Raw genomic sequence first — 57,671 nt, forward strand, 5'->3', positions numbered from 1 at the left:
ATAAGATAATCATCTACTTTTCTTACCACATCCTCAATTCTTACCCCAGCGCCCTGCCCATCAAGATATATGGACTCCTGATTTACTATCTTCCTGCTATACCCTTCAGTATTAGCGTTTGATATATTTTGCGACAGAACAGCAAGTGACTGCCGGTTGATATTAAGTCCGGTGAGCGAGTTATTTAATGCTAGGGCTAGACTCATAAAATTACCATAATCCTGTTATAATCACAATTAACCACAACCCACACTAACCACGTTAAATCGTTTTATTCAGTGTCACCGAAAGACTGTTAAATTTAGCCGCTCCGGCGTATCCTTTTATGTTGTAAGTGCGACTTTGCGTGGTTTCCTTAACTACATCGGTAATAGCCTGCACCACCTTACCATTTACCTCTTTAGCAAGAAGCAACCTGCGATTATTCTCCTTAAGCACACCACCTATAATCTCTTCAACATCCGCTAGCTCCTTCTTATCCTGAATGGTAAGCTCACTCAACATTTCAGGGTAACGCTCAACCAATTTACGCTGTGCCTCAAGCGCGTTGGTTATGAATATCTTTTCTTTCTGTAAATCATCAAGCTTAGAGATTTTCATCTCCTCCAGATAATCAACCTCCTCCGCTAATATTTGAGCAAGACGTGCCGTAAGCATAACCACATCCCTCACCCGAAAATCAGACGCTTTACGACCAGATTCTATATCCATCTTTATCATTCTCTGCGCGCCGCTCATAATATATCCCTCCTATACTTCCTGAAGATGCAGCAATTCTCTCTTAACATAATCAGCAATTCCTATGCCACCAGACTTAACAATCAATTTTCCGTATTCTTGAACCATAAGTCCTTTATATATCTCGTCGCTTTCCTTGCTCCCAAAAGCATCCGTTCCTATTGATTCTCCAAACATCTTATCCATCATCTGACTAATAAACACCGCTTCAAAGTCACGTGCCAAAGCGTCAATCTTTTGTTCACTAGCGTTCTTGCTAGCATCATTATTAATACTGCCAGTTAAGGTATTTTTTGCCACCAAACCTTTCTGATAAGCTGCGATACCAGCTTCGCTAACCAACAAATCTCCACCAATCGCTAAAGACATAAAACTGCTTCCTATATTTTCATTTATTCTGTTTATTTAACCAAAATCTCAGCCTGTAACGCTCCGGCAGTTTTAATTGTCTGCAAAATAGTAATCAAATCACGCGGGCTTACACCAAGTGCGTTAAGTCCACCAACCAGCTCTCTTAAATTAGCTCCTTTTTTAAGCACAGCCATCCTACCACCAGGGTTATCATTTACTGATATTTCCGTGCGCTGTACCACCTCTGTTTCCGCTCCTTCCGGCGCAAGTGGATTTGGTTGCGACACAATTTCCTTTTCTTCAACCCTAACGACCAAATTTCCCTGTGCTATAGCGACCGTATCAATACCAACATTCTCCCCAATAACTATCGTACCCGACGCTTCATCTATGACCACTTTCGCTATCTGATCCGTCTTTACTCTAAGATTTTCAATCTCAGCCAATAGCTTGGTTACATTATTACGGTAAACATCAGGTATTGATAAAACTACCGTTCCAGGATCAGTAACTTTAGCAATACTTGGACCTATATATTCATTAATAACTTCTGATACACGTCCAGCGGTGGTTATATCTGGATTACGCAGTGACAACTTCATCTCTTGCATTTTATTAAGAGCAAACTCAGTTTCTCTTTCAACGATGCCACCATTAGCTATAAAACCAGAAGTCGGCACCCCTTTAGTAATTGTAGTAGAATTTCCCTGTGCCCTAAATCCACCGATTGATACCGCTCCTTGCGCGACAACATAAACCTCTCCATCAGCGCCATATAGCGGTGTAGCAAGCAATGTCCCACCTGACAAATCCTTAGCGTCCCCCATCGCGCTTACTGATACGTCAACCTTGCTACCACTACGAGCGAATGGTGGCAAGGTTGCGGTAATAGTAACCGCTGCTACATTTTGTGTCTTAAGTGTAGTTCCCCTAGTGTTAACGCCTTGGCGTTCCAAAAAAGCGATAAGACTCTGCTCGGTAAACGCGCTGTTTTTTAACTTATCTCCGGTCCCATTAAGTCCAACTACCAAACCATAACCCATAAGGATATTTTCTCTTACTCCCTCAAACGTAACAATATCCTTAAGCCTAGAATCAGCGCGTACCGGAGAAGAAATTATCATCATATAAACACAGACAAATGATAAAAACGCTACCGGCAGCAATATAAATTTATAAAAAAAATCACTTACATCAAGCAATGCCGCAAGCTTATCCTCATGCTTAGTACTAACCGAGAAATCTGGATCTCTATTCATATACACCCCTTTAATGTTTTATTAATAAAACCAGCTCATCATGCCTCTAAAGCATGGATTTATTAATATTAGGGAATACAATGCAATTTATGTGCCATATCTGATTTATGCGTTATATTATATGATGTCACTCTATGCTCATCCTTTGACGAACTCATAAATCTTGTTATATTCAATAAGACAAATAGAGTTTAATAAATTATACAGCCATGAAAATTGAAACCTATAATAATCTGAAAAATATAGATAAATCTAAAAAAAGGGCAGGAGCTGGAAAATCCAGCTCTTTCTCTAACATGCTGGATATATCTGAAAATTCCGATACCATAAAAACCTCCTCTACGGCAAATATAGCGCCATCCCAACAAATATCTGGTATATTATCCCTTCAAGAGCTATCAGATGAGGAAATAAATCGTCAAAAATCCGTGAAATATGGTAATGACCTTCTTGATACTCTGGAACAACTCCGCAAAAGGCTACTTATCGGCACTATGTCTATGGACACCTTAAGAAACATAAAAACACAACTATCAAAGCAAAAACAAAATGTTATGGATCCACACCTGCTTTCTATCATAGATGATATAGATCTAAGAGCCGCCGTAGAGCTGGCAAAGCTAGAAGTCGCGACGAAGACCAATAAATAAAATCTCCTATTATCCCTTGAGATTTTCAAAACAGAGGTCTATATAGCTATGACATAAATATTAAACTTGTCCACAATGTCCAATAATTAGGGAGTTTGTTTTATGTCCACCTTACGATTTTTTCTCTCTTCATTAGCAATAGTTATATTCATCACTACTTCACCAGCTATGGTGGCAAAGCCAGCCATAGCGCAAGAGCCTCCAGCGAGTTTCGCTGATTTGGTGGATAATCTATTACCAGCGGTGGTAAATATCTCAACTACTCAAAAAATCCGAACTAGTGGTGTATTCGGTGACATGCCATTTCCCAACTTTCCGAATTCACCAGATATGGATCCATTCCGTGATTTTTTTGAGCGTTTCGGTGGACCAGGTCTTAATACACCTAAAGAAAGAGAAGTATACTCACTTGGTTCCGGCTTTATAATTGACGCTAGTGGTTATGTAATAACTAATAATCACGTGGTAGAAAAAGCGGAGGAAATTAAAGTGATACTAGCAGATCAGGAAAAATATACCGCTAAAATAATTGGTCGTGATCCAAAAACCGACCTTGCCTTGCTGAAAATTGACGCTAAAAAACCTCTACCATTTGTTACTATGGGTGATTCAGACACGATGCGTGTCGGTGACTGGGTAATCGCTATCGGCAACCCATTCGGACTTGGTGGCTCCGTTACTAAAGGAATCATTTCCGCTCGTCAGCGCAATATAAACGCTGGTCCTTTTGATGATTTCCTGCAAACTGACGCTCCAATAAACAAAGGAAATTCCGGTGGCCCTCTATTTAACACCAAAGGTGAGGTAATAGGCATAAACAGCGCTATATTCTCTCCAAGTATGGGTGGTGGTTCGGTTGGTATTGGTTTTGCTATTCCTACCTCACTGGCAAAACCGATAGTTGATCAACTGAAAAAATTTGGTCGTACTCATCGTGGTTGGCTTGGCGTTAAAATACAAAAAGTCTCCGATGAGATAGCCGATAGTCTGGGAATGAAAAAAGCGATTGGCGCGCTGGTTTTAGAAGTATCAGAAGGTAGCCCCGCCGCTAAAGCTGGCCTTAAAGCCGGAGATGTAATTACTCATCTGGATGGCAAAGAAATAGAGGAAATGCGATTCTTACCACGTATGGTAGCTGAAACCAAATCCGGTAGCAAAGTATCACTTACTTACTGGCGAAAAAACTCTTCCCATAACACCTCCGTTACTGTAGGTGAGCTAGATGAGAATGAGGAAAAAATTACATCAAGTAAAAATAATAAAAATAAGAATGATAATCATGATGGACAAAAACTGTTAGGAATGGAGATTACCCCACTTAACGACCATCTGCGCTCTCAGTTTAGAATAAAGTTAAAATCAGGCTTAATAATAACTCATATAGACAATAATTCAGAAGCGGAGAAGACTGGGCTTCAAGAAGGTGATATAATAGTAAGCGTGAATAACAATGCTGTTCAAAAAATATCAGATATAAAAAATATGATTGATACAGCTAAAAAATCAGGTAGAAAACATATATTGGTTAAAATAAACCGTAAGGGAAATGAAGCATTTATAACTCTCAATATAAATCAATAGGTTATACTCGTAAATAAGATAATATATAAAATTTTATTCAATCGTTAATAATTAAAATATTTTAATATACTATCCTATTTATTCCCGCAATCTTAATCTGGGATTTTGGAATGAACGCTTGTAAACAAACATATAGCCACACTAGTATGCGTATTTTATTCGTGGTACTTTTATCTGCCATATTACTAAATATAAATATCTCAGATAGCTTTGGCGGACAAAAAATAAAATATCCTGAGCTGCATGATAAGCGCCTTGAGTTTGCTACTAGTTTCGCTGAGATAGTACTCTCAGTAATAAGCGACCAGAAAAAAGAATATGATGAGCGCAAAAAAAATCTAAGTAGGTCTTTCAGCAATTCTATGGATATTGGCTGGATAGCCAAATTCGTAATCGGCAGAAACATAAGGCAGGCAACCGCTGAACAAAAAGAAACCTATACTAATCTTTACAGAAAATTTCTTACTAAAGTTTATGTTGAGAGCTTCGCTGAAAATCCTGATAAAAGAATAAACGCCATTGATATAATAAATGTAAGCGACACAAACACTCCTGATTTCACCGTATCTACCAAGATAAAACTTACCAATCAAGACGTGCTTAATGTTAATTATTTGGTACGTGAGGATAACAACTCATATAAAGTCCGTGATATATCTATAGAAAATGTTAGTTTAATAAATACTCATCGTGCCGAATTCACTAAACTTGCCAGCTCTAACGGCATAGCTGGAGTAATAAAAAAACTCAAAGAATTACTAAGCGAAGATAATGACGAGTTCAGCCTGACAATGAACTGAAGCCGTATGTTTGAAATAGGCGATATAATAACAGTCAACGATAAAATGCAGAAAAATTATCGCTATCGTCTTGATGCTCCAACCGGAGATGACTTCGCTTATGGCTTCAGCCCATGCTTTTCGCCCAAACAAATGCTAGAAATGGGGGTTTTTGAAGGCAAATACCTAAATGATTGCAAAGATGAATTCCCAAAAGACTGGTTCAAAGACGCCAAAATAAGCGATACTGCTGATCCCAGCCTTAACTCTTTCAAGATAAAAAGTCGCCAAAATCTTTCCGTATGGCAAGAAAAAGGCTGGATAATCGGTGATGATCCCAGAGGTTGGTTCCAATGGTATTGCCGCTATTATCTTGGTAGACGCAGCCCAACTATAGATGAAATACAAACAAAACGCTGGAAGAATTTCGCCCGCCACGCTGGACAAATCAAGGCTAATTGCAAAAAAGGAGACCTAACCTGCCGCCCCAGACAGCGCCAAGCCCTTCTCCAATGGTCATACGATCCTTTTATCTAATTAAAAATTATCCTTAAACCAGTGTAGAAGCTTCTCAAAACCAGCGCGCATTCCACCACGATGTCTGTGTATATCAAACATCTGCTCCTCTATTGGTTTCTTTACCCGATATTCCAACATACCAAGCGCGGTAGAGAAAGCCGGACCACTAACTGAGTCAGCAAGACCAGCTATCATATGTGGGCGACCTAAACGCACCTGCTTACCAAGAATATTACTCGCCATCTCACGCGCGCCAAGCAACTGACTAGCCCCACCAGTAAGAACCACCCTTTTTCCAGCAACCGTTGACAAATTACTTAGCTCTATCTTACTCCTTATCATCTCAAATATCTCTTCCATGCGTGGACGGATAATCCCAACCAACATTGATCGCGGCATACTATTTACATCGTCAGAATCTTCCTCACCCAAAGGCGGCACATCAAGCATTATCTGATCATCACTAGCGGTCGCTATGGCGCTGCCATGCAGTGTTTTAAGCCGCTCAGCGTGTGATAGGCTGGTTGAAAGACCTCTTGCTATATCGTTGGTTGCATGCGCCCCACCAATAGGTATTGAATCCGTATAAATATTCTTACCACCAGCCATAATACAAAAACTAGTAGCGCCAGCTCCCATATCAATAAGAGTAACACCTAGCTGTTTTTCATCCTCCTCCAAGCAAGATAAGGCTGAGGCATAAGGAGCCGCTATATATTCCTCTACGTTAAGATGGCAACGCCCAATACAATGAGTAATATTGCGCATAACACTGGCAAGCCCTACTATCATATGGACATCAGCTCCCAGCTTCTTACCAAACATCTTGCGTGGATCCATAATTCCCTTAGCGCCATCAAGATAGTAAGAAACCGGCACTGAGTGTAACACCTCATGCTCGTCATGGGCGACGCTCGCTCTTGCCTGTTCAATAATATCCATTATATCACGATCTGCCACCTCTTCCCCAAAAAGCGACATCTCAACCGCCACATTCCGCGAGTTAAGATTACCCCCAGAAAGACTTACTATAACATTTTCTATATTTTCTCCTGCCATTTGCTCAGCGGCGTGCACAGCGTTGGCAATTGAGGTCTCAGCCTCAGCAAAATCGGTAATAACCCCCGATTTTATTCCTTTTGACAACTGATGCCCGATACCGGTTATTTTTATCTCACCAGCAGTATCAATATTCGCGATAAAGCAAGCTATCTTAGCGGTACCAATATCCAGCACCGCGACACCATTACTTCCGCTTTTCTTCAATACCTTATTTGTTTTTTTAGCTTTCACTATATTTCTTTCGAATTATTATTCTTACCAGTTGTATCATAAGAAGGTAATTTCATAAATAATCTATCTCTAATACGCAAGTCTATAACTTTAACATCCCTATCCAGAATTTGCTGTTTTTTTTGTAATTCGGCAAGCTCTTTCCACACATCAAGAATTTTTTTTTCCGGCAACAACACTTCCACATCACCCTTATCCTCCGACAACGCGCTGCCTGAGCGTAAATATATATTCCATCTCCTACCACCAACCCATACGGCAGCGGTAAAACGCTTCTTAAGCTTATTATCAGTATCAAGTATCTCAAGTAGGGTTTTTACATTCTTTGGCGCGCCTTTACCAACAATAAGCGGCAGGTCTTTATAAGGCTCCATATCAATCCCGCTCATTACCACCCCATTATCATCAACTAATGATATTTTTCCTTTATACTGCCATAGAGCGACCGGTTCACGCTCTACTATCCGCACATAGAGAGTATCAGGCAACGAACGCTCCACCGATGCTGATTTTATACTATCAACTTCCTCTAATTTTCTGCGTACATCATCAATATCAACCCGCAATATAGGAGTATTCTCACTTACATCCACAACATCGTTAATAGTAGCGACAGGAGTTCGCTTACGTCCTTCCAGATAAAAATTTTTCACCCTATAACCAGCTTCCACCGTAACTCCATACACAAAATCAGAGCCAGCCTTGATTCCTCTACTCACAGCGCTAGTCTGCCATACCCATACACCACCATAAATCACCGCTATAAAGAGAGAACCAAAGAAAAATATACTAAACTTACTCTTAATGCTTTGCCACCGCCTTTGCCGCTCCTTCTCACGCATTATCTGCTGCGACTGCTTTTGCCTAGCAGTCATTGATGACTTCTTACTAGCGGATTTCGCCCTAGCCATATCTGGCTTCCTCAACCAGCCTACCGACAAGATTACTAAAAGAAATACCAGAATAAGCGGCTATTTCTGGTGATAGTGACAGAGATGTCATACCGGGTTGCGTATTTATCTCTAATATATAGAAATCCTTACCATCATAACGGAAATCACTGCGGGTAAGCCCACGACAACCAAGTGAATTATGCGCGACCACCGCCATTTCCATAACTATCTTTGTTTCATCATCACTAAGCGGAGCCGGACAAAGATGCTCGGTTTTACCATCAGTATATTTATTCTCATAATCATAAAAACCAGACTTAGGCCTTATCTCTAAAGTCCCAAGCGCCTGCCCATTAAGTACAGCAACAGTAATTTCTCTACCTTCTATATATTCCTCAACCAGCCAATTATCACCTTCTGTTAAATCAGGAATTTCATCACCTTCCCTAATAATATACACACCAACACTAGAGCCTTCATTAGCTGGCTTTACCACATAAGGGCACGGCAACGGATCACCTTTTAGAATCTCGTCCGCACCAACTACCTTGCCAGCAGGCACTTTAAGACCAGCATTTGCCATAATTATTTTAGCCAGCGGCTTATCCATAGCAACAGCGGAAGCAAGAACTCCACTATGAGTATAAGGCACTTGCATTACCTCAAGTAGCCCCTGTACACAACCATCCTCACCATATCTGCCATGTAGAGCGTTAAACACTATGTCAGGCTTCACCTCCGCGAGCTTTTTTGCCAGATCCCGTCCAACATCAATTTCGGTCACCTCATAGCCAAGCTCACGCAAAGCCCTAGCGCAAGCCGCCCCACTATTTAGTGACACCTCACGCTCCGCCGACATCCCACCTTTTAGCACAGCTATATGTTTCGCATTACTCATAATCATCTTCTTTCTGATGTTTTATAGCAACTATCACTACCAAATCACGGTCAAAATAATATTTATACAGAACTATATACCCGCTATTGCTAAAAGGAACTATTAATTCTCTTAATTCTGAGTCTTCAATTACTCTTCCTATAAAAGGAGATTTTTGTAAAACAACTATATGATTTCTGATCGCTGAAATAGCGCTGATGGCCGCGTCAACATTTTTAACTATAAGAAAATTTCTTAATCTTTCTATATCAGAATGAGCTTTTTCTGAAAAAATTATTTGTGGCATGGGATAATCTTAGAATTAACATCCTCCGGTAAAGAATCTACCCATTTATCAAATTCCTCAAAAGTAATATGCTCACCCGTTTCCTCATAATGCTTAGCCGCCGATTCACCTGCTTTGATAAAATTCATCCGTGCTGTTTCCATCTCCACGTAATGACTTATCGCCTCATTCATAAGAAAGTGAGAGGAACGCTTCCTAAAATCAGAAAGATTATGCAAAGCCTCCCTAACCTCAGGCTTTAACTTCACAGAAACCATATTGGTTGTCCTATCTTTTGCTGTTCTATTGCTCATGACAACTCACAATTATACTACTTTACGCCACTTATTATTAAAAGGTATTACCTTTTAATAATATATAACACAACAACTATTATGTCAACTTCCCTAACTTCACCCCATGGCAATCAGATTTGGATACAATGTCACCCCGCACGTGGTTAGCGGGGTCTGGTGGGTTGCAGAGCAATCTAGTGAAAAGCTCCGCTTTTCACAACCGGATGCCGTCCAACATCAATTTCAGTTACCTCATAGCCAAGTTCACACAAAGCCCTAGCGCAAGCCGCACCACTATTTAATGACACTTCACGCTCCGCCGACATCCCACCTTTTAGCACCGCTATATGTTTTGTCATAAGACTACCCAAGTGTAAAATTATATAACAACAACGTCCCCCAACTTATAAAAAATAATAGAAAAATTATTTTTATGGCAATGGATTTATTAGTGGCTGTGTTCTTAATGGTTAAAAATCTGAAGATTGACAAAATCTGGAAAATAGAAAAAACAAACGCTACCGGATAAAAGGAAAAGCTTAAAAATTTCTTTGCCCACTCTCCTACGTTATAAACATAATAAGTATCATGAAACGACCTATAAGAATCGTAGTGATTCACAAACATAATATTACCGGAAGCCAATCCAGACAATATAAAAAACGCAAGCAGCAAAACCGTTATAAACGCATAACGAATTATCATTTGTCTTGGCTCTATCGCTAATAACTTCATAAAATTATTCTTTAATTTTAATTCCCATAACCGCTACCTATTCCCAATCCGTTTAATCTCCCATTCTAAGGTAATTCCGGTTTTCTCAAACACTCTTTTTATCACTTCCTCACCAAGCCCTTCCAGATCAGCGGCGGTCGCTCCTCCATTATTTATCAGGAAATTACAATGCTTTTCTGACACTTGCGCGCCACCACGAACCATTCCCCGACAACCAGCCATCTCTATCAGCTCCCAAGCTTTATGTCCCATCGGATTCTTAAAAGTGCTACCTCCGGTACTCATCCTGATTGGCTGAGTTTCTTCTCGCTTACGGCTTATTTCCTCAATCCTGCTTGCTACTTTCTCGCTATCTCCTGCCCTTCCCTTAAACACGGCGGAAGTTATCACGCACCATTTTGGCAAGTTACTATTACGATAGACAAAACCAATATCCGAATTCGTGACACGACGGATAGTACCATCCCGCTTAACCACTTCCGCCTCAACCAAAACCTGTGATACATCGCTACCATAAGCTCCAGCGTTCATCCGTACCGCACCGCCTATAGTACCGGGTATACCACTTAAAAACTCAAGACCTTCTATAGCGCAATCAGCGGAAACCAAAGCAACATTTATATCCAGAGTACTCGCTCCAGCCTCTATGGAAACCTCATCATCCTTAAGGCGGCAATAATTAAAATCTCTGCCTAATTTTATTACAACACCATCAATTCCGCTATCACGAATAATAACGTTAGAGCCAACCCCAAGCACTGTAACTGGTATTTCTTTTGGTAATACACTAAAAAAATCCGCTAGATCTCGCGCATTTTCTGGCTTGAATAAATATTGAGCGACTCCACCAACCCGAAACCAGTTAGTTTTAGAAAGATCTACGCCTTTTCTGATATTAAATTTCTTGAATTCATCTCTATCCAAAAGATAATTATCATCTTTTTGCATGGCAGTAGACTTACTCATACCGCTAATTTCCTGTTTTCACCATCTTCTAACTGCTCAACTAATTGATACGCCCATTTACTTATAGAGCCCGCTCCAAGACAAACTACCATATCTCCAGACTCAGCGACATCTCTTACCATATTCGCGAGATTATCCGGTGAGTCAAGACATAAAGCATGGCGATGTCCGGCGGCAATAATACCTTCCGTAAGACTAGTAGAGCTTACGCCCTCTATCGGCTCTTCACCGGCCGGATAAATATCGGTTACTATCACTGTGTCAGCATCATTAAAACATCCACAAAAATCAGCGAACAAATCCCTAACCCGACTATAACGATGTGGCTGAACAACGGCTATCACCTTGCCACCATTATGTTCCTGCGCGCTTCTTGCCGCCTTTAAGGTAGAAGCTATCTCCACCGGATGATGACCGTAATCATCTATAATTGTTATGCCTCCAGCGACACCAGCTTTGGTAAAACGTCTTTTCACCCCTTCAAATCTACCTAGTGAACTAACAATATCCTCATCAGATATTTTTAACTCGGTAGCAATAGCGATCGCCGCCAAAGAATTACTAACGTTATAATTCCCATACATTGGTAATAATATGTTTTTTATTGTTCTTACGTCATCATTATCACGGGAAGTTATTTCAACATCAAACATCTCACCACCAGAGGTAGATCTTATATTAACCGCCCGAACATCCGCCTGTGGATTAGTACCATAGGTGATAAAACGACGATCCTGAACCTTAGCCGCTAGATTTCTAACTTCCGGATGGTCAGTACATAACACGGCGAATCCATAAAACGGTATGTTATTTAGAAACGATAAATAAGCCGCTTTCGCTGCTTCAAAAGAACCGTAATGATCAAGATGTTCAGGGTCAATATTAGTAACAACCGCTATGGTAGCAGGAAGTCTGGTAAAGCTACCGTCTGACTCATCGGCTTCTACCACCATCCACTCACCTTCACCAAGATAAGCATTTGTCCCCCTTGCGTTTATAATCCCACCATTAATTACGGTAGGATTCATATCAGCCCCTTCCAACAGAGCGGCAGTAAGGGCAGTTGTCGTAGTCTTACCATGTGTTCCGGCAATCGCTACCGACATTTTAAGACGCATAATCTCCGCCAACATTTCCGCCCGCTTTACCACCGGAATACGAGAGTTACGTGCCGCTACAAATTCCGGATTATCCGCTCTAATAGCAGACGACACCACCACCACTGCCGCGCCCTCCACATGTTCAGCACTGTGACCAATAAATATGTCTATACCGTATCTGGCAAGTCTTTCTGTATTATAGCTAACAGCCACGTCAGACCCTTGTACCTTATAGCCAAGATTGTGTAATATTTCAGCGATACCGCTCATCCCGATACCACCAATACCAACAAAATGTATGACACCGACCGAAAGTGGCATCCTATGAGAAATTGGAAGTTGTTTCATACTACCGTTCCTTTTTTTGATTCGGCAAGAGCCAGCGCGAGCTTAACACAGCCTTCAGCGGCATCCCTAGTTCTTAATTTCTTCGCGCCAGCAGCAGCCTTTATAAGAGCGTCCGGTGCCATTAAAAAAGCCTCAAGCCTAGCGGCTAAAGACTCAGCGGTAAAACCGTCCTGATTCATAAGCCATCCTCCACCAGCCTCCTCAAAAGCATTAGCGTTGTAATACTGATGATTATCCATAGAAGTCGGCAGTGGCACTAAGATAGCAGGTCTTCCCACTTCTGCCAACTCAAAAACAGTGGAAGAGCCAGATCTAGCCACTACCAGATGCGCCCAAGCTAGTCTTTTAGGCAAATCCACAAAAAACGAGTCAATATCGGCGCTTACACCAATATTATTGTAATATTCTTTGGTTTTTTCCACATCATCCTTCCGGCATTGCTGGTCAATACGAATACGGCTACGCAAATTTTCTGGTAATAAAGCGATGGAAGCTGGTACAACATCACTAAAAATAGTCGCTCCCTGACTACCACCTGTTACTAAAATATTGAACTTACCATCAAGCGCCGGATCCGAATAAGGTATATTGCGCAGTATTTTCACACTATTTCTCACCGGATTCCCTACCAACACCACCTTATTTTTATCCTTTTCCTCAATCATCATAGTATCGGGAAAGGATGTCGCGATATAATCAACCCCTCCAGCAAGCAAACGATTAGCTCTTCCCAATACAGAATTTTGCTCATGAATAAAAGTTGGAATACCGGCTTTTATCGCGGCGAATACCGTAGGAAATGATGGATATCCCCCAAACCCTATCACTAAATCAGGGTTAAGCTTTTTAAGCATAAAATAAGCTTGTGATATACCTCGTATTATCCCAAACACACCACTTATCTTTTTCATGATGCCACCACTGGCGGATCCGGTATTTATAGTTTTGGTCTCAACCTGTGACAATGCTCCAGTCTTAAAATTAGCGAACCTACTATCAGTGACCAGCATCACCCGATGTCCAAATGATAAAAACTCCTCCGCTAAGGCTTCCGCTGGAAATATGTGACCACCAGTCCCACCAGCGGCAAGTATTATAAATTTTTTGTCACTGCTCTCAATCATCAAAAATATACACCCAATTAGGTTAAATTTAACTTCTGGTTAAGCCTAGCATTCTAATAAAAACAGAAAATTATCCAATAGTTATCTTTTCTTTTTCCCATAATTTTTACGGGTAAATGCCAGCATTATGCCCATACCAAGCGAAATAGCGACCAAAGACGAGCCACCATAACTAATAAACGGCAACGTCATCCCCTTAGCCGGAAATAATCGTACAGCCACCCCCATGTTAATAACCGCCTGAAAACCGAATTGAGTAGCGATACCAGCAACTGTAAGGATGACAAATAAATCATTCTCCTTCCATGCTCTACTGAAACTACGCAGCACAATAAACGCGAACAGACATAAAATTAATAAACATATTACTATACCAAATTCTTCTCCCGCTACCGAAAATATAAAATCAGTATGCGAATCCGGCAGAGACATTTTCACCTCACCCTCACCCGGACCTTTACCAAAAACCCCACCGCTACGAAACGCCTCAAGCGATTTTTTTATTTGATAATTATCACCAGAGTCAGGATCTAAGAACAAATCAATCCTCTTTGCCACATGAGGGAAAAAATAATAAGCGCCAATACCACCACCAGCGGCAAACATTACTAATAATATAACCCAAAACATCGGAAGTCCGGCTAAGAAAAGCTGCACCGCCCACATCGCGCTTACCGTTATCGTCATCCCAAGATCCGGCTGTATCAGCAGCAATAACGCCACCAACCCATACAAACCTATAGCCGCCTTGTAACCAGGAAAATTAACCAAACGCTGGTTCTCAGCGCATATCCAACCCATAACTACCGCGAAAAATGGCTTCATAAATTCTGATGGCTGCACAGAAACACCAAACAAATTTATCCAGCGATGTGCCCCTTTATTTTCTACACCAATAATCGGAACAGCCATCATTAAAATAACACTTCCAGCAAGCCCGATTACCGCGAGCCTTCTGATAGCTACAGTCGGCAACATGGAGGTTATTATCATAACAACCAAGCCGAAACCAAGAAACATATAGTGCTTATTTACAAAGTGAAAGCTGTCATAGCCTAAACGCTTGGCAACCGGTGGGCTGCCTGCCACTACCATAACCATACCAATCGCCGCGAGCAACAATATAGCAAATAGATTCACTCTATCAACCGTCCACCACCAGCGCGCCAATAATCCTGTATCTGTCCGATTACGCATTACTGTACACACCCTGTTCTTGCCTGAAGAGCATAACGCAATATTTTGGGTAGCTCCTGCTTTGGATCTTTTAACACTCTCTTACCTTTTTTCTGAGTAAAAAGATTGCCAAACCTAGCTAGATAATTATCTATAATATCTTCTACTATCTCAGGATGAGAATTGTGCCAATGACCAAGACCATGCAATGCTGACTCCTGACAAGCTACATGGTTTATTGATAGTATTTTTTTCATTATATCTAAAAACAGCAGATAATCATCCGTTTTTTTACTTGAGATTATAGGCAGAATATCCCACCACATATAACAGATACTATTTACAGGATTCGTACCTTTTTCATCAAGATGACCAAGACACCGCTCGCACCTATTAACAAAACAACCGACAAATAATTTATATATTGATTCTATAAATTGTTTTTTTTGTCTTTCATTGATTTTATCATCCTTCCAAACTTCTGTATACTCTGAGTTACCAGCTATATACCACAGTCCCTTACTTACCTGCTTATCAGAAAACATTGATAACTCATCTTCAGAGTGTTCAAACAATCGTATCAAGTATTCTATTTTATCTACAGAAGATATAATATCATCAATATCACTATAGGTTCTATTATCATCCCAATAGTAATATTGTCCTTCAACCAGAGGATTAAATATTTTTTCCACCCACTCTTCGTAGCTAATACTCATATAACCATACCATTTGCAAGTTTCTCCACCAGTTCACAAAACACATCTCCCCTATGCTCAAAACTCTTAAACTGGTCAAAAGAAGCACATGCGGGAGAAAGCAGAACTACATCACCTGATTTTGCCATTTCTGTCGCTTTCATTACCGCCACATCCAATGTCCCGCAATGTGTATATGGCACTTTCCCCTCTAAAGTTTTCGCGAATTCCTCTGCCGCCTCACCAATCAAAAAAGCGTGCGCGACATTTTGAAAATATTTTTCAAGACTTGCAATACCACCAGCCTTTGCTTTGCCTCCTATTATCCAGCGTATATTCTTATATGGAGCAAGGGCATTCCGCGTAGCGTCAGCGTTAGTCGCTTTACTATCATTAATAAAACACACACCATTTATGGTAGCTACCAACTGCAACCTATGACGCAATCCACCAAAGCTCCGCATAGCCTCATATATTTTCTCAGGAGCGATACCAACTGCCCGACAAGCGGCATATGCCGCCGCCGCGTTTTGCCAGTTATGTTTACCGGTAAGGGAAGTTATCTGGTGAATAGCAAATGGTGTCTGGTGAATAGTGGCAGTATCAATAATAATACCATCTTTTACATATACCCCTTCATCCAACTCTTTTTGTACGGAAATCTTTACCAATTTTGCGACACCATTTACCAGACACCATTCAACATTCACCCCCTCTTCAACCACTGCCACATCATCAGCCTCTTGCCTATCAAAAATATGTTTCTTTGCCGCTATATAGCCCGCCATATCACCATGCCTATCCAAATGATCTGGCGTAATATTAAGTAAAACAGCCACATTAAACTTAACCGTTCTCATTAAATCTAACTGATAAGATGACATCTCCAATACATACACCCCACCTTTAACAAGCGGCTCAAGCGCAAGCGCTGGCACGCCGAGATTACCTCCAACCTCACAGTTAACACCAGATTCTTTAAGTATATGAGCGATAAGAGCGGTAGTTGTTGATTTACCGTTAGTTCCGGTAATACCGATATAAGTCGCTTCCGGTTGCGAGCGAAACAACAACTCAACCTCACCTATAATCGGAACATTATGTTGCTTAGCCAGTTCTGCCACAGGATGAGGCTTCGGATGAGTAAGCGGCACACCAGGGCTAAGAATAACAGCTTTTAACCGCGCCCAATCCCATTCAGAAGGCGGTATTTTGAATATTCCCCGCTCTCCATGCAAGGCTTCTAAATCTTCCTCACTCTCTCGCGGAGCTTCCGAATATTCCCTCCACCCTTGCGGGGGAGGGTTTGGGTGGGGGGTATCATTTAACAATTCCTTTACCAGAATATCATAACACCCTTCTAAATTCTCTAGTATCTCATTATTCCAAAAACGAATTACTCTAAAATTTTGTGATTCCAAATATGACGTGCGCCTGGTATCATCAATATTTTCACTATGCTGTCCTCCGTCAATTTCTATAATCAGTCTCTTCTCCAAACAAACAAAATCAGCTATATATCTACTATCAACAACAAACTGCTTTCTAAATTTATAACCGGTTTTTTTATTACTTATAGCCTTCCAAAATTTCTTCTCCGCCTCTGTCATATTTTTACGGAGAGCTCTAGCAAATTCTTTTATATAAACAGGATATTCTCGGTGACTTACAGCTTTATTGTCACCCCTCCCCCTAACCCCCTCCCGCATGGGGAGGGGGAATTCAAAAGAATCATCCCACTTAAATACTTTCGCTCCACCAGCGGCAAGAGCGGTGACCGCTGCCTCACCAGCCTTACCCAGACCAAACACCCCGACTTTCTGTCCTTTATATTCCGTTACTGTTATCATATTTACCTAATCTTAAGTGTAGCAAGTCCTAGAAGAGCAAATACACAGGCGATAATCCAGAAACGCGCCACCACTTTTGATTCCGGCCATCCGCTTTTCTCAAAATGGTGGTGAATAGGCGCCATCTTAAACACCCTCTTACCACGTGTTTTATAGGAAAAAACTTGAATAATAACCGATAATGCCTCTACCACAAATAAACCACCAATGATCGCCAGTACAAACTCATGCTTAGTAATAACACTCACCACACCAAGCGCGCCGCCAAGCGACAGGCTGCCAGTGTCACCCATAAACACCTCAGCAGGCTGAGCGTTAAACCATAAAAAACCCAGCGAAGCTCCAACCAACGCCGCACAGAACACCGCAAGCTCCCCAGCGCCGCTTATAAAATCAAGATGCAAATAACTAGAAAAATCTGGTCTTCCGACAAGATAGGCGATAAGAGCGAAACAACCGGCGACAATCATGATCGGAACTATCGCCAGACCATCTAATCCGTCCGTAAGGTTAACCGCGTTAGAAGCGCCGATAAGCACTATCATAACAAAGGGAATATAAAAAATTCCAGCGTCAATCAGTACATTCTTAAAAAATGGCACCGACACATGAGAAGACAAGCTTGGAGCGACAACCGCCTGTATCATAAGCACGGCGACTAAGGAAAACACCGCTTGCCCAAGCAATTTTTTACGTGATGAAAGCCCCTTACTATTGCGCTTGGTAAGTTTCAGATAATCATCAAAAAAACCGAGAGCACCAAAACCAAGCATAACAAACAGGCAAATCCACATATAAGAGCTTTTTATATCAGACCATAATAACGTCGTTATCGTCACCGATATTAGTATCATCAAACCACCCATCGTCGGTGTACCTTTCTTGGTTTCAAGATGCGACTGTGGTCCATCCTCTCTTATCGGTTGTCCTTCCGCCTGTTTTGATTTCAACCAGCGTATAACCTTAGGTCCTATATATAAAGTAAGAAACAAAGCGGTAAACATCGCTCCACCGCTACGGAACGTCAGATACCTAAATAAATTAAATCCGCCAAATTGTTCCGTATACGGAACCAATAAATTATACAGCACTTTTTACTTTCTCCTCAACTTACACCATATTTATTCAAAAATTCTTCAGCCAGCTTATACATACTGCTACCATGCGACCCTTTAATCAAAACCACATCATTTTTTTGCAACGCATCAAAAGCCAATTCTGATAATTCGTCTATATTTTCAGCGTAAGCACCACGCATATTCTCTGGCAAGGCGTCATATAAATTATGCATTAAATCACCAGCCGCGTATATCTTATCAAAATTTTCTTTTCGCAGCGTATCAGCTAATTCCTTGTGTAGCATTCCAGCGTCTTTTCCTAGCTCTAACATATCACCAAGAAACGCTATCTTCCGCCCTTTCCTACCTCCTGCCTGCCAAACCTCGCTAGTTTTAGCGAAAGCCCCTCGCATACTAACCGGACTTGCGTTATAACTATCATTTATAAGCAACACCCTCTTATCACCCACAGTGATTTCCGCGACTTCTCCCCTTCCCCTAGCTTCCGAGAAAGCAGCAAGGGCGGCGGCGGATTTTTTAATATCAAGTCCAAGAGCATTACAAACCGCGAGAACCGACAGCGATATTACAGCAAAATGATAGCCAATAGCTCCTATCTTATATTTTATATCATTCCCGAGAATATCAGCATGCACTTCACAACCACCAACAAAAGGCTTATAATCTAAAAGCTGTAAATCCGCTCCAGAACTTTTACCAAAAGTTATTTTACTAAAATCAAGATCAGAAAAATACAACTGATCAGCGTTTATAATCGCCACCCCATCTTCGGCAAGCCCCTCAAAAATCTCCGCTTTTGCCTTTGCTATATCATCCACAGAATCAAAAAATTCCATATGCACCGCTTCCACGCAGCTAACAACCGCTATATCAGGACGCGCTATTTCAGTTAAATATAATATTTCACCAGCATGATTCATGCCCATCTCAAATACCGCATACTGCGTGTCTATCGGCATATTGGTAAGACTAAGCGGCAAACCTATATGGTTATTAAAATTACCCGAAGTCACGTAAGTTTTACCATGCACCGCAAGAGCGATACTAAGCATATCTTTTGTGCTGGTTTTACCAACACTGCCAGTAACTCCGACTATTTTCGCGGCGCATCTTTTCCGGTTATATCTTGCCATATCAGCAAGAGCGACAAGCGCATCATCAACTACAAGCTGATTACCACCTATATCAAGACTACGCTCAACAATAGCGGCTATCGCGCCATTCTTAAAAGCCTCCACCACATAATCATGACCATCAAACTGCTCACCTTTTATCGCCACAAAAATATCACCGGCACGTACTTTGCGACTATCAATCTCTACTCGCCACGCGCACCACTCACCATTCGCCACACCGCCAGTAGCTCTCACTAAATCCGCCACTGCCCACAATGCGCTCATAAAACACCATTTAACTTATCAGCAGCGGCACAAGCCACCTTAACATCATCAAACGGCAATTTCTGATCTCCAACTATCTGATTTTTCTCATGACCTTTACCGGCTATCACCAATACATCACCTTTTTTAAGTTTTTCTACCGCCACGTAAATCGCCTCCTCCCTGCCTGCTACTTCCACACATTTATTCCTATCCATAAATCCTTCTAAAACCTCCTTACGAATAATTCGTGGATCTTCACTTCTCGGATTATCATCCGTTACTACAGAATAATCAGCAAGCTCACCGGCAATTTTCCCCATTTGTGGACGCTTTCCCTTATCCCTATCACCACCACAACCAAACACAAGATATAATTTACCAGCGGTATGCTCTCTTAGAGTTTTTAGTATATTGGCAAGTGCGAGCGGCGTGTGGGCGAAATCAACAAATATAGAAGCATCATTTTGTGTTCTCACCGCCAGCTCAAGCCTACCCGATACTCCTTTTAACTTCTGTATTAACCCTAATATTTTCTCAAGATTACCACCAACACTTACCGCAAGTCCGATAGCAGCCAGTACATTCATAACCTGAAACTCACCTACTAGCGGAATATGCGAGTTATATTTCTTCCCAAATAAAGTAAGCTTCACTTCCTGACCATAAGCGTCAGGAACGATAGACTCTATCTTTAACTCCCCAGTGTTTTTCCCAAATCCTATTATATCATGACCACGCTCTTTACATATAGACTCAAGCTCAGGAAACATTTTATCATCACAATTAAGCACAGCGTTTCTACCAGCGGGTAGTAATTCCTTGAACAACCTTGACTTAGCGGAAAAATAAGCTTCCGGCGTTTTATGGTAATCCAAATGATCACGCCCAAAATTAGTAAAAGCCGCCGCGCTTAAATTAACTCCATCCAAACGATATTGTGATAGCCCATGACTTGACGCTTCCATAGCAAGATAATCTATACCACCACTTACTAACTCGTCCAAAATACGATGCAACTCTACGGGATCAGGAGTAGTAAGACCTTCTGGGTAAAGATTCTTACCATCTCCAGCAATAACTCCGATAGTGCCAATTGACGCGGAACTATCACCCATAGAGTGCATAATCTGCCGAAAGAAGTCAGCGACCGATGTCTTTCCGTCAGTTCCGGTAATCGCTACTATTTTCTCTGACTGCCTTCTGTAAAAACTCACTGCCATTTTTGCCAGAGCAAGACGAGCTTCTTCCACCATTACAACTGGTATATCGCAATCCACAACAACAGAGTCTTTTCCCATTACAATAGCCATCGCCCCATTCGCTATAGCCTGTGGTATAAAATCAGTGCCATCACGCTTATCACCTTTTATAGCGACAAATACATAACCATCCTTAACCTTAGAGGAATCAGCGGAAATCCCACGCACCGCTAAATCTTTACATGATTCTTGTAAAGACATCACATCACCCATACCACCTAGCAAATCAATAAGAAGCGGCACTTATATACCTCTTATTAATAGAAGCTCCAGCGGCGTTTCTCATATTATTTCCTCTATTTTTATTCTTATTATCATCAACCCAAAACTTATCAGCATCATCTTCCGGCACGTCATAACGAGGCTTTATTCCCATCATTGGTCCCATCATCTCTATTATATTGCGCACTATAGGAGCGGCTATCCAACCACCGGTAGCGAAACCATGAGTTGATTTATTACCTTTTGGCTCATCTACCATTACAAATACCACATACTGCGGATCATCTACCGGAAAAACCCCGACAAATGATACCATTTTTTTATCCCTATCATATTTACCACCAATGATCTTTTCAGCAGTTCCAGTTTTACCACCAACACGATAGCCCGGAACATCAGCGCTTCTGGCTGTTCCATATTCAACCACCAACCTCATAAGCCTACGAATATTCTTTGATGTTTTATCGCTAATAATTCTGTGTTCACTATCATTTTTACTTTTATTACCATCTTTAAGTAGCGTTAAATTTTTTATAATCCCCCCACCAACTATAGCAGATATTCCTCTTACCAAATGTAATGGCGTTACTGAGATACCGTGACCATAAGAAATAGTGACAGTATTAATATCCTTCCAATCAGACGGATAAGCTGGTGACGCTCTTTCCGGTATCTCAATATCAAACCGCTCAAACATCCCAAGATTTTTCATAAACTCTTTTTGTCTTTTTCCACCAACATCAAGCGCCATTTTCGCTGTTCCTACATTAGACGAATAAGCATATATTTCCGGCACTGATAGCCAACGCCTTCTGGCGTGTGAGTCACGAATAACAGATGATGATATTCTCAAAGGCTCCGTAGCGTCATAGCCACCCTTCATACCCCTTACGCCATATTCAAGCCCCATAGCCATAGTAAAGCTCTTAAAAGTTGATCCCATCTCGTAAGTACCAAAACTCACACGGTTAAACTTTCTACATTCTTCTGGCTTCATCTTTTTATGACATATTGGTGGTTTATGTGGATTAAAATCCGGCAGAGAAACCATAGCCAAAACCTCACCAGATTTAATATTGGAAATAACTCCCGCCGCGCCAAGAGCCTTAAACTCCTTCACCGTTTTTAGCAATTCTGAATGCATCATCGCTTGCAGACGGACATCTACGGAAAGCTCAAGAGGTTCATTATTTATTGATTCATCAAGGAGCCTACGGTTAAATTGCTGCTCTATACCAGCCCTGCCCTTATTATCTATATTTACATAACCGATAAGATGGGAGAAAAGGTTACCATAAGGATATACTCTTTTCTCACTTGGCGCGAAATAAACTCCCGGTATGCCGAAACTATTAACTTCTTTCTGCTCTTTTGGAGTGAGATTACGCTTTATCCAGACGAAACGTTTTTTACTTTTTAGGTTACGTAAAACTTTTTTTTTACTTAAAGAAAGAGCTGTCGCTAGCTTTACAGCGGCATCTCCAACATTTATCACCTCATCAGGACGTACATAAGCCGATGAGGTAATAAGACCGGTCGCGAGTAAAGTTCCATTCCTATCAACTATGTTACCTCGTGATAAAATAGGTTTTTTTATATCTAAATTTACTTCACGATTTTCTGATTCATCATCAAGATCAAACACGGTAACAGTAAGAGCTTTCGGATTATCAATAACAGCCACCTCTATCATACGAAAAGCTATGCTGACAAAAAACAATATGAAAACAAAGCCCACCTGCCATATACGAGCATGACTCTGTTCAACGATTCTGCGTGATGTGCTTTTATCAATTACAACTTTTTTTGATTGCCTATGCATAATATTACCGCAATCCAGAACCATCACTATAATATAGAACCACAGGACGTACACCTTCTTCCAAAGCCTGTATCTCTTCCTGAGCTATATAATGGTTGTGGAAAGCAATAGCGTCTATCTCAGCTACACTACTTACAGTGACAGACCTCGCGTCAAGATATTTCGCCGCAAGCTTACGCAGACGTTCCGGTCTATTCAAATACGCCCACTCGGCTGCCGCCACATGCAGAGCTTCTTTCTCTTTTCTTACCTCTTTAGAAATATCCGCTATCTCCGCTCTGACTGACTGAACCTCATATTTAATCTTGTAAATAGCGAAAGAAGACCCAACAACAGTCATAGCGCATATAAAAACAACAAAAAGACGATTCATAACACCGCCTCCTCATTCTTTACTATCATCCTCATAACCGCCGAGCGAGCACGCGGATTATTTTCCAGCTCTATTTTCCCAGCGATACGTTTCTCCGGTTTTGGTAGAAAAAAAGAAGGGGCACCCTCCTTACCATAAGCCGACGCTTTAGCAAGCTCAGCTACATGGCGAGAATGCCCCTCAAGTTTACCACAACGGGAGTGGGTAAAACGTTTAACGATACGATCCTCAAGTGAGTGAAAGCTGACAACAACCAGCTTTCCTCCACCGGCAAGCAGCTTCTCAGAAGCAGCAAGCCCAGATTCTATAGCGTCAAATTCCTTGTTCACATAAATACGAAGCGCCTGAAAGCTACGAGTAGCCAGATCCGTTTTCGTATATTTCTTTCTATATCCACCAACTGCCAAGCGAATAATATCAGCAAGACGTGAAGTGGTTACTATCGGCTCCTCCGCGCGTGCGCGGACAATCGCGCTTGCCACTTTACGCGCCGCTTTTTCCTCACCATAATAATAAAAAATATCCGCAAGCTCCGAAGCATCCGCGCTGTTTATCACATCAGCGGCATTCATCCCCTCACCTGACATCCGCATGTCAAGAGCGCTATCAAAACGGAATGAAAATCCACGTTCTGGAGTATCAAGCTGCATGGAAGACACACCAAGATCTAAAACTACACCATCAACTGACTCAATTCCCTTCTCAGCTAGCAACTCACACATATCGGCAAAATTACCCAACACCCAAACAAACCTTCCAGCAAACTCCCTTTCTAAAACATCAGCGAATTCTTTAGTTGAGGGATCTCTATCTATCGCGTAAACACGACAATCAGCTCTTTGTAAAATAGCCCTGCTATAACCACCAGCGCCAAAAGTCCCATCAACATAAATACCACCATCTACCGGATTAAGCCAATCAAGCATCTCATTTAACATCACCGGATTATGTGGGCTGCGCGAACTCATTATGGCTGCCCTTTCATCATAAATCGTTTCTCTTTAACAAGTAGGCGAGCGCGAGCGGAGTAAGCGGCAAAAGCCTTCGGTTCCCATATGTCAAACGTATCGCCCTTACCAACAAACGTCGCTTGCTCTTTAAGCGAAGCCAGCTCTATCAATTTTTCAGGCAACATAACCCGTCCCTCAGTATCAAAAGAAAGCTGCACGGACTCCCCAAATAAAGTGGTGATAAAAGCGTCTTTTTCCTCAGAATATGGATCAAACTGCTCAATTCGCTCATTTAGTTTTACTATCCGGCTCATGCCACACGCCTCAATACATTCATTAATCGGTGACGGATAGGCGACAACCCCAACAAACCCACCAGCGACCACATTCGCGGCAACAGCGGAACGAAAAGAAGCCGGTACGCTAACGCGACCTTTCTTATCAATACGGTTCTGGAATGTTGACAAAAAAAGCATGGCACAGACATCTTACGGGCTATTTTGGGATTTCATGGGTATTTATGGGAATCTATCGTAAAAATATGGGTTAGTCAACAAACTTAATGGGAAAAATAAAAAAATAAAAACTCAATCATTAATAGAATTATTATCAACAATTAATTTAATTATGACAAAAATGGTCAAAAAAACTAAACAAACCCGTAACAAAAACTTCACACATCTTTTCACAAAAATAAGCTACACTGTAAGAATGGGTAAGCCTGTGAAAAATTAAGAAAAACACCAAATGGACAAGATAAAAGAGCAAGATATAAAGCATAAAGACAACACTGATAAGAACAGTGATAGTCTTGCTCAAGCCGAGCACAGGCAGGAAGTCCTTGATAACGCGCCAAAAAGAGCTGAAAAATTCGCCCCCAGAGCATTCACCGCCCTTAATTATGGTGGTGTTAATTGGCTACTAAACTCCGTAATATCCCTTGCTATAACCTATAATATAATGTCAACCAAAGGGGCGAAAAACTTTGTTAACATTATATCTAAAGGGTTTATGCCTATAGCCAAGGGCTGGAAAAAAACTATCAACTTATTCGGAGCGAATAAGCCTATAAACCCAAAATCAGTAGAAGCAAGTGCTCGCTCAACCGCTGAGACTACTATGATGATGATCGCTGGATTCATTATACTACCACCTATGCAATGGCTAGAAAATCGCAAAAAGGAAATTGTTGATAAAATAGACCATTTGCGTAACCCTAAATACCATAAGTACGTTGAAAAAAATGGTATAGAACCAGAACCGCTTCCTTATGAAAAAAAGGAAGAAAAACATACAATGAAAGATCTTATATCCGCTCGCCTAGCCAGCCTTGTCGCGATTCTAGGTGTTGACGCGGCAATACAGGGTGTAAATAACAGCCTTGCTGAAAAAGGCAGAGGGAACTTGGATACAGCGGAATGGAAACTAGGAAACAAAATATACGATAAATTCCCTAACTTTAGCAAAAAAGCCAGTAAATTTTTCTCCGTGAAAGGCAAAGGGATAGAGGGAATCCAAGAATCTCAAATGGAAAATCTACAAAAAACTATTAAAACTAACGACCCAAATCGTCTGGTCTTTGCTGAACAGTCACGTTTTGTGAGCAAAGAATTTCTACTTACCGCTATATTCTCTACCATAATGTTCACTGTAGCCAAAACTGGTGGTCTTGGTAAAATGTTAAACAAACTCGGCTTTAAGACTGAGCGGAAACAGCAAAAAGCGATTGATGATATGCTGCCAGATATACCATTCGTGCCAATCACCCGTGGTGAGATTGACCTTGATGGTGATGGGAAGATCGGCAATGAAAAATATACCGATAAGATAAAACCACGCGACAATATAAAGACATTAAAAGAAAGGGAGAATACTAGCTTTACTGATCGTCATTTGAGTGAGTCGTTAACAAATCAGCAATTGGCAATGCAGCCTTAATGTAAATTTATGGAAAAAGCAAAAGAGCAAGATAAAACAATAAAAGATACCGTAGAGGATAAAGACGGCGAAAGCTCTGCTCAACCTGAAAATAGGCAAGAAATACTTAAAGACGCTCCAAAAAGATCAGAAAAATTCGCCGAAAGATCCTTCACCGCCATAAATTACGGCGGCATCAACTGGTTTGTCAATTCCACATTATCCCTATTTATAACCTATAATCTTTTAACCACCAAAGGCGGGCAAGCGTTCAAGCAAGGTCTACAAAAAACTTATATACAAATAGCCAAAGGTTTTAAGAAACTAAAAAGCCCTTTCAAACCGGTGGAACAAATAAACGAAGTAGCGATAAAAGAAAACGCGCGCTCATCGGTTGAGACTATGACCACCATGATCGCTGGATTTCTTGTTCTTCCATTCATGAAATGGATGAATGACCATAAAAAAGAAGTAACCCATAAAATAGATAAAGTCCGCAATCCCAAATATCATAAATATATAAAAGAAAAAGGCATAGAACCAGAGCCATTACCGTATGAAAAGAAACATGAGGAAACGCAGAGCTGGAAAGAGTTGATAACCGCACGACTCATAGCTATGGGCACGAATATTGGCTTAGATATTGGTGTACAAAGCATGAATAATAATCTCGCGACAAAAGGAAAGGATAATCTTGACACGCTAGAGTGGAAAATGGGTGGAAAAATTCATGATAAATTCCCTAACTTTAGCAAAAAATTTGGTAAATTATTCTCTATGGAAGGGAAAGGTTTAGAAGAAATATCAAACAGGGGACTTCTAGAAAAAACTATCGGCAGCAAAGAATCCAGCAAAGTAGTTTTCTCTGAGCAAATACGCCTTACCAGCAAGGAATTAATCCAAACTGCTACCCTTACCACATTCATGTTAATACTGGAAAAAACTACATGGCTTGGTGACGCTCTAAAAAAGCTTGGCTTTAAAACTGAGCGTAAACAGCAAAAAGCGATTGACGATATGCTACCAGATATACCGCTTGTCCCAATAACTCGTGGTGAGATTGATCTTGACGGCGATGGTCTGATCGGCAATGAAAAATATACTGGCAAAATAAAATCAGTGAAAAATAAACTAAAACCAGAAAAAACTAGCGGCAGCTTCGTGGATCGTTACACAGGAAATCAGCTAGACCAGCAGCTATCCCCTCAAATCTAACCACACATATACCCAACTACCAGTTAAAGTCCTGGATAAAAGGTATGAATCTCTTTACTCATACTCTAAGGTTTTTGCAACTCAAATTCCCACCTGTGCGGAAATGATAAGGCAGTGATTTTAACCTATAAGAGACAATAAATGAAAATTTATACGAACCGCTTCACGCCTATGCTGCCAAAGGACGGTAGAAACAAACCGTCAAATCTACCTTGAATAATACTCAATAACGTAGTTAGGTTCCATAACAACCGGATAAGGAACTTCCGCGAACTTAGGAACACGCACAAGCTTCCCCTTCATATCATTCTTATCAAATTCAATATACTCAGGAACGGTACGTTCAGGATTCTGTAGATTTTCCAGTATGACAGGCATTTGTCGTGATTTCTCGCGCACCTCAATCACATCACCCTCAGCAAGACGATAGCTAGCTATATTAACCCTACGACCATTAATCTTCAAATGACCATGATTAATAAGCTGACGAGCGGCAAACGGCGTAGAAACAATCCCCATACGATAAACCACCGTATCAAAACGACGCTCAAGCAAACCTATTAGATTCTCACCAGTATCTCCCCTAAGACGAGCCGCCTCAAAATAAATATTACGGAACTGACGCTCAGTTATATTACCATAATAACCACGCAATTTCTGCTTTTCACTAAGCTGCTTTCCATAGTCTGAAGGCTTTTTACGCTTCATCGCCATGCCATGCTGACCCGGAGCGTAAGCACGCCTGTTAAACGGATCCTTAGCATTTCCCCAAAGACTAACACCAAGACGACGGCTTATTTTATACTTACAATTATTACGTTTTGTCACGATTATACCTTATGCAAAAAAAGTTTAAGAAGGCGCAATATACAAAAAAAACCACCACTGTCAAACAAAGAATAACAGTAATTTACGTTTTTCTATGGATAATGCTTAAATGAAAAAATATCAGGTACGAGCCACCTCATATGGCATATCAACCTGCGGCTGACTCACGTCAATCCCAGTTCCCATACCACCACGAGCGGCTAGAACACGATTAGCGTGATCACCAACTACCGGCTGCATACCCATCATAGTACCTGCTTGAGTAGCGGGATGCTGCTGCATAGCCGCTATATCAGCCTTCATAGAGGCAGTCTGGTTCGCTCTCAGTTCATCATAAGAAAGCTTTTCCTGATTATTACGCCTTGAATTCATCCATGAAAGCGCGCCAATAGCACCAGCTGCCGCTATAAGCCCCATTCCTACCTTGCTGGTAGCGAACCTTCTCAATTTCTGCCCACGAGCAAACGCCTTAACTCCACGAACATGCTTGTTCGCGTCTTTAATAGTACCACTTATTTCTTTTTGATGTTTCAAGAGAGCTTCCCTTGCCTGCTCTACACCACTACCATTTTCTATTGCCTGTTCGTATACTTTATGCAATTTAACCAGTTTTTTCCTAGCGGCATTTAACTTGTTACCATGCTCAATAGTAGCGTTATCCTGAGCGATCCCACCTAATTTCTCCACAATTTTATCTACATTGTCCAAATCCCCACCAACCTGAACAGGCTTTGGCGGTCTGTTGTTACCACCACTTACTACACCTTCTATAAACTTACGCATATACCTATCCTAAGCTACTGTATGCTGTTGTTGATTAAGCTGTTTACGCTGCTCGGCTATCGCTTCTGGCGTAATAGAGTTCTTCTTGCTACCACCCACACGGTCAGCAAAACTCTGACCATTTCCATGATTATCAGCATGTGGAGCGACTACATCAGAGGTAACCAACTTATTGTGACCATCGTTATTAGTTACTTGCCTGGCATGAGCATTTTGTTGTTGGTGAGCATTCCTTGCCATTTCCGCTTGCTGTGACTGTTGAATCTGCTCTATCAAATGTCTTTGTCCGTCCTGCGCTCCCGCCATATAAGCTTGTTGCTGCGCCTGGGCGATAGTTGCTTCAATATTCCGGTTCTGGCTATTTGCTACTGACCTGTAAGCAGCTTTTTCGTCACCAACCTGAAACCCACCTTTAGCCGCGCCAACAGCACCACCAAGCCCCGCTAACACACCAACACCTGGCCCCGCGATACTAGAAGTTACCAAACCACCAACACCACCGACAACACCACCACCAACAGCTAAACCAGCTATAGAGGCAGCTTCTAATCCGACCAAAGCTCCAGCAATCGCCGCAACACCACCAACCAGCAACGCACCAACAGCAGCGACTGTCGCAACTGTAATCACCGCGCCCTTGACTGCCTCTTTCGCTACGGTTCCCGCTCCACTTCCTATATTATGATCTATCGCTTGTGCCATAATCAAACCTTTTTATTTTTCAATAACCTTATACCTAATTACTATATCTTCACCCTACACAATGCCACAAAACCCTGCAGTTTCAAAGTTAAGCTTTTATGACAGTTATATTACTATGTTAAAGCCAACAACTAACCTCTCATAACACCTTGATTCTGCGCTAAATTCCGCCCCATACCAACCGTAGGAGCCGAAACACCCTGCCCATACTCAGCTTGCTGATTACGTGCTATATTCATCATACGGTGACGCTCTCTTGCCACCATCATCTGATCATAATCAGCGATCATATCCATTCTGCGCTCATCAATCGCTTTAGGAATTCCAGGAAGAGCAAACAAACCACTAGCAACCGCCCCTACCCCAGCCGCTGGCAACATAGCCGCCATTGTTAAACTACCGCCAAAACCAGCAGCAGCAGAAACAGCTCCAGCCGCTGTCATGGTTGGCACAACACTCCCAACAAGCGCAGCGATTGGGGTAACAATAGCACCGCCACCAAGTAATAAAAAACCGATAACAGCAGCTCCCGTTGCCGCTCCCTTAATCAGCTTACCACCCACATACTTAACCCCTTCCAATGTTGGATTAAAGCCTTCAACAGCCGGATGTTGATAATTTTCTACCATAAATACTTATATTTCCTATAGTTACACCATTATATTATTTTATAATTTCAAAAGTAATTGAAATTATAAAATAATATGAAAACCACAAGCATAAAGCGTGGTTTTCCGCTGCGAAGCAAGCGTAAACTAAATTCTTGCGAAGCAATTGAATTTAGAGAACACTATTAATATTTAGTATCATTATCGCATAAAGTTACTAAGCAATCAAATTAAGCTTTTGTTACATAAACACTAAACATATGAGCGAAAACAATGACCATTCACCATATTGTCACATACACAGGTTCTAGGAACTAGGGATTTGGGAAAGGGAACAAGAAGCAGGGTCGGCAAATCATGAACGAAATATACTCCAATCATCATAAAGGAGAAGATATAAAAGAGCAAGCCCTACACCAGAGCAACCGCTAGATTCTCTATGCTAAGACCTGCATGGCTATTATGCGTAAGACTTCCAAGTGACGCAAGACTAACCTCCTCACCAGCGGAGGAGAATACTATATTCTCAAAACCATCGCTTATAACACGGGAGTGTGTAGGATTATTACTAGCTAGCATATAGCTACCGCTTCCGGCAACGGCAACAAATTTCAGCGCTTCTTTTTCAGGGTCATGTTCATCCCCGTGGTCGTGGTTATCCTCGTCACTTTCTAAGTGACTTTGCACTGATATTACTACCGATTTAAGCGCGAGTAATTCACGAGAATTACCAGCCGCCGCGAACGGATTAATAGAAAGAATTGAGGTATCAATCTCCTTAGCGAGTTCAGGATGTTTATTTAGAATCTGCGCTATGTGCGCCTGCGCCTGCGCTATATCAGCGGCTATTTTCAGATTAGCTGGATCTTCCTCACCCTTCTGCTCATACCGCTCACCAACAGCGAGATTACCTTTTTCCGGCTCAGCGAATATGTTAAAACTACCTCTTCCATCAAAATCATCGCTGTTTGTAACCTGCCTCAGATTTACCGCTCCCTCACGAGCAAGAATATGCCAAAGCCTTCGCGCCTTATCACCTCCTATAAGATGCGTACCAACATTAACCGCGTTAGGGTCATTTATTATCTCATCAAATTGTTGTCTTAGACTGTCCGCAATCATATTTTCCTATTTCTAAGTTGCCATAGAAAGACCACCAGCGGTATCACGCTGTTTAGCATCTGTCATACCCACTGCATCAGGAGATAATCCAGATTCAGGAACAAATGCTTGGCGCGGCGGAGACGAATGGGATGTCGCGCCAGCAGCAGCCAATTTATTTCCAATCTCTCCAATCTCAGCTAGAAATGTTCTATTAAGTATCTGTTGAAATTCTGGATGCAGCGCTGATTTCTCAAGACCAAGATTTTTAAGCTGTTCAGGAACTACATCTTTTCCATCCTTAGCAGCGGCTAGGATAGCGGCATCCTTCCCCGATTCAGCTAAGTTCAAATTCTCATTAGTAGCTTTATTCTGCTCGGAAGCGTCTTTAGCGTTAGGGTCTTTCTTATCACCACCACCCACCATAGCGGCGAGCGCCCCAACTCCAGCCATAAGCCCCAGACCACCTCCTAATTTTTCTTGTAAATCCTTTGCATCCTCAGCTTTAGCCATACCTTCCACTTCATACAAAACCTGCCCCATCTGAGAAGGATTCATATCACGAACGCTATAATGAGGAATTTTATTAGCTATTTCAGGATGAGACATGACTAATTTATTAATTTCTTGAGCCTGTGTCTCTTTTACCCTCATTTCATCATCAGAACCTGCTATATCCTTAGGAGCATCTATCCCTGTCCCCATATATGGACTATAAACGCCATCATTTTTTTGCTCATTTGGTTGACCAAAAGCCATAATTTCCTCCCATTTTCAATGCCTGATTCCGGTATAGTAGTTTATAATTTCTATAATTGTAAACTACTATCAAAACCATCACCGAAAGTGGTGGTTTTGCACCGCGTAGCGAGTGTTAAAATTATTTTCAATATATTATTGAAAATAAAAAAATATTATAATCTCAACATTTTCAGACATAATTGTAACATCGTACTATATTAACCATATATAGCTGATACTGGCAAATTAAACTTTTATGACAGTTTTATTAATATTTGTATCTTTGTCCCCACAAAAATCTACTGACTTTCACATAGGACTTGTTCAGGGCTGACTCGGTCTGCTGACCAAGTTTCTTGTTCCCTAACCTGAGCTATAGCTAAGATATGCCTAACATATTGTTATTACTCTACTCCCTCCTTGCGGGGGAGTCAAAAATTGAAGAAAGTAATGACTCAATTTTTGGTGGGGGGTGTATATGGTTGCATTCTATTCTACCCCCCTCCGCTCAATCAGCGTTTTCACTTGATTTCGCGTGCTCCCCCGCAAGGGGAGAGCGGTTTTTTAATTTCTTATCCATGGTTGGGGTTATGTTAACCTCTGGTATTTCCTGCCAGTCATACTTCCTGTTCCTCATTTCCTAATTTCTCCAATTCTCCAGTTCCTAAAACTAATAGCTCAACTTGACTTCTTAACATCTAACCCCTAGCATCCAGCTCCTAGCACCTTATAAAACCACTATGAACGACAAAACCCACAATTTCACCGTATCAGAGTCCGAGTCAGGAATCAGGCTGGATAAATTCCTAAACTACCACCTGCCTGATATGTCACGCACCAGAATACAAGCACTTATTAGCGGTGGATATGTTAGCTGCGAGGGCAAAACTATAGAATCACCAGCGGTAAAAACAAAAATTAATGATGAATATCATATAGTTATACCAAAAGCTGAGCCATCGCGTATAGAGCCTCAAAAGATGAATCTGGACATAGTATATGAGGACCCCCACCTGTTGGTAGTCAATAAACCAGCGGGACTTACTGTACACCCTGCCCCTGGAAATCGTGAAAATACGCTAGTAAACGCCCTACTCGCCCATTGTGGGGACTCACTTTCCGGCATTGGTGGGGTTGCCCGCCCCGGTATTGTCCACCGCATTGATAAAGACACTAGCGGTCTGCTCATAGTTGCTAAAGACGATATAACCCATAACCACCTATCAGCACAGCTCGCCAACCGTACTCTCGGACGCACCTATAACGCCATCGTTTGGGACACTCTGAACCCCAAATACGGCACTATAGAGACAAATATCGGGCGTAGCAGAATGAACCGCCAAAAAATGGCTGTGCTTAAAACTAGTGGCAAACCAGCAATAACCAACTATAAAACAATAGAAAATTTTGGTATAGCAAGCCTTATTGAATGCCGCCTTGAAAGCGGACGCACCCACCAAATACGTGTTCACCTAACCCATATCGGCAATCCACTTATTGGAGATCCGGTTTATGGTCAAACCACCAAAAGCCGCTTGAACAAAAAAATATATCGTAGCTTACCGGAAAACACAATTGCTGCATTGCAAAATTTTACTCGTCAGGCACTGCACGCCACTGAATTACACTTTATTCACCCAAAAACTAATAAGGAAATGTCCTTCTCCTGCCCATTGCCAAATGACATGGTTGAATTGCTAGATGCGCTCAAAATTTAGATAGGTCGGAATCCCCGCTAGCGCCTTCCGCTCATAACGGGTAGAAATCCACTCACTTGGCGGATTCAGCCAATCATCACAACTTTTTGCCGTCCACTTAAAAGATGGATGCGCTAGCAACCTCTCCAACATCCAAGTAGCGTAATCAGAGCTATCAGTCGCTAGTCGCAACTCCGCCCCATCTTTCATAACCCTTGCTAGCATATCCAGCAATTCCGTAGATATAATCCGCCTTTTATTATGCCGTTTCTTAGGCCATGGATCAGGATATAGAATAAACACCCGCCCCAAAGAATTATCAGGAAGAACTTTTATTAAATCTCGCGCGTCATCACTATAAATACGGATATTTTTAGTATTATTCTCCTTAATATCAGTAAGCAAAGTGGATATACCATTTATATATGGTTCACAGCCAATAAAATTAACCTCCGGATGAACCCTCGCCTGATAAGCCAGATGCTCACCACCACCAAAGCCAATCTCTAGCCAAGTTTCCTTATTAAAATCCAATAGGTTAATATCATTAAGTAATAACTCAAGCTGCGGCAACAACTCAGCAAACTGCTCTTGCTTACTCGCTCGCAGATTACGCCCTTTCCTCCGCCCGAATGAGCGCAGAGGCTTATTTTTGTATAGCTGCTCCTGATTATTCATAGAAACTAAAAAGTACGGTTACGATTGCGTGGATGATTAGGATTACTAGGGTTACGCGCCTCTTTTTCTTTCTCGGCGAAATTTTTATCATCAGCTGTTATCTTCGCGCCAATCTCAACATCTGAAGCACCAAGCACCACACTCGCCCCCTTTTCCACATTGTTACTCATAGTCATTATATCAACCGCCTGCTTGTTACTTTTGCGCAGTGAATCACCGGCTTTGCGTATAGCGTCCATATCCAGCTTGTTAAGTTTGACCATGCGATTATTTTTTCCGCCCTTACCACCCCCGCCAGCGGATTTCTCGCTAGATTGACTTACAGTAGATTCCTTGAGCTGATTCCTCATATTCATTTCAGTAGCTCTTCTAGCGTTTTGCATCATCCGCTCACGAAGCTGCGCCTGATGCGCTCTATGAATTTGGTGACGAATAATAAGCTGAAGGTGGCGACGACGACGGTGGCGTAAAAACTCTTCCTGCGCTCTTGCTTCCTCAGCTATTTTCTTACCTTTATCACGCTTTTTTAATGCCTGCTCAGCAGCTTTATCCACCCCACTTTCCATCTGTGACATAAGATGACTTAGCGTAATCCCAGTAAGCTTTTTTCTTTTAATATCTTCAAGGTTAGCTGAAATTTGCTGAATTTCCATAGAATTAGCCGGAATCTCTTTCATTGCCATCAGGCTTATACCATGCGCGCAATCAACCGCAGCCAAAGTCGCTTCTAAAATACGTGAGTCTTTCAATATAGCAATATCCTGACTTTTCGCTTCAGTGAGTAAATTGCGATACATCTCCACCATTTCATTGAGTTTCTTAGCAAATGACAGTTTTTCTATGGGTTGACCAACATCAATCGCTTCTTCAATATCCCGTTCACTAAATACCATATTTTTGAGCTTATCCAATATTTCCCGTGCTAACTCTATGGATTCCTCACGCGCTGGCTCATCAAGATCGTCAATAGTATAGATCTGACGTACGGTTTCTTGAATTTTGTTACTTACCTCAATTAGCTTATCTACCGGCGAGCGATCCCCAAGAGGCCTGTTTATCAGGTGATAAAGTCCGCTTTCAATATCATCAACCAGACGTTCTATACTCTGCGGCATACGATAGTCCCACTCCATCAAAGACTTATCAAGAAGAGAGTCTATCTCTGCGATAATTTCTTCCTCATCAGGAAGCATCTCTTGTGTATGCATAGCTACCGACATGGCTATGCTACCAATAGAGTGATTCGCGTGTTCTATAGTATAATGATTAAGCTTATCAGGATCACTTAAATACGCTATTTTAACTTGCCCAGCATAGCAATTAATGAGATCTTGCAGCCAACAAGCCCTAGCCAACTGATCAGGAATATCACCATCACGCAACCAGTTTTCCATGTCATAGTCAAGATTCGGCAAATTCCTTACTAACCGCAAATTCTTACGCACAGCCTCTACCGATATGTCATTTGTAGGCAATACCGGAAGTTCAGAGGGTGACAAAAGCCCGTGTGCCATACCTATAAGATTATGGCTAAGATTTATAAAACCTGTAACTGATTCTTGTAAGCGCTCTTCTTCCATATCTTATTTCTTAAAAATGAACGGGAAGTCCCAATAACAGTAATATTATACTATTACTGCGCGCTCTGCTCAACCTGCTTGTTATCACCACTATTCTCATTAGAGGCACTGCCCATAGCGTAAACACACAAATCCTCAAAAGAAACATTATTCTCCATAGCTATTTTATGCAAACGCTCAAAACTATCCATAACTTCCTGTGGGATAGTCCCACCACGAATAGTTGATAGCCACCATGCCTGATGCTGCAAAGGATGGCGCTGCGGATGCGGCTCACCAATATATACGTGAAATGGATGTTTAACTCCATTAAAATCACAGGGAACTGTAAAACGCTTCATAAAACCTAACCACCAGAAATACGATTGGACTAACAACTGGTTCACAGCCTAACACATTTATATTACCGAATTATTACAAAATAATCAATTATATCCGTAACCACCATTACCACAACACCTTAGCGCTGTAATCAGCCATTAACTGTTTAGTCATCTCACCAACTATAAATCTCTTATCACCGATTTGTCCAACTGGAGTTACTTCCGCCGCCGTTCCAGTTAAAAACACTTCCCGCGCGTTATCAAGCTCATCGGGATAAATATGCCGTTCAACGACTTCAATGCCTCTTGCTTTCGCTAAATCAATCACTGTCCTTCTGGTAACCCCGTCTAATATACAATCCGGTATTGGTGTATGCAGCTTACCATCCATCACCAAAAACAAGTTAGCCCCAGTTGCTTCAGCGAGCAATCCTCTGTAATCAAGCATTAAAGCATCGTCAAAACCATCCTTTTCAGCGGCGTGCTTGGAAAGGGTACATATCATATAAAGACCAGCAGCCTTACTAGCGGTTGGAATAGTGTTTGGTGCTGGCCTTGCCCATTTAGACATTTGCAGCCGTAACCCTCTTTCCTTCGCTTCTTTACTGAAATAGCTTGGCCATTCCCAGCTCGCTATTGCCACATGTATGGTATTTTTCTGGGCGGAAATCGCCATCATCTCACTACCACGCCACGCTACCGGACGGATATATCCATTAACAACACCTTGTTTTTTAACCGTCCCGCTAGTCGCTTCTTCCAACTCCTCAAGACTATATGGCAAATTAAAACCAAGAAGTTTAGCGGAATTTATCAAACGCTCAGTATGCTCACGTAGTTTGAAAATCTTACCATTATAAACCCGAACTCCTTCAAACACGCAAGAAGCGTAATGCAAACCGTGTGACAACACATGTATCTTAGCGTCACGCCACTCAACTAGCTTGCCATCAAACCAAATATAACCATCACGATCATCAAAAGAGAGCATTGTTAAAATCCACCATTATTTATTAAGTTTAATTACTGAAATCTGCCGACCGTAAACCTTCTCACCTCGCTTACAGCTCCGCCGATAACTGAAAAACTCATTATTATTCAAATAAGTATCCCGCGCAACAGAATTTACGCTTACTATACCGGTTTTTTTCAACTTATCCGCCGCATATACCGGAAGGTCAAACAAATATTTTTGTTCCACGTCATCCCGCAAGCCGTCAGGCTGTGCGGGATCTCGCAAATAAGCACAAGATCCTGTGCTACGACTATGCTGTCTACAGCATGACACAAAAAATTCTTTATTATCAGCATTTTGCTCCATAAACCTATCGTAAAATTCCTTACCAACCTCATACGAGTCTCTGCCAATAGCCGGACCAATGGTCGCTACAATATCCTCTACCCTTGCTCCCAGCTCTCTCATTACCTCTACCGCATTTTCAATAATACCGGAAAAAGCTCCCTTCCAACCGGAATGAGCAGCGGCGATAACCCCATTTTTCCTATCAGCGAACAATATCGGCAGACAATCAGCGGTAAGCACACCAAGTATTATATTTGGCTTATTAGTGACCATAGCGTCCGCCTGCGGAGCGTCCTCATGCTTCCATACTTTATCAACTTTCACCACATCCGCGCTATGCACTTGATAAAGACCACAAAGCTCGCCACCACCCATTTCATTAACAACTACCTGCCGATTCTTTGATACTTTATCATAATCGTCACCAGAGCCATATCCACAATTTAGCGAATTATAAATACCGTCACTCACCCCACCCAAACGGGTAAAAAATCCATGACTTATGTTATTTAATAATGAAAGTTCAGGACATTTATAGTGCATATAAAAATCCCACTAGAAACCTTCCGCCTTAATAATATCCTTCGAGGTAATGGCAAGAACCTTAAATAATTCTCCCATTTCTTTAGGGTCAGCGATTCTCTCTAAACCAGACATAAGAACTTTCTGCTCTTCATTATCCAGATTACGGCACAACATTACAGTCCTCTCACCAGCGCCCAGCCGCATTAAAAAAGCTCCCTGCGCTACCGGACCATAAATATTCACATTGTACTTACCCGCCGCTTGTGACAAAGCCTGAAAATCAACATGCGCGGTAATATCATTATCACCTATGTTAGATAAAACTTTCTGATAAGCGTGATAACGCACAGCTTGCAGTGTATCGCCTCTACTACCACCAATATACCCATAATCAATAATAAGGCAAACCCCACCATACTCACCTATACGCTCAGCCATTTTCTCCACTATATTAATAGCCGGCTCACATATCTCAACGGTAATCTCTTTTTTACCACCTAATATATCTTTCCTGTTTTCATATATATTGAGTATTTCATCAGGTATTTCTAAAAAAACCTCTCCCTCCTCAGCGGTAACGAAGGAAAAATCTCCATCCACAACATCAACAAATATCTCTGCTATACCTTTTTCACTCAAATTAAACTGACGAACCGGCAGAGCGTCAAAAAACTCATTAGCTACAAGCAACAAGGGCTTATCTGGCAAATTGTCTATATCATCATGCCACTCAATACGCTCATGTTTTCCAGCGAGCGTCTTCCATTGTTTTTGCCTAAGTGTCGGGCTAGTCTCTACTATATGAATATCTATAGCGTCATGAAATCCTGATATATGCTTGGTGGAACGCAAAATATCCGCCATCAGTGTTCCCCTGCCCGCGCCAATCTCAACCATAGCCACATCCTCAGGAGAGCCAAGCAGTAACCAGCTATGCGCCAACCAACCACCGATCATCTCACCAAACACTTGAGATATTTCAGGAGAGGTAACAAAGTCACCTTCCTTTCCAAGCGGATCCCTTTTCATATAATAGCCATATTCAGGGTGAGAGAGAGCATAGCTCATAAACTCGGCGACATTTATAGCACCTTCTTCCTCAATACGTCGCTTTACTATTTCTTCAAGACTCATATTTTTTTCTCTTAATCCCAAATATTAAATAAAGCCCAACAAGAATCATCGGCACGCTAAGTAACTGCCCCATAGTAGCGCCATTATAGAGAAAACCGATAAAAGCGTCCGGCTCACGGAAGAATTCACAAAATATCCTAGCGAAAGAATATAATATTAAAAAAACGCCACTAAGATAACCGGTTTTCTCACGCATGTTAGTTTTCTTAAGCAAGAACAACAGTATAAAAAACAGAACGAATCCCTCTAATGATGCTTCATATAGCTGGCTAGGATGGCGTGGCAACTCCCCTCCTCTAGGAAATACCATGCCAAGCGGAGAATCCGTAACCCTACCAAACAACTCACCATTAGCGAAGTTAGCGAGTCTGCCAAAAAATAGACCTATAGGAGCGGCACAAGCTAACAAATCAGCAAGTGAGAGAAAATTTATCTTATATTTACGGCAAAACAGATAGAACGAGAAAATAACACCAATAAGCCCACCATGAAACGACATACCGCCTTTCCAGACATAAAATATCTCTGGAATATTCGTAAGGTAATAATCAGGCTTATAAAAAAACACATAACCAAGCCTGCCACCAAGTATAATACCAAGAGCAGCCCACACAACCATATCATCTATTGCCGCCTTGGTTAGGTTTTTAAGTGGTCTTTTCTTATGTTCGCTAATCACCAACCACCAGCCGAGCAAAATCCCACCAAGATAAGCAAGCGAATACCAGCGTATGACAAAACTACCAATACTTATAGCAACAGGATCAATATCAGGAAATCTCAGCATAATAATTTATAAATATAGTCAATTAAAATTTACAAAGGACAGTTAAAAACATTTATAGCTTATTTACAGCAATATCCAATATTTTATCCAAATCTTGTTCCAAATTACCATCATACTCAGTAAAAGGAATTGATAATGACTTTAAGATCATAGAAAATCTCTTATAACCTTCCTTGCTCCTTAATTCTACCCAATTTATATTACTATCATTAAACTGATTTTTATTTTGTTCTGACAATTTATCTGCGATGAATATATCTGTATTCCTTGCGAATATAGCATCAGCACTTTCAGGATTCCCTCTACCCATTAACTTTACTTCACAATTGAATCTATCTTTATCTCTTACTAAGTAAAAATCTACTTCTCTATCAAATGCTTTAGATTTGTCTCTCTTAAATACAGATTCATAATTTGACTCATCTACTTTATACAGAAGACAAAGAGTTTTTGCCAATGGAACTTCTACTCTTTTTCCCGCTGTACTCCATAATCCACCTCTTAATTCTGCTCTTTTTACCGCCAGTGTATTTATTACTATCAAACTCTCGCTAACATTTAAGTCTACACTTACGCCTTTGAACTTTACAGTAAGAGTTAAATCAAGCTCGTGCTCAGTTTCAACTAAACTCTTAATTGTATTATACAAAGAATCATAATGTTCATTAGCCGCATTAATTATAATTTCTTTAGAAGACGAATTAAACATATTATGAATCGTCTTTTTATTTAATCCAGAATTTATGGCAATCTCTTGTCCTGATAATTCTTCACTTAAGAACTCTTTTTTATACCAATCAACAGTAATATTTTTATTTAATAACTTTGCCTCAACAACTTTCTTAAAAAAATCAACAGCAAACTGAAGGAATTCAGCATTTATTAACGTTACTACTTCAATCCTATAATCATCACCATTAAGCAATTTTTTTATAATATTTCTTACTACATGATCCGTCAAAGTCATATATTTACCTTAAATTCATCAACCGTTAAAAACTTGGTCGGACGTTCATCAAACATAGTATCATCAACTTTTTTCGTTTTCATATAGTCAAAATATTCAACATCCTTTTCTGTTAAAAAAAACCTTCTTCCCAAATTTTTTGCTACCCTACCAACCGTCCCACTACCAGCAAAAGGATCAAATACTAAATCACCAATATAAGAATAATATTTTATAACTCTTCTGCATAACTCCTGCGGAAACACCGCAGAATGCACTTTATCATAACAAGGGTCTATCTTCCATACATTGGTAGTTTCAAATTCCTCATTTACTCTGCTATTATTAACGACATCAGAGTCATATTGTTTAATATTCCAGTCTAAAAGTTTTTCAGTTTTTTTTCTATAAACCATTAAATATTCAGTAACACAATTGGGTTTATAACCGATGGGCTTCCTATGCTGCATAAAACCACCAACCCTGTTCTTTACACTCGCTTCCGGTTTAAGCCAAATAATATCATCTATAAACTCCCACCCAATTTCCATTAAATAATGATGAATATCAAAAGGTATAGGGTATCTTTTACTACTATGTGCCCTACTTATTCTGGGAACTATCACCGGAGAGGTATTTAATATTAAAAACCTACCTTCTTTCGTAATTCTGTAAACTTCCCTAAATACTCTCGTAAGAAAATCTAAATAATACTGATAGCTAGGATAAATTGAATAATCTCGCGCGTTATAATATGGAGGAGAAGTAAATGTTAAATGCACGGTATCATCTTTTAACAAATTCATCACCTCTAACGTATCACCATGAACCACCACATTTTTCAAGTAATTGTGAGACTCACTATGAGCTTGGCGCTTAACAACATCTTCACAAGAAAAATACTCTTTGCGTATTACACTCCTAACCATCTCATTATCGTGATTTATTAAGCCCTGCAAATTGCTGTCCACATAATAATTACCTCTAAAAACCAGCAAAGCTCTTATTGCTTGACATACAATCTTAGGATCAAAATCATCTAACATATCAACTAAAAAATTTATGTTATCTTCGTCACGAACCCTTCCTATTGATGAAACTGCTTCTCTTCTAACTGATGTATTACTATCCTCTAATGCTACCCTCTTTATGTCTTCAATGTAATTATGTCCTTTAATCTTTCCTATATTCTTTACAGCTAAAGTCCTAACGTTCGGATTTTTGTGCCCTAACAAATCTAGGAGAAACTCTCCATCAAAATCTTTAGACAAATACCCAAGATTTTCTAAAACAAATATAAGCGATGAACTATCTTTAGTATTTTCAACCAATCCAACAAGTGATTGCTTATCGCTTTCAGCCAATTCTTTAATATATTCCCTGGTTAGCATATCCCAATACTATATTTTTATCTTATCTAATAATCTGTATATAATTTACACCATCATACACAAATACAATACGGCTATTTAGTAGCCTACGAGACCACAAATTAAAATAATATTTTGAAAATAAATTATTCAAAGAGTAAAAAGCTAGAATTAATATTCATCCCACGCTTTTTTCTTCATCTTAGATAAATCAATCTCACTAACTGGTTTGAAACTTATACTATCATCACTTGGCGACTCAGTAGTGAGCATATTATAATTAGCGTCCATTTCTTTTGATAATTCCTCAGATGGCTTACCCTTACCAGAGGCAATTATTTTACCATAATCACTAGGCGCGAAATCCTTACCCGAATGTAAAGCCGCGTATAATTTTTTTATATTGGGCATGGTAACTTCAACATAACTATAAATCATGTCACCGAACGAATTTTTACCCTGCAATAACATGACAGCGTACTCATCACTGAACAGCTCTCCAAACCTGTCAGTTGAATTACCACCTTCTGTAACTTGCTTATCCATTTACACGCCTACACTTCACTATACAAAAACCATCGACAAAACGACAACAAAACCTAGAGAACGACACAACAAAAGGGCTACCAAATGAATGCCAGCCACCCCCTCAATCCGGCTATAATATACAGTATTTCTTACCTATAAGTAAATTAAAAACCCACCCAAGCCATAATAATAGCTTAATGGAAAAATTAATACAAAGTTAACAAAAACAACTTATAACTTTCTTATCAGTGACTTAATAGCCTCTGGATAAATGATATATTCCTGCTCGTGTATGCGACTATGTAAACTTTCCTCATTATCTTCTGGCAACACAGGTACTTTTCTTTGCGCTATCACCTCACCACCATCAAGTTCAGAAGTGACCATATGCACACTGCACCCACTTTCACTAACCCCAGCTAATAACGCGTCCCTTACCGCATGCGCTCCCTTAAAATCAGGAAGAAGTGAGGGATGAATATTAAGCATTCTTCCTTGCCATTTTTCCACAAACTCTGAGGATAAAATCCTCATAAAACCAGCGAGACAAACTATCTCAATACTATACTCATCAAGCCGTTCATCAAGCGCTTTATCAAAATCCTCACGGCTATTATACGCCTTATGCTCTATAACATATGAGTCAATTCCGGCTTCCTTCGCTCTGACCAACCCGTAAGCGTCTTTCTTGTTGGAGATAACCAAAACTATTTCCGCCGGATAATCACTTTCTCTCGCCGCATTGATAAGAGCCTGTAAATTACTGCCATTGCCTGAGATAAGAACCGCCACACGATATTTTTTCAAAATACTGCTCATAAAAACCAAAAGATTGAAGTATTTTATAAAAACTCTACAGATTTATCTTTACGCTGCTCAACAACGCCTATCCTGTACACAACCTCACCGTTCTCCTCAAGAACAGAGACCACATCCTCAACAACCTCTTTTGACACCACCATAACCATACCTATGCCACAATTAAATGTCCGCATAAAATCATCATCCGGAACATTACCAGCAGATTTCAGCCACTCAAAAACCGGCGGCATTTTCCAAGAACTAAGATCAATTTTGGCAGATAGCAAGTCAGGCAAAACTCTTGGTAAATTCTCAGGAAGCCCACCCCCAGTTATATGCGCCAAAGCCTTAATATTTCCTCTGAACTTATTAATAGCCGCAAGACAACTTTTCACATAAATCCGAGTTGGTGTAAGCAACTCCTCATGGATAGTTTTACCAGCCGAAAATGGCGCTGGAGAGTCAAAAGATAAATTATTTTTTTCTAATATACGTCTTACTAGCGAAAAACCGTTGGAATGAACACCACTAGAAGCAAGCCCAAGCAGAACGTCCCCATCAGCCACACCGGACGGGAGCAAATTATCGCGCTCAACCGCACCGACAGCAAAGCCAACAATATCGTAATCTCCATCACTATACATACCTGGCATTTCAGCGGTCTCACCACCAACAAGCGCGCATCCGGCAAGTTTACAACCATCCGCTATGCCGGATACCACTGACTCCGCCACCTCTACTGAAAGCTTGCTGGTAGAGAAACAATCTAGGAAAAACAGAGGCTCCGCACCTTGTACAATAAGATCATTCACACTCATCGCCACCAAATCAATGCCTATAGTGTCATGCTTACCGGATTGCTGGGCTATCTTAAGTTTCGTTCCCACACTATCAGTCGCTGAAACCAAGAGCGGGTCTTTATAATCAAGCTTCTTTATGTCGAACAACGCGCCAAAGCCACCGATACTACCAACACTACCAAGCCTTGTTGTTGCCTTTGCTAGCGGCTTTATCCTTTTCACCAAATCATTTCCAGCATCTATATCCACACCAGAATCTTTGTAACTAAGTCTTTCCTGCATATACACTCTCAACTCTATTTTTTATACGTTATTCTTAAGGTTTATATCTTGCGACAAGCTCTATAATCAACTATTAATAGCATGACTGTCACAGCTATTGATAAAAAACTATCATTCAAGCCCTATAATTTATGAAAATATCGCGTTATTTTATATTTACCATACTGATCTTATTACATCTTATACCCAAAACATCATTTGCTGGCGAGACTGTAATAAACAGTGAGGTATCAGTATACGCTACCGGAAACAGTGCCGAATCAGCCAAAATCAATGCTTTCAAAAAGGGAGAGCTTGACGCTCTTACCAGCCTACTTGAAAAACTCGCTCCCTCAGATCAAATAAAAAACCTAGTTTCATCTCTTGATCCTAAAAAAATAAATAAAATGATCACTAATATCCAAGTATTGAGTGAGCATAGCGGCGGTAAAAGTTATCAGGCGCAACTACTTATCAGCTTTGACGGTGACGAGCTATCAAAATTTATTGAAAATATAGGAAAACAGACTGAATATAATGAGAACAGGATAAACTCTTTCCTTATAATACCATATTATCATGAGGAAAAACGCGACCTTTTATGGGAATCCTCAAACCCTTGGCGAAATATATGGGCTAATGTCAGCCTTGAGAATAACTCCGGCGATATTATAGTTCCATACGGTGACTCAAAAGATAATTTCTCAATAAACACAGCTAACATAGATAGTGTTGAATACAAGTCACTAGCTTCTCTTGGCATACGTTACGGGGTAACCGATATAGTAGTGGTTAACGCCACTCTAACCAGAAAGCCAGATATGCTGCTTTCAGTAATAAAAAGACATATCTCACGTAAAGGCAGTGAGATAACAAAACTTGATTATCGGGCTGATCCACAAGAAACAAGAGAACTATTTTTAAGTCGCGCCGCTCGTGATATAGTAAAAGGACTTCAGTATAAAAAAATTGAGAAACTATCAACAGCCAAGACAGTAATTGGCGGGGAAAAACATGAGATAATGACACTTGTTAGTATGTCCACTATACCATCATGGACAAAACTACGAAAAAAGCTGTCAGAGCTACCGATGATAGACAAAATCAAGGTATTGGCTGTATCAGCAAAACAGATTGATACTATAATATATTATCGTGGTCGTCCCGAATCACTGGCAAGAGCGATACTAGCGAGCAAAATACGCTTAATTAGAAAAGATAATTACTGGATAGTCTCAAATGAATAATAACACATCACATATCATGCCAGAAAATCATAACAATAGCAGAAAATGGCTTTTCTGGCTTATTACAATATTGTCATTTTTTGTGTTTTTCTACCTGATACGCAGTATATTGCTTCCCTTCATACTCGGCATACTCATCGCCTATTTCCTTGACCCAGCGGCTGATAAGCTAGAGAAAATGAAAATGTCACGTAATATGGCGACCACTACCATAACTCTTGCCTTTTTCGTATCTATAATAATTTTATCACTACTCATACTTCCAGCGGCTATCCATCAATTATCAGGACTGCTTACTGATATACCTTCCTATATAGGAGAATTAGAAAACAAGTATAAAGACCGTATAATCGGCTGGTTAGGAAACATACCGGAAGATTATGCCAACAGCATTAAAGCGTACGCCAGCGACTTTTCAGGAGTAATGCTTAAGGCTACTGGAAATATAGTGTCAAACTTGTTCAAATCAGGTATGGACATAGTAAATTTTCTCTCGCTAATATTACTTACTCCGGTTGTCGCTTTTTATATGCTGCGCGATTGGGACATAATAAAACTGAGATTTTTTGCCTTACTGCCAAGAAAGCATGAGGATGTCATAAGACAACAGCTTGGAATAATTGATGATACACTCGCTGGCTTTATTCGTGGACAGATCAATGTCTGCCTACTTCTTGGAACTTTTTACGCTGTAGGACTTTCAATCGCTGGTCTTAAATTTGGCATTTTAATTGGTATGGCTACCGGTCTACTCACTATAATTCCTTACGTTGGGCTGTTATTTGGAATGAGTATGGGCTTGCTTATCGCTTTTTTCCAGTTTGGAACTTTCTCCGGCGTGCTTACAATACTAGCTATATTTGTAGTCGGACAGATATTAGAGGGAAATTTCGTAACCCCAAAACTGGTAGGTGAAAAAGTAGGTTTGCATCCATTATGGATTATTTTTGGTCTGCTAGCTGGCGCGGTACTATTCGGCTTTGTCGGCGTATTAATCGCGGTTCCAGCTACCGCTGTTATCGGGGTTCTCATACGCTTTGCCACTTCCAAATATTTACACAGTAAATACTATCTTGAAAATCAGTAATGTCCACGTCTTCCCAACTACCACTATCGCTAAGCTTTCCCGAAGTTTTTTCAGAAGCTAGCTTTTATGTGTCAAACTGTAATAGCCTAGCGTACGATACTTTAATTAGCGAAAATAACTGGCAGGCACACGCTCTTTATATATATGGTGAAAGCGGTTGTGGTAAAACCCATCTCTGTCATATATGGGCACAGCGAACAAACGCCATTTTTATCCCTATAGAACGAATAAAAGCAGAAACCATAAACAGTAATTGCATAGTAGAAAATATTGAAAAATGTAGCGATGAGAAATCACTATTCCACCTGTTTAATCATTGCCGTGATATTGGCAAAAAGTTACTTATGACTTCCATAGTTCCTCAAACATCTCTTGACTTTACTCTGCCAGACCTGACATCCCGCCTCAAAGCCTGCCAAAGTGTAGCTATAAACCCTCCTGATGATGAACTATTACGCGGCGTAATAAGAAAACAATTTTCCGACCGGCAACTGATGGTAAGTGACGAGGTTATATCTTATATAACAACCAGAACCGAACGTACCTTAAGCAACATAAAATCTTTGATAGAAAAAATTGATAAAGCATCTATTTCAGAACAAAAAAATATAACTATTCCTTTTATGAAGAAGCTTTTGGAGGGTTAACTACAAAATAATTTGAGAGCATAATTAATACAGTTAAGCTTTTATGACTATTGCCACCTAAAATATAATCTATTGAAAAACAACAAACATAAAAACTTAAAATAAATCCGAATGGGTTCCGGTTCGGATTAAATACACCGTATCATCATCACATTCATAAATAAGCAACCAGTCCGGCTCCACATGCAATTCCCAAAAACCATCCCAATCGCCCGATAAAATATGCGGATGACACCGCGCGGGTAACGTTTTATCATTCAACAGCAAATCCACTATTGTTTCCAATTTATCAAGATTTTTACCACGCCTCTTCATACGTGCTAAATCTTTTTCAAACTTATTAGAAGTATCCGCAATACGCATTAGCGAAACTTATCAAATAGCTGTTTGGCGTTTTTATAGCTCTTTAATCCTTGTCTGCTCTTTACCTGCTGCATTGCCCGCACAGTTTCGGCGTTGGGTATTTTTACCGCGAACGGTAGTCCCTGATTGATAATAACTTGCTTATAGAAAATGCGGATAGCCTCCGTATGCCCGATTCCCAGCTTATTAAAAATCGCTTCCGCCGCCTCTTTTTCTTCCGATGATATTCTCGCCCGCACTGAGTCGTTTTTCACAGAACCATTATTTCGTGTTTCCAGCATATAAATCCCTCCTCTTGCCGCATCACAATAAGACCATTGTAGCACAAATGTGCTACAAATTAAAGGTTTATCTACCTAATATCCAATATTTTTTAGGTGTTACGCCCTTTGGCGCGGGAAGAGTCAACACTGGAAACCGCACCAACCCCATCACCAGCCTTGTCATCAGAATTTTTTCTTAAGGAATTCAACCTTTCTTTGATATATTCATGCCTATTTTCATATGGCTTTAACTGCTCATACGTGGATTTATCGGCTATGCCCTTAATAACCTGTTCGAACTCTACTGGCTTTTCAAGAGCCAGATCCAAAGGCTTATACGCTTTACTACCGTCACCGCTTTTCCACTCTACATGCAAATCTTCCGGCTTTAATTTTTTTACTAAGTCCAGTGCAATATCCGTATAACCTTCATCAACCGCTAAAAGCAATGCCGTTTTTCCATCACTATCACGCTTGGCAAGATGGTCTGCCACCACCCCTTCCTTTGCCATCATTTTTTTCGCAATGTCCGGATGCTTCCCTACAAGAGCCATAACTAGACCGGATGAATTAAAATCCGTCGCGGCAAACACCTGATCCGACATGCCTTTTTCTATCAGCAAATCAACAAGCTCATCACCATGATTTGCAACTGCCATTTTATTCCAGTTTTGATAACGGTCATCCAGGTTAAGAGGCGTTCGTAAATCATCGTTTTTTCTAAATACCTGATCAGGCGTTCCTTTATCTATTACCTCTTTTATAATACTCCTATCATAGCCATCAGGTTTTGATAACACAGCCTCATGTATGATCGTATCATATTCACCACTGAAATATGATTTGAAGGAGGCATCCAGTAACAACCCTTTCAACTCTTTCCTATCAATGTTATCTGGAACACGGTCAGGATGAACAACCGCGTGATAAAGTAATTCCGCCTGCTTGGGCAACAAATCTTTAGGAACAACAGTCCATTCGGTTTTACTATCTATTTCACCTTTTCCAGATAGTTTTTCTTTGAAATCATTATATTTTTTGGAAAACTCTTCCTTATTTTGTATTGAGTTAAAATGATGTTTATAAAGACAGACAGAGCCACCATCCAAATTCATCACTTGAATGTCTTCTCTTACCGTATTTTCTTTTTTATTATCACCTTCTCTTTTTAAGAGATGATCCAACAAAGACATAATCCCTCACATAACTAAAAAAATATTATACTTACCAAAGTTTAAGGATATAGGGACAGTTAATCACTGTCAATACTCCTTCAGCTCCTAACCAACCACCTCACCAGCAAGACCGTTCTGGAAGGCTCCGGTTATCAGTACATCAGCAAGCCTTCCACGCAGACCTTCTGTCCCTTCCACATGCACTGACTGCATATATTCATTCTTGCCAAGCAATTGACCATCTTTCTTACCTTCACGGTCAAACAAAACTCTCACGGTTTTTCCGAGCATTTTCTGGTTAAAATCCGTCTGCTGCTCATAGGTGAGAGCCTGCAATCGTGCCAGCCGCTCCTGTTTTACTGACTCTGATACTTGCTTGTCACTGCTTGCCGCCGGTGTTCCGGGTCGTGGACTATATTTGAAGCTATAAGCCGAGCCATAGCCAACATGGCGGATTAAATCCATCGTGTCCTCAAAATCCTGCTCGCTCTCATCTGGAAAACCTACAATAAAATCAGAGGACATCGCTATATCAGGACGTGCCTTACGCAACCTATCTATTATATCAAAATAAAAATCCCGATCATGCTTACGATTCATTTTCCGCAAAATCTCGTTAGAGCCTGACTGCACCGGTAGATGCAAATACGGCATCAGTTTTTTCTCACTGCCATGAATAGCGATCAAATCATCCGACATATCTCTTGGATGCGACGTAGTGTAACGAATCCGCTCCAACCCGTCAATTTGTGCTAGAGCGTCAATCAAATCCGCCAGCGAAGCGGCTTTACCATCCTTAGCAACACCGTGATAAGCGTTCACATTTTGTCCAAGCAAAGTAATCTCTTTCACCCCACCAGCAACCAGCATTGTCGCCTCACGCATCACATCAGCGAATGGGCGGGAATATTCCGCTCCTCTAGTGTATGGCACAACGCAGAAATGACAGAATTTATCGCAGCCCTCCTGCACAGAAAGAAAAGCCGATGATGATTGCTTAGTCCGGCTTTCCGGTAATTTATCGAACTTCTCAACCGGTGAGAAATCAAGTTCTACCACACCGCCATTTTCACGCACAGCTTTTGTTACCATTTCCGGCAATTGGTGATAACTTTGTGAACCAAAAACCATATCAACATAACCAGCCCGCCTGATTATCTCAGCTCCTTCCGCCTGCCCTACGCAACCGCCTACGGCAAGCAGCATTTTTTTACCATTTTCCTGCTGTTTTTCTTTCTCCAAACGAATCCTACCAAGATCGGAATATACCTTATCATCAGCCTTTTCCCTGATATGACAGGTATTGAGGATAACCATATCCGCCCCCTCATAACTATCGCTGGGAACATAACCAAATGGCGACATTATGTCATACATACGCTCAGTGTCGTAGACATTCATCTGACAACCATAGGTTTTTATGTATAGTTTTTTGGACATGACAAACTCATATTTTATTAATTAACAGCAATATATCTAAAGAAATACCGAGTTTATCGCAAGCTCAAACTATAATTTTGGCAATACAATCTAATTCTTAGAAGGAAAAAAACTCAGATAAGGATTGCAATAACGGTATCTACTGGGAAATTGCCGCAAATAAGCTTTGCCAAGCGATTCCGCTCTTTTCCACTCTAAATCAGAAATCACAGATTTTCTTGCCTCAATCTCCTTGTAATCCGCGGAGATAAACTCAGCGATAATCGGGTGCATACCGTGCCAACAATATGGTATAGACGGATTTTCCTCATAATAATGAAGTGTTTGATTTTCACCGATTATTATATCCCGATCAAATGGAGTATTATCACTTAGCGGCAGCATGTCTACATAGGTATTGGTGGTTAGCAACCGTGTCCCTACTTCCAATTTATATTTTTTAATAAGCGTTTTTGACACCGAAGGCAAAGCGTTAAGCATAACTATACCATCAATCTCATCCGAATATGCCGCTATTCGCAACTCTGGATAACCCTGAATCACCACAGCCGCCCAAGAATCACCATACATAATATGCTCTTTAAGCATACCAAGCGGGAACATCCTACAGCATTTGAACCAATAATTCGTACCCATATCAAAAAACCAGAACAGCCATTTTTTATAGCTCAGCTTTATCTCCGCAGGATCGGTCACTTCGGAAGGAAGATGGTAACGATATGAGTCATTCATAATATTGTCTTACTCTATATTGCATAGTAACTTAACTTCTCACAGTATAAAAAGAAGCATGGTCAGTAGACCATGCCAGCCTTGAGCACGTTCCATGGAGTTTTCAGCAGAAAACTCCGGGAACAAATAAAAAACTCTACCTAACCTTTGGCGGAGCAGTAAGCGTTAAATACATCTCCCTGCCGTCACGTATAATTTTTATCTTAAAACTCTTTCCAGCATCAACATTATTGGTATGGTTTACGATCCGCTTGTGATCGGGGCGATTCATCCCATCCCACTCTAATATTATATCATTTACCCGCAAATCCATACTCGCCGCTGGTGTCCCCGCGTATATATCACTAACAAAAGTGATCCCACGCTTGTAATTAGTCCAGAAACTAATCCCCCACCTTAATTTCTTGGTTGGGTAAGGATAACCATTCTTATCAAATTGCCAATCAGCGAAAGCCCCAGCATGAGGAATTCTTGTTCTATCAGCAAAATGCCAGCTATTACTCATCCCAAACCGGATATTCTTCATCATTGAGGCGAAATCAAGTTTCCACCTACCACCTTCTTTTACGAGAAGGTATGGAGCGCAAGCACGCTGTTTTACCCCATAACGCACCACCGCCGCGCTTCCATCCGGCTCAACGAAAACCTTATCTACACTACATTTGGCATATGAGCTTAGTTCATTGCGCATCTGCGCTGGTGTTACCACCCAACTTTTACGCATTTCCTGTGTCGCCGCACTATATATCGCCAGATTATAAGCCGTATTTCCTTCCGCCAGAATCTTATGATAAGCAGCTACTACATCGGTCGGCGACGTTCCCGTTCCAGCGACCGCCGGATTACTACTCGCTACCACCTCATAACCAGAGCCGATGGAAGCTTTAGTCTGCGCACCCGCGCCAATCGCTAGATTCTTCGGTAACTGCTCCGGTGAAATAAACTCTTTACCAGCAGCAGCGTCTTTTGCTCTAGTAACAACCATTTCCGTTGTCGCTAAAATACCATTTGCTACCTGATTCGCCTTAAAAAACGGCACCATCTGTTTTTGTTGAAGATAGGCGACAAAACCATCGGTATAAACAGCGTCCAGACCAGCGGATATTTCAAGCCGCACCTTATCACTTTTTGAGTCTATCGCCAGCAACATACCTTTTCTGGTTTTACTTCTTTCTCCAATTTGTTTCTGTTTGAATAAGCCAACCACCTTATCAGGAGATGCCTCACCAGTTACTATCCGCAAATCTATGTCATAATAATACAACAGAGCGCTATGGTAATAATTCAACCAGTCCTTCTGTTCTTTAGAAAACAATTTTTCATTATCATACACCAAATCATCATAATTTACAGCAACTTCTCCAGCACCGCCATCCGACACGCTAGCGTCCACACGCTGTGAGCGATAATAATATTTAAGTCCGATAAGCGATAGAACAACTACGGTAAGTATACCATTTCTATAAGCGGCTCTCATACAGCTTATTCCTCACTATCGGCAACATTCTCTGCGGATTTCTCCTCAAAATCCACTTTGACTGCTTTATTAGTGCCTTCATCTGCCTTAAAGTAAGCCTTACGGGTAAAATTACCGATTCCAGCGATCATACTTCCCGGTAATTTGCGGATAGAGGAATTAAACTCCCCTACTTTCTCATTAAATGCCATACGAGCGATATTAATCCGGTTTTCTGTACCTTCTAGTTCAGCTTGCAACATTATATATTGCTCTGATGAGCGCAATTGCGGATATGCTTCAACGGTCGCGATAAGCGATCTTAACTGACCACTAAGACCAGACTGAGCTTTCGCTAGATCAGCCATATAAACTTCATCGCCAAGCTTAGCCGCCGCCCCTTCTGATACTTGTTTTACTTCTTGTTGCTCACTGTTTAGAGCCTCAGCTTTACTGCGCAACTTAGCTATATCACCCAGTGTATTTCCTTCATGTTCAGTGAATTTTTTTACTGTATTTACCAGATTAGGAATTAAATCAGCTCGCCGCTGATAATTAGACTCAACTTGTGACCAAGCGACGATTACCTCTTCCTCACTGGCGACTAGATTATTATAACCAAAAGTGAACCATAAAAATGAGACCACAAGTGGTAATCCCAATAATAATATCCCGATAATATTAGATGTTCCTTTATTCATTTCTCCAACCTTTCCTGCTTGATTAAAACTTTCCGCTACATTTTGAATTTCCTGTATTTCTACTTTCCGCACAGTATCCGCATTTTCTACCCAACTGATACTGGAGAACATAAAAACCCCGATAATAAAAGCGATAACCACTCCCCATATCAGTATGGCAGATAAAGATTTATGCTGATTATCATCCAAAATCTCACCTTTAGAGCCCGACAAACTACGTTTCAAAGCGTCCGACTGCTCTTGTGACAATTTGCCATTAGCCAACATCACATTTATTTTTTCCTCAAATTTCACCCTGTACCTCCTTTATTTTTCTTATCCCCTCTTCCGGTGGAATTTTCCCCTTATCTATATCCTCAAGAATTGAGGTTATATTCTTTTCATCCTCTTCTTTAAGACGCTTTAGTTCAGCGATGAGAGAATCTATCCTCCTACGCAAAGTCGGATGACTGATTCCAATCTCAACGGCTAAATCCTTCATATTACCACCGCAAAGAATCATTTTTTCCGCTAAATCCATATATTCATGCGGAAGCCTAGCAAGGCGTGGAAAACTAAAATTACTATCCATAGCAAGACCACACGAATTACATTTAAGCCGTGATACAGAAAGCTTATTAGAGCAAACTGGACAACCAATCATAACAACCTCTACAAAAATTAGATTTCTATATATAAACCATATTTTTCATAAAATCAATATTTTTTAATAAAAATTTTATAAAAATAAAAAATATCTTGTAAAATATTACAAATATTAAATAAATTATAACAATAAACCAATACTAGAAAATTAGTTAGACACACAAAAACTAAGGTAAGGATAGTTGGAAAATGAACTAAATAATGTAGATTATAATTATTTCGCGCATAATTTTTTGAATAAAAATTACATAAAAAACCATGTCAAATATATCTAACCAGAACATATTTATATTTCGGAACTCAGCAGAAAATCTGGTGTTCCATAAAGTTTATAAAAAAATGCAAAAAAATATAATATCACCTGTTGACAGTACGAATAATGGTTAGTATACATCACCTCCCTTCCTGTGATGAAGTGATTACGAAAGTTCTTTTTCAATGTGTTTTATTGAATGAATTTTCTGCTGTTTGATATTGTGAATAGGTTTTTCTGAACATTAAAAATTCAGTCAGTAGCGGATATGACATGTTACTTGTAATATGTTGTTATACTGACAGATTTTAATGAGTTGATGTAATTTGGATTGTTGAAAATGCAGGCTTTAACAAAGCTTATAGCGTTTCTGATTTTCAGTCTATACTAGGAAGCTGAGCTGGTGTGTATATTATACATGAAGCGAAAGCTGACGAAGTGGAGATAAAAATAAGGAGTGTTAGATGAGTTGTTTGGCTCTGTACGTTCATAATCAGATATCGTTCAAACGAGAACTATGTTAAGAAATTAATATAGAAATTGGTTAAATTGTTATAAATAAAAATAATAAGTGCATTTGGTGGATGCCTTGGCGATAAGAGGCGATGAAAGACGTGCTACGCTGCGATAAGCGTCGGGGAGTTGCGAAGAAACTTTGATCCGACGATTTCTGAATGGGAAAACCCACCGCGTAAGCGGTATCCATATCTGAATACATAGGATATGGAGGCAAACCCGGAGAACTGAAATATCTAAGTACCCGGAGGAAAGGAAATCACAGAGACTCCCTCAGTAGTGACGAGCGAACGGGGATCAGGCCAGCGGTTATAAAGTAAAAACTGGAACGTCTTGGAAAAGACGGCCATAGTGGGTGATAGCCCCGTACAGGTAAAAAGCTTTATAATCCTTGAGTAGGGCGGGACACGTGCAATCCTGTCTGAACATGGGGCGACCACGCTCCAAGCCTAAGTACTCCTTATCGACCGATAGTGAACTAGTACCGTGAGGGAAAGGTTAAAAGAACCCCGGCAAGGGGAGTGAAATAGACCTGAAACCGAATGCATACAAGCAGTTGGAGCGGCTTATGCCGTGACAGCGTACCTCTTGTATAATGGGTCAGCGACTTAATGTGTGAAGCGAGCTTAAGCCGTTAGGTGTAGGCGCAGCGAAAGCAAGTCTTAATAGGGCGACTGAGTTTCACGTATTAGACCCGAAACCTGGTGATCTAGCCATGGTCAGGTTGAAGGTAAGGTAACACTTACTGGAGGACCGAACCCACGCCTGTTGAAAAAGTCGGGGATGAACTGTGGTTAGGGGTGAAAGGCCAATCAAACTGGGAAATAGCTGGTTCTCCGCGAAATATATTTAGGTATAGCGTCAGGTGAATACCTTCTGGGGTAGAGCACTGGATGGGCTAGGGGGTCCCAAAGACTTACCAAACCTAACCAAACTCCGAATACGGAAGAGTACTGCCTGGCAGTCAGACAGTGAATGCTAACGTTCATTGTCGAGAGGGAAACAACCCAGACCATCATCTAAGGCCCCCAAATTGTAGTTAAGTTGGAAAGGATGTGGAACGGCCATAACAGCCAGGAGGTTGGCTTAGAAGCAGCCATCCTTTAAAGAAAGCGTAACAGCTCACTGGTCTAATAGCTATTCTGCGCCTAAAATGTAACGGGGATCAAACTACATGCCGAAGATATGGACTTAATTTATTAAGTGGTAGCGGAGCGTTCTGTAAGCCTGCGAAGCCGGTTCGACAAGAAACGGTGGAGGTATCAGAAGTGAGAATGCTGACATGAGTAACGACCAACAGTGTGAGAAACACTGTCGCCGAATGACCAAGGGTTCCTGCGTCAAGTTAATCTGAGCAGGGTTAGCCGGCCCCTAAGGCGAGGCTGAAAAGCGTAGTCGATGGGAATCACGTTAATATTCGTGAGCCTGATGGTAGTGACGGATTGAGCGTTTTGTTCGCACTTATTGGATTGTGCGGGCGGGGCAATCGGTTCCAGGAAATAGCTCCATCATTATAGACCGTACCCGAAACCGACACAGGTGGTCAGGTAGAGTATACCAAGGCGCTTGAGAGAACGATGCTGAAGGAACTAGGCAACTTGCATGCGTAACTTCGGGATAAGCATGCCCCCATTATGGGCAACCACTATGGGGGGACACAAACCAGGGAGTAGCGACTGTTTATTAAAAACACAGGGCTGTGCTAACGCGATAAGCGGATGTATACAGTCTGACGCCTGCCCGGTGCTGGAAGGTTAAGAGGAGATGTGCAAGCATTGAATCGAAGCCCCAGTAAACGGCGGCCGTAACTATAACGGTCCTAAGGTAGCGAAATTCCTTGTCGGGTAAGTTCCGACCCGCACGAATGGCGTAACGACTTCTCCGGTGTCTCCAGCATCGACTCAGTGAAATT

At 40.9% G+C, this 57,671-nt stretch carries 59 protein-coding genes, 1 rRNA gene and 1 pseudogene (2 of these 61 only partly in view); 11 read left to right on the top strand and 50 right to left on the bottom strand.

What is annotated here, in order from left to right; genetic code table 11:
* The 4 genes in view from flgK to R3D71_08505 are tightly spaced (at most 55 nt apart) and all read right to left on the bottom strand, a layout consistent with a single transcriptional unit that may run on beyond the window.
* On the bottom strand, positions 1-206 hold the start of the coding sequence (gene flgK / locus R3D71_08490) for a flagellar hook-associated protein FlgK (protein ID MEZ5691686.1). The gene continues 2,503 nt to the left of window position 1, outside the view; the window shows 206 of its 2,709 coding nt (coding positions 1-206); it begins with the start codon at positions 204-206; the stop codon falls past the left edge of the window.
* Positions 207-261: 55 nt separating this feature from the next.
* The gene (locus tag R3D71_08495; GenBank protein ID MEZ5691687.1) at positions 262-738 is read right to left on the bottom strand and encodes a hypothetical protein; all 477 of its coding nucleotides are present in this window, start codon (positions 736-738) and stop codon (positions 262-264) included.
* Positions 739-750: 12 nt separating this feature from the next.
* Complete coding sequence (locus R3D71_08500) at positions 751-1,107, bottom strand: rod-binding protein (protein ID MEZ5691688.1); 357 nt, start codon at positions 1,105-1,107, stop codon at positions 751-753.
* Positions 1,108-1,139: 32 nt separating this feature from the next.
* Positions 1,140-2,348 (bottom strand): flagellar basal body P-ring protein FlgI, encoded by a 1,209-nt coding sequence (locus R3D71_08505; protein MEZ5691689.1) that lies wholly within the window; start codon positions 2,346-2,348, stop codon positions 1,140-1,142.
* Between the two features lie 209 nt (positions 2,349-2,557).
* Between R3D71_08505 and R3D71_08510 the strand changes: the two genes are divergently transcribed.
* The 4 genes from R3D71_08510 (at position 2,558) to R3D71_08525 (ending at position 5,895) form a co-directional block, all read left to right on the top strand.
* Complete coding sequence (locus tag R3D71_08510; protein ID MEZ5691690.1) at positions 2,558-2,998, top strand: flagellar assembly protein FliX; 441 nt, start codon at positions 2,558-2,560, stop codon at positions 2,996-2,998.
* A 102-nt stretch (positions 2,999-3,100) separates the two neighbouring features.
* Complete coding sequence (locus R3D71_08515; protein ID MEZ5691691.1) at positions 3,101-4,579, top strand: DegQ family serine endoprotease; 1,479 nt, start codon at positions 3,101-3,103, stop codon at positions 4,577-4,579.
* Positions 4,580-4,689: 110 nt separating this feature from the next.
* Positions 4,690-5,379 carry an ABC transporter substrate-binding protein gene (locus R3D71_08520; GenBank protein ID MEZ5691692.1) on the top strand — a complete coding sequence of 230 codons (690 nt, stop codon included), beginning with the start codon at positions 4,690-4,692 and terminating at the stop codon, positions 5,377-5,379.
* Between the two features lie 6 nt (positions 5,380-5,385).
* The gene (locus R3D71_08525; protein MEZ5691693.1) at positions 5,386-5,895 is read left to right on the top strand and encodes a hypothetical protein; all 510 of its coding nucleotides are present in this window, start codon (positions 5,386-5,388) and stop codon (positions 5,893-5,895) included.
* On the opposite strand, the gene ftsA is transcribed toward R3D71_08525, so the two are convergent.
* The 19 genes and pseudogenes from ftsA to R3D71_08620 form a co-directional block, all read right to left on the bottom strand.
* Positions 5,896-7,170 carry a cell division protein FtsA gene (gene ftsA, locus R3D71_08530; protein ID MEZ5691694.1) on the bottom strand — a complete coding sequence of 425 codons (1,275 nt, stop codon included), beginning with the start codon at positions 7,168-7,170 and terminating at the stop codon, positions 5,896-5,898.
* Entirely contained in the window at positions 7,170-8,081 is a 912-nt protein-coding gene (locus tag R3D71_08535) for an FtsQ-type POTRA domain-containing protein (protein ID MEZ5691695.1), read from the bottom strand. Before R3D71_08535 ends, ftsA begins: the two co-directional genes overlap by 1 nt.
* Complete coding sequence (locus R3D71_08540; protein ID MEZ5691696.1) at positions 8,074-8,967, bottom strand: D-alanine--D-alanine ligase; 894 nt, start codon at positions 8,965-8,967, stop codon at positions 8,074-8,076. The genes R3D71_08535 and R3D71_08540 overlap by 8 nt, the downstream gene beginning before the upstream one ends.
* Complete coding sequence (locus R3D71_08545) at positions 8,954-9,247, bottom strand: type II toxin-antitoxin system RelE/ParE family toxin (GenBank protein MEZ5691697.1); 294 nt, start codon at positions 9,245-9,247, stop codon at positions 8,954-8,956. The genes R3D71_08540 and R3D71_08545 overlap by 14 nt, the downstream gene beginning before the upstream one ends.
* Positions 9,235-9,540 carry a hypothetical protein gene (locus tag R3D71_08550; GenBank protein ID MEZ5691698.1) on the bottom strand — a complete coding sequence of 102 codons (306 nt, stop codon included), beginning with the start codon at positions 9,538-9,540 and terminating at the stop codon, positions 9,235-9,237. Before R3D71_08550 ends, R3D71_08545 begins: the two co-directional genes overlap by 13 nt.
* Before the next feature lie 212 nt (positions 9,541-9,752).
* Positions 9,753-9,881 (bottom strand): annotated as a pseudogene (locus tag R3D71_08555) (D-alanine--D-alanine ligase).
* Positions 9,882-10,290: 409 nt separating this feature from the next.
* Positions 10,291-11,223, bottom strand: coding sequence for a UDP-N-acetylmuramate dehydrogenase (gene murB / locus R3D71_08560; GenBank protein ID MEZ5691699.1), 933 nt, complete (start codon positions 11,221-11,223; stop codon positions 10,291-10,293).
* Positions 11,220-12,671: a UDP-N-acetylmuramate--L-alanine ligase gene (gene murC / locus R3D71_08565; GenBank protein ID MEZ5691700.1), complete on the bottom strand. Its 1,452-nt coding sequence runs from the start codon at positions 12,669-12,671 to the stop codon at positions 11,220-11,222. Before murC ends, murB begins: the two co-directional genes overlap by 4 nt.
* Complete coding sequence (gene murG / locus R3D71_08570) at positions 12,668-13,795, bottom strand: undecaprenyldiphospho-muramoylpentapeptide beta-N-acetylglucosaminyltransferase (GenBank protein MEZ5691701.1); 1,128 nt, start codon at positions 13,793-13,795, stop codon at positions 12,668-12,670. Before murG ends, murC begins: the two co-directional genes overlap by 4 nt.
* A gap of 81 nt (positions 13,796-13,876) precedes the next feature.
* On the bottom strand, positions 13,877-14,992 hold the full coding sequence (ftsW, locus tag R3D71_08575; protein MEZ5691702.1) for a putative lipid II flippase FtsW: 1,116 nt from the start codon (positions 14,990-14,992) through the stop codon (positions 13,877-13,879).
* Complete coding sequence (locus tag R3D71_08580) at positions 14,992-15,690, bottom strand: hypothetical protein (GenBank protein ID MEZ5691703.1); 699 nt, start codon at positions 15,688-15,690, stop codon at positions 14,992-14,994. Before R3D71_08580 ends, ftsW begins: the two co-directional genes overlap by 1 nt.
* Entirely contained in the window at positions 15,687-17,519 is a 1,833-nt protein-coding gene (gene murD / locus R3D71_08585; GenBank protein MEZ5691704.1) for a UDP-N-acetylmuramoyl-L-alanine--D-glutamate ligase, read from the bottom strand. The genes R3D71_08580 and murD overlap by 4 nt, the downstream gene beginning before the upstream one ends.
* 2 nt (positions 17,520-17,521) lie before the next feature.
* Positions 17,522-18,610, bottom strand: a complete 1,089-nt coding sequence (gene mraY, locus R3D71_08590; GenBank protein MEZ5691705.1) for a phospho-N-acetylmuramoyl-pentapeptide-transferase — start codon at positions 18,608-18,610, stop codon at positions 17,522-17,524.
* Positions 18,611-18,624: 14 nt separating this feature from the next.
* Positions 18,625-19,998, bottom strand: coding sequence for a UDP-N-acetylmuramoyl-tripeptide--D-alanyl-D-alanine ligase (murF, locus tag R3D71_08595; GenBank protein ID MEZ5691706.1), 1,374 nt, complete (start codon positions 19,996-19,998; stop codon positions 18,625-18,627).
* On the bottom strand, positions 19,995-21,482 hold the full coding sequence (locus R3D71_08600) for a UDP-N-acetylmuramoyl-L-alanyl-D-glutamate--2,6-diaminopimelate ligase (GenBank protein ID MEZ5691707.1): 1,488 nt from the start codon (positions 21,480-21,482) through the stop codon (positions 19,995-19,997). The genes murF and R3D71_08600 overlap by 4 nt, the downstream gene beginning before the upstream one ends.
* Positions 21,466-23,283, bottom strand: a complete 1,818-nt coding sequence (locus tag R3D71_08605; protein MEZ5691708.1) for a penicillin-binding protein 2 — start codon at positions 23,281-23,283, stop codon at positions 21,466-21,468. Before R3D71_08605 ends, R3D71_08600 begins: the two co-directional genes overlap by 17 nt.
* A gap of 4 nt (positions 23,284-23,287) precedes the next feature.
* Positions 23,288-23,656: a hypothetical protein gene (locus R3D71_08610; protein ID MEZ5691709.1), complete on the bottom strand. Its 369-nt coding sequence runs from the start codon at positions 23,654-23,656 to the stop codon at positions 23,288-23,290.
* The gene (gene rsmH / locus R3D71_08615; protein ID MEZ5691710.1) at positions 23,653-24,624 is read right to left on the bottom strand and encodes a 16S rRNA (cytosine(1402)-N(4))-methyltransferase RsmH; all 972 of its coding nucleotides are present in this window, start codon (positions 24,622-24,624) and stop codon (positions 23,653-23,655) included. Before rsmH ends, R3D71_08610 begins: the two co-directional genes overlap by 4 nt.
* Positions 24,624-25,082, bottom strand: a complete 459-nt coding sequence (locus tag R3D71_08620) for a cell division/cell wall cluster transcriptional repressor MraZ (GenBank protein MEZ5691711.1) — start codon at positions 25,080-25,082, stop codon at positions 24,624-24,626. Before R3D71_08620 ends, rsmH begins: the two co-directional genes overlap by 1 nt.
* Positions 25,083-25,353: 271 nt before the next feature.
* Here R3D71_08620 and R3D71_08625 point away from each other — a divergent pair, with 271 nt between their 5' ends.
* Positions 25,354-26,544: a hypothetical protein gene (locus tag R3D71_08625; protein ID MEZ5691712.1), complete on the top strand. Its 1,191-nt coding sequence runs from the start codon at positions 25,354-25,356 to the stop codon at positions 26,542-26,544.
* Positions 26,545-26,553: 9 nt separating this feature from the next.
* A complete protein-coding gene (locus R3D71_08630; GenBank protein ID MEZ5691713.1) occupies positions 26,554-27,738 on the top strand; it encodes a hypothetical protein in 1,185 nt (394 codons plus the stop codon).
* Between the two features lie 207 nt (positions 27,739-27,945).
* Here R3D71_08630 and rpsD read toward each other — a convergent pair whose 3' ends face one another.
* The 7 genes from rpsD to R3D71_08665 form a co-directional block, all read right to left on the bottom strand.
* Positions 27,946-28,566 (bottom strand): 30S ribosomal protein S4, encoded by a 621-nt coding sequence (rpsD, locus tag R3D71_08635; protein ID MEZ5691714.1) that lies wholly within the window; start codon positions 28,564-28,566, stop codon positions 27,946-27,948.
* Between the two features lie 120 nt (positions 28,567-28,686).
* Entirely contained in the window at positions 28,687-29,349 is a 663-nt protein-coding gene (locus tag R3D71_08640; GenBank protein ID MEZ5691715.1) for a hypothetical protein, read from the bottom strand.
* A 9-nt stretch (positions 29,350-29,358) separates the two neighbouring features.
* Positions 29,359-30,051 (bottom strand): hypothetical protein, encoded by a 693-nt coding sequence (locus tag R3D71_08645; GenBank protein ID MEZ5691716.1) that lies wholly within the window; start codon positions 30,049-30,051, stop codon positions 29,359-29,361.
* A 131-nt stretch (positions 30,052-30,182) separates the two neighbouring features.
* Positions 30,183-30,680: a hypothetical protein gene (locus R3D71_08650; protein MEZ5691717.1), complete on the bottom strand. Its 498-nt coding sequence runs from the start codon at positions 30,678-30,680 to the stop codon at positions 30,183-30,185.
* Positions 30,681-31,070: 390 nt separating this feature from the next.
* Entirely contained in the window at positions 31,071-31,781 is a 711-nt protein-coding gene (locus tag R3D71_08655) for a hypothetical protein (GenBank protein MEZ5691718.1), read from the bottom strand.
* A 12-nt stretch (positions 31,782-31,793) separates the two neighbouring features.
* Complete coding sequence (locus R3D71_08660; protein MEZ5691719.1) at positions 31,794-32,519, bottom strand: hypothetical protein; 726 nt, start codon at positions 32,517-32,519, stop codon at positions 31,794-31,796.
* Positions 32,520-33,009: 490 nt separating this feature from the next.
* Positions 33,010-33,138, bottom strand: coding sequence for a hypothetical protein (locus R3D71_08665; protein ID MEZ5691720.1), 129 nt, complete (start codon positions 33,136-33,138; stop codon positions 33,010-33,012).
* Between the two features lie 103 nt (positions 33,139-33,241).
* Between R3D71_08665 and R3D71_08670 the strand changes: the two genes are divergently transcribed.
* Positions 33,242-34,219, top strand: coding sequence for an RluA family pseudouridine synthase (locus R3D71_08670; protein ID MEZ5691721.1), 978 nt, complete (start codon positions 33,242-33,244; stop codon positions 34,217-34,219).
* On the opposite strand, the gene trmB is transcribed toward R3D71_08670, so the two are convergent.
* The 12 genes from trmB to purM form a co-directional block, all read right to left on the bottom strand.
* Positions 34,199-34,876, bottom strand: a complete 678-nt coding sequence (gene trmB, locus R3D71_08675) for a tRNA (guanosine(46)-N7)-methyltransferase TrmB (GenBank protein MEZ5691722.1) — start codon at positions 34,874-34,876, stop codon at positions 34,199-34,201. The two genes, R3D71_08670 and trmB, sit on opposite strands and share 21 nt — an antisense overlap.
* A gap of 5 nt (positions 34,877-34,881) precedes the next feature.
* The gene (locus R3D71_08680) at positions 34,882-36,456 is read right to left on the bottom strand and encodes a hypothetical protein (protein ID MEZ5691723.1); all 1,575 of its coding nucleotides are present in this window, start codon (positions 36,454-36,456) and stop codon (positions 34,882-34,884) included.
* 53 nt (positions 36,457-36,509) lie between these two features.
* Positions 36,510-36,797: a DUF2610 domain-containing protein gene (locus R3D71_08685; GenBank protein MEZ5691724.1), complete on the bottom strand. Its 288-nt coding sequence runs from the start codon at positions 36,795-36,797 to the stop codon at positions 36,510-36,512.
* A 106-nt stretch (positions 36,798-36,903) separates the two neighbouring features.
* Positions 36,904-37,770, bottom strand: coding sequence for a branched-chain amino acid aminotransferase (locus R3D71_08690; GenBank protein MEZ5691725.1), 867 nt, complete (start codon positions 37,768-37,770; stop codon positions 36,904-36,906).
* Between the two features lie 15 nt (positions 37,771-37,785).
* A complete protein-coding gene (pgeF, locus tag R3D71_08695; protein ID MEZ5691726.1) occupies positions 37,786-38,625 on the bottom strand; it encodes a peptidoglycan editing factor PgeF in 840 nt (279 codons plus the stop codon).
* 12 nt (positions 38,626-38,637) lie between these two features.
* Positions 38,638-39,741, bottom strand: coding sequence for an SAM-dependent methyltransferase (locus R3D71_08700; GenBank protein MEZ5691727.1), 1,104 nt, complete (start codon positions 39,739-39,741; stop codon positions 38,638-38,640).
* Positions 39,731-40,525: a prolipoprotein diacylglyceryl transferase gene (lgt, locus tag R3D71_08705; GenBank protein ID MEZ5691728.1), complete on the bottom strand. Its 795-nt coding sequence runs from the start codon at positions 40,523-40,525 to the stop codon at positions 39,731-39,733. The genes R3D71_08700 and lgt overlap by 11 nt, the downstream gene beginning before the upstream one ends.
* Before the next feature lie 55 nt (positions 40,526-40,580).
* Positions 40,581-41,495 (bottom strand): CfrBI family restriction endonuclease, encoded by a 915-nt coding sequence (locus R3D71_08710; protein MEZ5691729.1) that lies wholly within the window; start codon positions 41,493-41,495, stop codon positions 40,581-40,583.
* The gene (locus R3D71_08715; GenBank protein MEZ5691730.1) at positions 41,492-42,865 is read right to left on the bottom strand and encodes a DNA methyltransferase; all 1,374 of its coding nucleotides are present in this window, start codon (positions 42,863-42,865) and stop codon (positions 41,492-41,494) included. The genes R3D71_08710 and R3D71_08715 overlap by 4 nt, the downstream gene beginning before the upstream one ends.
* A gap of 150 nt (positions 42,866-43,015) precedes the next feature.
* Positions 43,016-43,390: a hypothetical protein gene (locus R3D71_08720; GenBank protein ID MEZ5691731.1), complete on the bottom strand. Its 375-nt coding sequence runs from the start codon at positions 43,388-43,390 to the stop codon at positions 43,016-43,018.
* A 213-nt stretch (positions 43,391-43,603) separates the two neighbouring features.
* A complete protein-coding gene (purN, locus tag R3D71_08725; GenBank protein MEZ5691732.1) occupies positions 43,604-44,179 on the bottom strand; it encodes a phosphoribosylglycinamide formyltransferase in 576 nt (191 codons plus the stop codon).
* A gap of 35 nt (positions 44,180-44,214) precedes the next feature.
* Positions 44,215-45,255: a phosphoribosylformylglycinamidine cyclo-ligase gene (purM, locus tag R3D71_08730; protein MEZ5691733.1), complete on the bottom strand. Its 1,041-nt coding sequence runs from the start codon at positions 45,253-45,255 to the stop codon at positions 44,215-44,217.
* Positions 45,256-45,386: 131 nt separating this feature from the next.
* On the opposite strand from purM, the gene R3D71_08735 reads away from it, so the two are divergent.
* Genes R3D71_08735 through R3D71_08745 form a run of 3 tightly spaced genes read left to right on the top strand, consistent with a single transcriptional unit; the run spans position 45,387 to position 48,215 of the window.
* Positions 45,387-46,481: a DUF2066 domain-containing protein gene (locus R3D71_08735; protein ID MEZ5691734.1), complete on the top strand. Its 1,095-nt coding sequence runs from the start codon at positions 45,387-45,389 to the stop codon at positions 46,479-46,481.
* Positions 46,474-47,568, top strand: a complete 1,095-nt coding sequence (locus tag R3D71_08740; protein MEZ5691735.1) for an AI-2E family transporter — start codon at positions 46,474-46,476, stop codon at positions 47,566-47,568. The genes R3D71_08735 and R3D71_08740 overlap by 8 nt, the downstream gene beginning before the upstream one ends.
* The gene (locus R3D71_08745) at positions 47,568-48,215 is read left to right on the top strand and encodes a DnaA/Hda family protein (protein MEZ5691736.1); all 648 of its coding nucleotides are present in this window, start codon (positions 47,568-47,570) and stop codon (positions 48,213-48,215) included. The genes R3D71_08740 and R3D71_08745 overlap by 1 nt, the downstream gene beginning before the upstream one ends.
* A gap of 96 nt (positions 48,216-48,311) precedes the next feature.
* Here the strand turns inward: R3D71_08745 and R3D71_08750 are convergent, their stop codons facing one another.
* The 8 genes from R3D71_08750 to R3D71_08785 form a co-directional block, all read right to left on the bottom strand.
* A complete protein-coding gene (locus R3D71_08750; protein MEZ5691737.1) occupies positions 48,312-48,578 on the bottom strand; it encodes a type II toxin-antitoxin system YafQ family toxin in 267 nt (88 codons plus the stop codon).
* The gene (locus R3D71_08755; protein MEZ5691738.1) at positions 48,578-48,859 is read right to left on the bottom strand and encodes a type II toxin-antitoxin system RelB/DinJ family antitoxin; all 282 of its coding nucleotides are present in this window, start codon (positions 48,857-48,859) and stop codon (positions 48,578-48,580) included. The genes R3D71_08750 and R3D71_08755 overlap by 1 nt, the downstream gene beginning before the upstream one ends.
* 92 nt (positions 48,860-48,951) lie before the next feature.
* Entirely contained in the window at positions 48,952-50,034 is a 1,083-nt protein-coding gene (locus R3D71_08760; protein MEZ5691739.1) for a hypothetical protein, read from the bottom strand.
* 87 nt (positions 50,035-50,121) lie between these two features.
* A complete protein-coding gene (gene miaB / locus R3D71_08765; GenBank protein MEZ5691740.1) occupies positions 50,122-51,456 on the bottom strand; it encodes a tRNA (N6-isopentenyl adenosine(37)-C2)-methylthiotransferase MiaB in 1,335 nt (444 codons plus the stop codon).
* Between the two features lie 90 nt (positions 51,457-51,546).
* The gene (locus R3D71_08770) at positions 51,547-52,188 is read right to left on the bottom strand and encodes a hypothetical protein (protein ID MEZ5691741.1); all 642 of its coding nucleotides are present in this window, start codon (positions 52,186-52,188) and stop codon (positions 51,547-51,549) included.
* 136 nt (positions 52,189-52,324) lie between these two features.
* Positions 52,325-53,665 carry a TPM domain-containing protein gene (locus tag R3D71_08775; GenBank protein MEZ5691742.1) on the bottom strand — a complete coding sequence of 447 codons (1,341 nt, stop codon included), beginning with the start codon at positions 53,663-53,665 and terminating at the stop codon, positions 52,325-52,327.
* Positions 53,666-53,670: 5 nt separating this feature from the next.
* Positions 53,671-54,639 (bottom strand): LemA family protein, encoded by a 969-nt coding sequence (locus R3D71_08780; GenBank protein MEZ5691743.1) that lies wholly within the window; start codon positions 54,637-54,639, stop codon positions 53,671-53,673.
* The gene (locus R3D71_08785) at positions 54,629-54,988 is read right to left on the bottom strand and encodes a DUF2089 family protein (GenBank protein ID MEZ5691744.1); all 360 of its coding nucleotides are present in this window, start codon (positions 54,986-54,988) and stop codon (positions 54,629-54,631) included. The genes R3D71_08780 and R3D71_08785 overlap by 11 nt, the downstream gene beginning before the upstream one ends.
* Positions 54,989-55,799: 811 nt before the next feature.
* Here R3D71_08785 and R3D71_08790 point away from each other — a divergent pair.
* A 23S ribosomal RNA gene (locus R3D71_08790) occupies positions 55,800-57,671 on the top strand (it continues 873 nt past the right edge of the window).

The organism is Rickettsiales bacterium (assembly GCA_041396965.1).
In the GTDB taxonomy this organism is placed as follows: Bacteria; Pseudomonadota; Alphaproteobacteria; order Rickettsiales; family SXRF01; genus SXRF01.

Coding starts and splice junctions, on each gene's coding strand:
- R3D71_08755 (MEZ5691738.1), bottom strand. CDS start 48,859: ATGCTGGAAACACGAAATAATGGTTCTGTGAAAAACGACTCAGTGCGG.
- R3D71_08745 (MEZ5691736.1), top strand. CDS start 47,568: ATGTCCACGTCTTCCCAACTACCACTATCGCTAAGCTTTCCCGAAGTT.
- murF (MEZ5691706.1), bottom strand. CDS start 19,998: ATGAGCGCATTGTGGGCAGTGGCGGATTTAGTGAGAGCTACTGGCGGT.
- R3D71_08775 (MEZ5691742.1), bottom strand. CDS start 53,665: ATGAGAGCCGCTTATAGAAATGGTATACTTACCGTAGTTGTTCTATCG.
- R3D71_08650 (MEZ5691717.1), bottom strand. CDS start 30,680: ATGGTAGAAAATTATCAACATCCGGCTGTTGAAGGCTTTAATCCAACA.
- R3D71_08680 (MEZ5691723.1), bottom strand. CDS start 36,456: ATGGAAGAAGAGCGCTTACAAGAATCAGTTACAGGTTTTATAAATCTT.
- R3D71_08500 (MEZ5691688.1), bottom strand. CDS start 1,107: ATGTCTTTAGCGATTGGTGGAGATTTGTTGGTTAGCGAAGCTGGTATC.
- R3D71_08760 (MEZ5691739.1), bottom strand. CDS start 50,034: ATGTCTTTGTTGGATCATCTCTTAAAAAGAGAAGGTGATAATAAAAAA.
- R3D71_08690 (MEZ5691725.1), bottom strand. CDS start 37,770: ATGCTCTCTTTTGATGATCGTGATGGTTATATTTGGTTTGATGGCAAG.
- R3D71_08505 (MEZ5691689.1), bottom strand. CDS start 2,348: ATGAATAGAGATCCAGATTTCTCGGTTAGTACTAAGCATGAGGATAAG.
- R3D71_08670 (MEZ5691721.1), top strand. CDS start 33,242: ATGAACGACAAAACCCACAATTTCACCGTATCAGAGTCCGAGTCAGGA.
- R3D71_08770 (MEZ5691741.1), bottom strand. CDS start 52,188: ATGAATGACTCATATCGTTACCATCTTCCTTCCGAAGTGACCGATCCT.
- R3D71_08640 (MEZ5691715.1), bottom strand. CDS start 29,349: ATGCGTAAGTTTATAGAAGGTGTAGTAAGTGGTGGTAACAACAGACCG.
- miaB (MEZ5691740.1), bottom strand. CDS start 51,456: ATGTCCAAAAAACTATACATAAAAACCTATGGTTGTCAGATGAATGTC.
- R3D71_08540 (MEZ5691696.1), bottom strand. CDS start 8,967: ATGATTATGAGTAATGCGAAACATATAGCTGTGCTAAAAGGTGGGATG.
- R3D71_08510 (MEZ5691690.1), top strand. CDS start 2,558: ATGAAAATTGAAACCTATAATAATCTGAAAAATATAGATAAATCTAAA.
- R3D71_08625 (MEZ5691712.1), top strand. CDS start 25,354: ATGGACAAGATAAAAGAGCAAGATATAAAGCATAAAGACAACACTGAT.
- R3D71_08740 (MEZ5691735.1), top strand. CDS start 46,474: ATGAATAATAACACATCACATATCATGCCAGAAAATCATAACAATAGC.
- R3D71_08665 (MEZ5691720.1), bottom strand. CDS start 33,138: ATGAGGAACAGGAAGTATGACTGGCAGGAAATACCAGAGGTTAACATA.
- murG (MEZ5691701.1), bottom strand. CDS start 13,795: ATGATTGAGAGCAGTGACAAAAAATTTATAATACTTGCCGCTGGTGGG.
- pgeF (MEZ5691726.1), bottom strand. CDS start 38,625: ATGCACTATAAATGTCCTGAACTTTCATTATTAAATAACATAAGTCAT.
- ftsW (MEZ5691702.1), bottom strand. CDS start 14,992: ATGCGTAATCGGACAGATACAGGATTATTGGCGCGCTGGTGGTGGACG.
- murC (MEZ5691700.1), bottom strand. CDS start 12,671: ATGAAACAACTTCCAATTTCTCATAGGATGCCACTTTCGGTCGGTGTC.
- R3D71_08785 (MEZ5691744.1), bottom strand. CDS start 54,988: ATGATTGGTTGTCCAGTTTGCTCTAATAAGCTTTCTGTATCACGGCTT.
- R3D71_08735 (MEZ5691734.1), top strand. CDS start 45,387: ATGAAAATATCGCGTTATTTTATATTTACCATACTGATCTTATTACAT.
- R3D71_08750 (MEZ5691737.1), bottom strand. CDS start 48,578: ATGCGTATTGCGGATACTTCTAATAAGTTTGAAAAAGATTTAGCACGT.
- R3D71_08710 (MEZ5691729.1), bottom strand. CDS start 41,495: ATGACTTTGACGGATCATGTAGTAAGAAATATTATAAAAAAATTGCTT.
- R3D71_08685 (MEZ5691724.1), bottom strand. CDS start 36,797: ATGAAGCGTTTTACAGTTCCCTGTGATTTTAATGGAGTTAAACATCCA.
- R3D71_08550 (MEZ5691698.1), bottom strand. CDS start 9,540: ATGAGCAATAGAACAGCAAAAGATAGGACAACCAATATGGTTTCTGTG.
- murB (MEZ5691699.1), bottom strand. CDS start 11,223: ATGAGTAAGTCTACTGCCATGCAAAAAGATGATAATTATCTTTTGGAT.
- R3D71_08715 (MEZ5691730.1), bottom strand. CDS start 42,865: ATGCTAACCAGGGAATATATTAAAGAATTGGCTGAAAGCGATAAGCAA.
- R3D71_08720 (MEZ5691731.1), bottom strand. CDS start 43,390: ATGGATAAGCAAGTTACAGAAGGTGGTAATTCAACTGACAGGTTTGGA.
- R3D71_08660 (MEZ5691719.1), bottom strand. CDS start 32,519: ATGGCTTTTGGTCAACCAAATGAGCAAAAAAATGATGGCGTTTATAGT.
- purM (MEZ5691733.1), bottom strand. CDS start 45,255: ATGCAGGAAAGACTTAGTTACAAAGATTCTGGTGTGGATATAGATGCT.
- R3D71_08545 (MEZ5691697.1), bottom strand. CDS start 9,247: ATGCCACAAATAATTTTTTCAGAAAAAGCTCATTCTGATATAGAAAGA.
- R3D71_08620 (MEZ5691711.1), bottom strand. CDS start 25,082: ATGCTTTTTTTGTCAACATTCCAGAACCGTATTGATAAGAAAGGTCGC.
- R3D71_08630 (MEZ5691713.1), top strand. CDS start 26,554: ATGGAAAAAGCAAAAGAGCAAGATAAAACAATAAAAGATACCGTAGAG.
- R3D71_08520 (MEZ5691692.1), top strand. CDS start 4,690: ATGAACGCTTGTAAACAAACATATAGCCACACTAGTATGCGTATTTTA.
- rsmH (MEZ5691710.1), bottom strand. CDS start 24,624: ATGAGTTCGCGCAGCCCACATAATCCGGTGATGTTAAATGAGATGCTT.
- R3D71_08535 (MEZ5691695.1), bottom strand. CDS start 8,081: ATGGCTAGGGCGAAATCCGCTAGTAAGAAGTCATCAATGACTGCTAGG.
- R3D71_08700 (MEZ5691727.1), bottom strand. CDS start 39,741: ATGAGTCTTGAAGAAATAGTAAAGCGACGTATTGAGGAAGAAGGTGCT.
- trmB (MEZ5691722.1), bottom strand. CDS start 34,876: ATGAATAATCAGGAGCAGCTATACAAAAATAAGCCTCTGCGCTCATTC.
- murD (MEZ5691704.1), bottom strand. CDS start 17,519: ATGATAACAGTAACGGAATATAAAGGACAGAAAGTCGGGGTGTTTGGT.
- R3D71_08605 (MEZ5691708.1), bottom strand. CDS start 23,283: ATGCATAGGCAATCAAAAAAAGTTGTAATTGATAAAAGCACATCACGC.
- R3D71_08610 (MEZ5691709.1), bottom strand. CDS start 23,656: ATGAATCGTCTTTTTGTTGTTTTTATATGCGCTATGACTGTTGTTGGG.
- R3D71_08580 (MEZ5691703.1), bottom strand. CDS start 15,690: ATGAGTATTAGCTACGAAGAGTGGGTGGAAAAAATATTTAATCCTCTG.
- R3D71_08495 (MEZ5691687.1), bottom strand. CDS start 738: ATGAGCGGCGCGCAGAGAATGATAAAGATGGATATAGAATCTGGTCGT.
- R3D71_08515 (MEZ5691691.1), top strand. CDS start 3,101: ATGTCCACCTTACGATTTTTTCTCTCTTCATTAGCAATAGTTATATTC.
- R3D71_08525 (MEZ5691693.1), top strand. CDS start 5,386: ATGTTTGAAATAGGCGATATAATAACAGTCAACGATAAAATGCAGAAA.
- R3D71_08655 (MEZ5691718.1), bottom strand. CDS start 31,781: ATGATTGCGGACAGTCTAAGACAACAATTTGATGAGATAATAAATGAC.
- R3D71_08645 (MEZ5691716.1), bottom strand. CDS start 30,051: ATGGCACAAGCGATAGATCATAATATAGGAAGTGGAGCGGGAACCGTA.